The sequence below is a fragment of the Variovorax glacialis genome, assembly GCF_051216375.1.
Lineage (GTDB): Bacteria > Pseudomonadota > Gammaproteobacteria > Burkholderiales > Burkholderiaceae_C > Variovorax.
Window position 1 is genome coordinate 1 of record NZ_JBPJZT010000001.1, and the last position, 55,479, is coordinate 55,479.

The 55,479-nt window shown below is 66.3% G+C and carries 52 protein-coding genes and 1 pseudogene (1 of these 53 only partly in view); 37 read left to right on the forward strand and 16 right to left on the reverse strand.

What is annotated here, in order from left to right:
• Positions 1–195: 195 nt before the first annotated feature.
• The 4 genes and pseudogenes from ACSFBL_RS00005 to ACSFBL_RS00020 form a co-directional block, all read left to right on the forward strand.
• Positions 196–487 (forward strand): annotated as a pseudogene (locus tag ACSFBL_RS00005) (tripartite tricarboxylate transporter substrate-binding protein); the annotation flags it as partial.
• Positions 488–617: 130 nt separating this feature from the next.
• Positions 618–908, forward strand: a complete 291-nt coding sequence (locus tag ACSFBL_RS00010) for a hypothetical protein (RefSeq protein WP_435513680.1) — start codon at positions 618–620, stop codon at positions 906–908.
• Between the two features lie 274 nt (positions 909–1,182).
• Positions 1,183–3,243, forward strand: a complete 2,061-nt coding sequence (locus ACSFBL_RS00015) for a non-ribosomal peptide synthetase (protein ID WP_435513681.1) — start codon at positions 1,183–1,185, stop codon at positions 3,241–3,243.
• A 66-nt stretch (positions 3,244–3,309) separates the two neighbouring features.
• On the forward strand, positions 3,310–9,828 hold the full coding sequence (locus tag ACSFBL_RS00020) for an amino acid adenylation domain-containing protein (RefSeq protein WP_435513682.1): 6,519 nt from the start codon (positions 3,310–3,312) through the stop codon (positions 9,826–9,828).
• A 57-nt stretch (positions 9,829–9,885) separates the two neighbouring features.
• Here the strand turns inward: ACSFBL_RS00020 and ACSFBL_RS00025 are convergent, their stop codons facing one another.
• Entirely contained in the window at positions 9,886–10,161 is a 276-nt protein-coding gene (locus ACSFBL_RS00025; RefSeq protein WP_435513683.1) for a sensor histidine kinase, read from the reverse strand.
• A gap of 225 nt (positions 10,162–10,386) precedes the next feature.
• Entirely contained in the window at positions 10,387–11,136 is a 750-nt protein-coding gene (locus tag ACSFBL_RS00030; protein ID WP_435513684.1) for a GntR family transcriptional regulator, read from the reverse strand.
• A 101-nt stretch (positions 11,137–11,237) separates the two neighbouring features.
• Here ACSFBL_RS00030 and ACSFBL_RS00035 point away from each other — a divergent pair, with 101 nt between their 5' ends.
• From ACSFBL_RS00035 to ACSFBL_RS00050, 4 genes are read left to right on the forward strand one after another with little or no spacing between them, the layout of a single operon-like run.
• Positions 11,238–12,614: a class-II fumarase/aspartase family protein gene (locus ACSFBL_RS00035; RefSeq protein WP_435513685.1), complete on the forward strand. Its 1,377-nt coding sequence runs from the start codon at positions 11,238–11,240 to the stop codon at positions 12,612–12,614.
• Positions 12,615–12,634: 20 nt separating this feature from the next.
• A complete protein-coding gene (locus ACSFBL_RS00040) occupies positions 12,635–14,050 on the forward strand; it encodes a cation:dicarboxylate symporter family transporter (RefSeq protein ID WP_435513686.1) in 1,416 nt (471 codons plus the stop codon).
• Between the two features lie 27 nt (positions 14,051–14,077).
• The gene (locus ACSFBL_RS00045) at positions 14,078–15,052 is read left to right on the forward strand and encodes a tripartite tricarboxylate transporter substrate binding protein BugD (RefSeq protein WP_435513687.1); all 975 of its coding nucleotides are present in this window, start codon (positions 14,078–14,080) and stop codon (positions 15,050–15,052) included.
• Between the two features lie 2 nt (positions 15,053–15,054).
• Entirely contained in the window at positions 15,055–16,461 is a 1,407-nt protein-coding gene (locus ACSFBL_RS00050) for a class II fumarate hydratase (RefSeq protein ID WP_435513688.1), read from the forward strand.
• Between the two features lie 252 nt (positions 16,462–16,713).
• Here the strand turns inward: ACSFBL_RS00050 and ACSFBL_RS00055 are convergent, their stop codons facing one another.
• The 4 genes from ACSFBL_RS00055 to ACSFBL_RS00070 are packed head-to-tail and all read right to left on the reverse strand — an operon-like array spanning position 16,714 to position 18,487.
• The gene (locus ACSFBL_RS00055; protein ID WP_435513689.1) at positions 16,714–16,959 is read right to left on the reverse strand and encodes a hypothetical protein; all 246 of its coding nucleotides are present in this window, start codon (positions 16,957–16,959) and stop codon (positions 16,714–16,716) included.
• A gap of 41 nt (positions 16,960–17,000) precedes the next feature.
• Positions 17,001–18,068, reverse strand: coding sequence for a M16 family metallopeptidase (locus ACSFBL_RS00060; RefSeq protein WP_435513690.1), 1,068 nt, complete (start codon positions 18,066–18,068; stop codon positions 17,001–17,003).
• A 3-nt stretch (positions 18,069–18,071) separates the two neighbouring features.
• Positions 18,072–18,329, reverse strand: coding sequence for a helix-turn-helix domain-containing protein (locus ACSFBL_RS00065; RefSeq protein WP_435513691.1), 258 nt, complete (start codon positions 18,327–18,329; stop codon positions 18,072–18,074).
• On the reverse strand, positions 18,326–18,487 hold the full coding sequence (locus ACSFBL_RS00070) for a hypothetical protein (protein WP_435513692.1): 162 nt from the start codon (positions 18,485–18,487) through the stop codon (positions 18,326–18,328). The genes ACSFBL_RS00065 and ACSFBL_RS00070 overlap by 4 nt, the downstream gene beginning before the upstream one ends.
• Before the next feature lie 106 nt (positions 18,488–18,593).
• On the opposite strand from ACSFBL_RS00070, the gene ACSFBL_RS00075 reads away from it, so the two are divergent.
• The 3 genes from ACSFBL_RS00075 to ACSFBL_RS00085 all read left to right on the forward strand — a co-directional run bounded on the left by ACSFBL_RS00075 (position 18,594) and on the right by ACSFBL_RS00085 (position 22,109).
• Positions 18,594–19,079 carry a VOC family protein gene (locus ACSFBL_RS00075; protein ID WP_435513693.1) on the forward strand — a complete coding sequence of 162 codons (486 nt, stop codon included), beginning with the start codon at positions 18,594–18,596 and terminating at the stop codon, positions 19,077–19,079.
• Positions 19,080–19,152: 73 nt separating this feature from the next.
• Positions 19,153–19,944, forward strand: coding sequence for a hydroxyacylglutathione hydrolase (locus ACSFBL_RS00080; RefSeq protein WP_435513694.1), 792 nt, complete (start codon positions 19,153–19,155; stop codon positions 19,942–19,944).
• A gap of 608 nt (positions 19,945–20,552) precedes the next feature.
• Positions 20,553–22,109 carry a long-chain-fatty-acid--CoA ligase gene (locus tag ACSFBL_RS00085; RefSeq protein ID WP_435513695.1) on the forward strand — a complete coding sequence of 519 codons (1,557 nt, stop codon included), beginning with the start codon at positions 20,553–20,555 and terminating at the stop codon, positions 22,107–22,109.
• A gap of 122 nt (positions 22,110–22,231) precedes the next feature.
• Here the strand turns inward: ACSFBL_RS00085 and ACSFBL_RS00090 are convergent, their stop codons facing one another.
• Positions 22,232–22,972 carry a FadR/GntR family transcriptional regulator gene (locus ACSFBL_RS00090; RefSeq protein WP_435513696.1) on the reverse strand — a complete coding sequence of 247 codons (741 nt, stop codon included), beginning with the start codon at positions 22,970–22,972 and terminating at the stop codon, positions 22,232–22,234.
• A 132-nt stretch (positions 22,973–23,104) separates the two neighbouring features.
• Between ACSFBL_RS00090 and ACSFBL_RS00095 the strand changes: the two genes are divergently transcribed.
• The 9 genes from ACSFBL_RS00095 (at position 23,105) to ACSFBL_RS00135 (ending at position 30,587) form a co-directional block, all read left to right on the forward strand.
• Positions 23,105–24,301, forward strand: coding sequence for a mandelate racemase/muconate lactonizing enzyme family protein (locus ACSFBL_RS00095; RefSeq protein ID WP_435513697.1), 1,197 nt, complete (start codon positions 23,105–23,107; stop codon positions 24,299–24,301).
• A gap of 46 nt (positions 24,302–24,347) precedes the next feature.
• On the forward strand, positions 24,348–25,307 hold the full coding sequence (locus ACSFBL_RS00100; RefSeq protein ID WP_435513698.1) for a 2-hydroxyacid dehydrogenase: 960 nt from the start codon (positions 24,348–24,350) through the stop codon (positions 25,305–25,307).
• Positions 25,308–25,369: 62 nt separating this feature from the next.
• Positions 25,370–26,389 carry a Bug family tripartite tricarboxylate transporter substrate binding protein gene (locus ACSFBL_RS00105; protein ID WP_435513699.1) on the forward strand — a complete coding sequence of 340 codons (1,020 nt, stop codon included), beginning with the start codon at positions 25,370–25,372 and terminating at the stop codon, positions 26,387–26,389.
• 127 nt (positions 26,390–26,516) lie between these two features.
• Positions 26,517–26,726, forward strand: a complete 210-nt coding sequence (locus ACSFBL_RS00110; protein ID WP_435513700.1) for a type II toxin-antitoxin system VapB family antitoxin — start codon at positions 26,517–26,519, stop codon at positions 26,724–26,726.
• Positions 26,713–27,084, forward strand: coding sequence for a type II toxin-antitoxin system VapC family toxin (locus ACSFBL_RS00115; protein WP_435513701.1), 372 nt, complete (start codon positions 26,713–26,715; stop codon positions 27,082–27,084). Before ACSFBL_RS00110 ends, ACSFBL_RS00115 begins: the two co-directional genes overlap by 14 nt.
• Before the next feature lie 129 nt (positions 27,085–27,213).
• Entirely contained in the window at positions 27,214–27,558 is a 345-nt protein-coding gene (locus tag ACSFBL_RS00120; RefSeq protein WP_435513702.1) for a hypothetical protein, read from the forward strand.
• Positions 27,559–27,578: 20 nt separating this feature from the next.
• A complete protein-coding gene (locus tag ACSFBL_RS00125) occupies positions 27,579–27,773 on the forward strand; it encodes a hypothetical protein (protein ID WP_435513703.1) in 195 nt (64 codons plus the stop codon).
• Positions 27,774–27,828: 55 nt separating this feature from the next.
• Complete coding sequence (locus tag ACSFBL_RS00130; RefSeq protein ID WP_435513704.1) at positions 27,829–28,587, forward strand: response regulator; 759 nt, start codon at positions 27,829–27,831, stop codon at positions 28,585–28,587.
• 17 nt (positions 28,588–28,604) lie between these two features.
• Positions 28,605–30,587 (forward strand): PAS domain-containing hybrid sensor histidine kinase/response regulator, encoded by a 1,983-nt coding sequence (locus tag ACSFBL_RS00135; RefSeq protein ID WP_435513705.1) that lies wholly within the window; start codon positions 28,605–28,607, stop codon positions 30,585–30,587.
• A gap of 123 nt (positions 30,588–30,710) precedes the next feature.
• Here the strand turns inward: ACSFBL_RS00135 and ACSFBL_RS00140 are convergent, their stop codons facing one another.
• Positions 30,711–31,019 carry a globin domain-containing protein gene (locus ACSFBL_RS00140; protein ID WP_435513706.1) on the reverse strand — a complete coding sequence of 103 codons (309 nt, stop codon included), beginning with the start codon at positions 31,017–31,019 and terminating at the stop codon, positions 30,711–30,713.
• A 221-nt stretch (positions 31,020–31,240) separates the two neighbouring features.
• Here ACSFBL_RS00140 and ACSFBL_RS00145 point away from each other — a divergent pair, with 221 nt between their 5' ends.
• Positions 31,241–32,014: an SMP-30/gluconolactonase/LRE family protein gene (locus ACSFBL_RS00145; protein WP_435513707.1), complete on the forward strand. Its 774-nt coding sequence runs from the start codon at positions 31,241–31,243 to the stop codon at positions 32,012–32,014.
• Positions 32,015–32,025: 11 nt separating this feature from the next.
• Here the strand turns inward: ACSFBL_RS00145 and ACSFBL_RS00150 are convergent, their stop codons facing one another.
• The gene (locus tag ACSFBL_RS00150; RefSeq protein ID WP_435513708.1) at positions 32,026–32,913 is read right to left on the reverse strand and encodes a LysR substrate-binding domain-containing protein; all 888 of its coding nucleotides are present in this window, start codon (positions 32,911–32,913) and stop codon (positions 32,026–32,028) included.
• 278 nt (positions 32,914–33,191) lie between these two features.
• Between ACSFBL_RS00150 and ACSFBL_RS00155 the strand changes: the two genes are divergently transcribed.
• The 8 genes from ACSFBL_RS00155 to ACSFBL_RS00190 all read left to right on the forward strand — a co-directional run bounded on the left by ACSFBL_RS00155 (position 33,192) and on the right by ACSFBL_RS00190 (position 42,833).
• Positions 33,192–35,051, forward strand: coding sequence for a TRAP transporter large permease (locus ACSFBL_RS00155; protein WP_435513709.1), 1,860 nt, complete (start codon positions 33,192–33,194; stop codon positions 35,049–35,051).
• Positions 35,052–35,087: 36 nt separating this feature from the next.
• Positions 35,088–35,948 (forward strand): transketolase, encoded by an 861-nt coding sequence (locus ACSFBL_RS00160; RefSeq protein ID WP_435513710.1) that lies wholly within the window; start codon positions 35,088–35,090, stop codon positions 35,946–35,948.
• Positions 35,945–36,955, forward strand: a complete 1,011-nt coding sequence (locus ACSFBL_RS00165) for a transketolase family protein (protein WP_435513711.1) — start codon at positions 35,945–35,947, stop codon at positions 36,953–36,955. Before ACSFBL_RS00160 ends, ACSFBL_RS00165 begins: the two co-directional genes overlap by 4 nt.
• A gap of 58 nt (positions 36,956–37,013) precedes the next feature.
• Positions 37,014–37,763, forward strand: coding sequence for an SDR family NAD(P)-dependent oxidoreductase (locus tag ACSFBL_RS00170; RefSeq protein WP_435513712.1), 750 nt, complete (start codon positions 37,014–37,016; stop codon positions 37,761–37,763).
• Positions 37,764–37,796: 33 nt separating this feature from the next.
• The gene (locus ACSFBL_RS00175; protein WP_435513713.1) at positions 37,797–38,828 is read left to right on the forward strand and encodes a TRAP transporter substrate-binding protein; all 1,032 of its coding nucleotides are present in this window, start codon (positions 37,797–37,799) and stop codon (positions 38,826–38,828) included.
• Positions 38,825–40,849 (forward strand): transketolase, encoded by a 2,025-nt coding sequence (gene tkt, locus ACSFBL_RS00180; protein ID WP_435513714.1) that lies wholly within the window; start codon positions 38,825–38,827, stop codon positions 40,847–40,849. Before ACSFBL_RS00175 ends, tkt begins: the two co-directional genes overlap by 4 nt.
• Before the next feature lie 13 nt (positions 40,850–40,862).
• Positions 40,863–41,828, forward strand: coding sequence for a D-2-hydroxyacid dehydrogenase (locus tag ACSFBL_RS00185; RefSeq protein ID WP_435513715.1), 966 nt, complete (start codon positions 40,863–40,865; stop codon positions 41,826–41,828).
• 573 nt (positions 41,829–42,401) lie between these two features.
• Positions 42,402–42,833, forward strand: coding sequence for a low affinity iron permease family protein (locus ACSFBL_RS00190; protein ID WP_435514504.1), 432 nt, complete (start codon positions 42,402–42,404; stop codon positions 42,831–42,833).
• Positions 42,834–43,046: 213 nt separating this feature from the next.
• Here ACSFBL_RS00190 and ACSFBL_RS00195 read toward each other — a convergent pair whose 3' ends face one another.
• The 4 genes from ACSFBL_RS00195 to ACSFBL_RS00210 form a co-directional block, all read right to left on the reverse strand.
• Positions 43,047–43,535, reverse strand: coding sequence for a hypothetical protein (locus ACSFBL_RS00195; protein ID WP_435513716.1), 489 nt, complete (start codon positions 43,533–43,535; stop codon positions 43,047–43,049).
• 12 nt (positions 43,536–43,547) lie between these two features.
• Positions 43,548–43,979, reverse strand: coding sequence for a DUF3597 domain-containing protein (locus ACSFBL_RS00200; RefSeq protein ID WP_435513717.1), 432 nt, complete (start codon positions 43,977–43,979; stop codon positions 43,548–43,550).
• Positions 43,980–44,239: 260 nt separating this feature from the next.
• Positions 44,240–45,292: a phenylacetate--CoA ligase family protein gene (locus ACSFBL_RS00205; protein WP_435513718.1), complete on the reverse strand. Its 1,053-nt coding sequence runs from the start codon at positions 45,290–45,292 to the stop codon at positions 44,240–44,242.
• Positions 45,293–45,662: 370 nt separating this feature from the next.
• Positions 45,663–46,037 carry a response regulator gene (locus ACSFBL_RS00210; RefSeq protein WP_435513719.1) on the reverse strand — a complete coding sequence of 125 codons (375 nt, stop codon included), beginning with the start codon at positions 46,035–46,037 and terminating at the stop codon, positions 45,663–45,665.
• Between the two features lie 214 nt (positions 46,038–46,251).
• Between ACSFBL_RS00210 and ACSFBL_RS00215 the strand changes: the two genes are divergently transcribed.
• The 4 genes from ACSFBL_RS00215 (at position 46,252) to ACSFBL_RS00230 (ending at position 49,349) form a co-directional block, all read left to right on the forward strand.
• Positions 46,252–46,971, forward strand: coding sequence for a Crp/Fnr family transcriptional regulator (locus ACSFBL_RS00215; protein WP_435514505.1), 720 nt, complete (start codon positions 46,252–46,254; stop codon positions 46,969–46,971).
• 114 nt (positions 46,972–47,085) lie between these two features.
• Positions 47,086–47,778 (forward strand): Crp/Fnr family transcriptional regulator, encoded by a 693-nt coding sequence (locus ACSFBL_RS00220; protein ID WP_435513720.1) that lies wholly within the window; start codon positions 47,086–47,088, stop codon positions 47,776–47,778.
• Positions 47,779–48,262: 484 nt separating this feature from the next.
• On the forward strand, positions 48,263–48,514 hold the full coding sequence (locus ACSFBL_RS00225; RefSeq protein WP_435513721.1) for a hypothetical protein: 252 nt from the start codon (positions 48,263–48,265) through the stop codon (positions 48,512–48,514).
• Between the two features lie 85 nt (positions 48,515–48,599).
• Positions 48,600–49,349 carry an alpha/beta hydrolase family protein gene (locus ACSFBL_RS00230; protein WP_435513722.1) on the forward strand — a complete coding sequence of 250 codons (750 nt, stop codon included), beginning with the start codon at positions 48,600–48,602 and terminating at the stop codon, positions 49,347–49,349.
• Between the two features lie 12 nt (positions 49,350–49,361).
• Here the strand turns inward: ACSFBL_RS00230 and ACSFBL_RS00235 are convergent, their stop codons facing one another.
• Both ACSFBL_RS00235 and ACSFBL_RS00240 read right to left on the reverse strand, forming a co-directional pair.
• Complete coding sequence (locus tag ACSFBL_RS00235; protein ID WP_435513723.1) at positions 49,362–49,646, reverse strand: hypothetical protein; 285 nt, start codon at positions 49,644–49,646, stop codon at positions 49,362–49,364.
• A 233-nt stretch (positions 49,647–49,879) separates the two neighbouring features.
• Positions 49,880–50,824 (reverse strand): GlxA family transcriptional regulator, encoded by a 945-nt coding sequence (locus tag ACSFBL_RS00240; protein WP_435514506.1) that lies wholly within the window; start codon positions 50,822–50,824, stop codon positions 49,880–49,882.
• Positions 50,825–50,997: 173 nt separating this feature from the next.
• Between ACSFBL_RS00240 and ACSFBL_RS00245 the strand changes: the two genes are divergently transcribed.
• Positions 50,998–52,131: a thiolase family protein gene (locus tag ACSFBL_RS00245; protein WP_435513724.1), complete on the forward strand. Its 1,134-nt coding sequence runs from the start codon at positions 50,998–51,000 to the stop codon at positions 52,129–52,131.
• A gap of 147 nt (positions 52,132–52,278) precedes the next feature.
• Positions 52,279–52,551, forward strand: coding sequence for a hypothetical protein (locus tag ACSFBL_RS00250; RefSeq protein WP_435513725.1), 273 nt, complete (start codon positions 52,279–52,281; stop codon positions 52,549–52,551).
• A gap of 96 nt (positions 52,552–52,647) precedes the next feature.
• Here the strand turns inward: ACSFBL_RS00250 and ACSFBL_RS00255 are convergent, their stop codons facing one another.
• A complete protein-coding gene (locus tag ACSFBL_RS00255; RefSeq protein WP_435513726.1) occupies positions 52,648–53,448 on the reverse strand; it encodes a GntR family transcriptional regulator in 801 nt (266 codons plus the stop codon).
• A gap of 112 nt (positions 53,449–53,560) precedes the next feature.
• On the opposite strand from ACSFBL_RS00255, the gene ACSFBL_RS00260 reads away from it, so the two are divergent.
• Positions 53,561–54,496 carry an isocitrate lyase/PEP mutase family protein gene (locus tag ACSFBL_RS00260; protein WP_435513727.1) on the forward strand — a complete coding sequence of 312 codons (936 nt, stop codon included), beginning with the start codon at positions 53,561–53,563 and terminating at the stop codon, positions 54,494–54,496.
• Positions 54,497–54,503: 7 nt separating this feature from the next.
• Positions 54,504–55,479, forward strand: partial view of a 3-isopropylmalate dehydratase large subunit gene (gene leuC / locus ACSFBL_RS00265; RefSeq protein ID WP_435513728.1) — the 5' portion only. Its footprint extends 425 nt past the window's final position; only the first 976 of its 1,401 coding nucleotides appear in the window; the start codon lies at positions 54,504–54,506; its stop codon lies beyond the right edge, outside the window.

Here is a 55,479-nt window from a genome sequence, read left to right on the forward strand (position 1 = left end):
CCGCAGCGTCAGAGCCTCAAGCTCATCACGTTCGGTCTCACTCAGCACCAGTTGCGCCTTGGGTCGTCCGCTCATTGCAGCCTCGTCGAGTACACACGGTACACGACTGACCACGATCTTCGCCAATAGTTCAACGAACTTCTAACTCACAACACTAAGGAGGGCCCGGCGAGCAGGCTCAGTCCGGCAGTACTGGGCATCCAGTTGATGCACGTGCCCTACAAGGGCGCGTCCGCAGCCATGACGGATCTCGTGGCCGGTCAGATGCAGGTGTCGGTGCAGAGCCAGCCTGCCTTCGTCGATCTCATTCATCAAGTCCGGCGCCGTCAAGGTACTGGGCGTGATGAACGAGAAGCGCGTCTCGGCGCTGCCCGATGTGCCCACCATCGGCGAAACCATCAAGGGCTTTGGCTCGACGCCCTGGTATGGCGTGCTCGCGCCGGCGGGCACGCCGAAGGATGTGGTGGCGCGGTTGCAGACCGAGATCGGCACGTGAAGGAGTCGGGCGCAACAGTGGACTGAGAGCGCGTCTTGTCGGCGAAGGACCATCAGAGGCATTGCTCCCTCGCCGTACGCACGAGCTGTGGGAACGGCTCCGGCGTCGCCGCCTACCCACCATGTTGCCGTTGATGGCGTCGATTGGGCAGTTCGGGCCGCTGTCCAATGTCGCCGTTCTCGTGGTACTTGGCGGTGGTGTTGGCGTGCTCAATGCGCCGGCGGTAGGCCTGCGACCGGCGCACAAGCTGATCGTGGCCAACTCAATTCCATCGATTCTGCCAGGTGGCGAACCGGACCCGGGCTTGGTGTCGGGCGCAGCCGGTGAGACGGACGCCACCATCGACGGCTTTCACGCGGCGCTCGCAAAGCATCGGCATCCGATGCGTGACACGGATCCTCCAAGGGTCTGAATCAGCGGCCTTCCAATGCTGCACGCGTTGCCGACCTGTGCTCTGCGTTGCTGCGTCGCACGCGCTGCAATCCGGCTGGCCTTTCCTGCCGCCGACGAACTCACGCTGTGACGTCGAGTGCGGTCATTCAGGCGCCGCGAGCACCTCAGAACCGACTGAAGCGAGCCCGCGTCCGACGCCCGCGGCGCGTACGCTAGGCGGAGGGGCCGCGTTTGCTCCCCCGCTCAGCATTGCTGCCGTCAAGTTTTCGCGCCATCACCAACTCATCACGCTGATGGCAAAGAGATGCAGGGCCACGGAAAACAGCAACGCATCGGCGAGCCATTTTCGCAAGCGGCGTTTATCAGTAGGTATTAATCGCTACCGTTTGCGCGAATCTGGCAGCGTACGATCAAAAGCATCAGAAGCAAATCGAACGAGCCTTCTCATCACCACGGCAATCAGCGTCGCTCGGTGCAGAGAAAGGAATGTCTTGCCTGCCTTCGAAGCCTCGACCCTCGCGGAACAACTCGCGCACCACGCAGCGCAAAAGCCAGCGGCGATCGCCCTGCTGGACGCGTGCGCGCGGCCGGTCAGCTATGCGCAATTGTTCGCGATGGCGCAGGGCGCCCGGCCGTGGCTGGCATCCCGAAGCCTTGGACCCGCCGCACGCATTGCCGTGCTCATGCCGCCAGGCGTTGAACTGGCCATCTCCTGTGTGGTGATCGCATGCGGGGCCGTTTGCATTCCGCTGCACACTGGGCTGGCCGAGGTCGAACTGCTCGAACTGCTCAAGGGCTCCCGGGCCGATGCCGTGATGGGGCTGCGGGACGATCCCCTGCCGGTGCGGCTCGCGCAGGGACTCGGAATGGCCGCGCTGGCTTTCGACATGCAACAGTGGCTCCACGGCCCCTCCAGGGCAAGCGCGGAGATCGATGCGCCCTGGCCCGCCCCCACCGATACCGCGCTCGTCCTCTTCACGTCCGGCACCACCGGAACGCCCAAGCGCGTGCCGCTCAACCAGCGGCAGCTCGTGTGTTCCGCGCTCCATATCGCGCAACACCTCGACCTGAAACCCGACGATCGTGCGCTGTGCGTGATGCCCGTCTATCACAGCCATGGTTTGATCGGCGGACTGCTGAGCCCGCTCGCCGCCGGCTCATCTGTCGTGTGCCTGCCGACTTTCGATGCTGCGGAGTTCCCGCGCTGGGTGCAGGAATACCGCCCCACCTGGTACACCGCCTCTCCCACCATCCACCACGCTGCTGTCGAGCAGCTGGCACACGACCGAGCGGCGCCATTGGCACACGGTCTCCGGCTGATCCGATCGGCCTCCTCGATGCTGACCCCGGAGCTGCAGCGACGCATGGAGGAAATGTGGGGAGTGCCTGTCATCCAGTCCTATGGCATGACCGAGACGGCCACCCAGCTGGCGAGCAATCCGTTGCCACCAGGCGTGCAAAAGGCCGGGTCTGTCGGCCGCCCGGTCGGCGCCGAACTTCGTGTGATCGATGAGGAGGGTCATGCGCTGCCCACAGGGCGGACAGGCGCCGTGGTCGCGCGCGGGCCCGCAGGGTTCAACGGCTACGAGGACGCACCCGAGGCCAGCGCCGAAGCCTTTCAACACGGCTGGTTTCTCACCGGAGACCTGGGCTGGTTCGATGATGACGGCTACCTGTTCCTGGCCGGGCGCAGCAAAGAAATGATCAATCGAGGCGGCGAGAAGATCTCGCCCTTCGAAGTCGAGCAGGCACTCATGCGCCTGCCAGGCGTGGCGCAAGCGGTGGCCTATCCGGCAGCGCATCCGACGCTGGGCGAAGACGTGCACGCGGTCGTCGTGCGCGCTCCGGACAGCACAGCGGATGGTCAACGCCTCCGTTCGAGCCTCTTCGGCGTCATTGCGGAGTTCAAGATCCCGGCGTGCATCCACGTCGTCGACCGCATCCCCCAAGGCGCTGGCGGCAAGGTCCAGCGCCGGAACCTCGCGCACCAGATGGCTGCGCTTCTCGCCGCAGAGACCGTCTCTGTGCCATTGACGCCGCTGCAATCGCAGATCGCCGCGATGTTCTCGCGCATCCTGGGTCAGCCGGCGGTGACGTTCGATGCCAATTTTCTCGCGATCGGGGGTGACTCCCTGTCGGCGGCGCGTCTCGTGCTCGAAGTGAATGAAACGTGGGGCCTGGACCTGCCCGGATCGGCCCTCCTGGCCTATCCCACAGTCACGACTTTTGCCGCCGCATTACAAGTCGCCATCGACGAAGCCGACGCGCTCAGTGCATCGTTCGATTCCGAGCTGGATGCCCTCAGCGATGAAGAGGTCGCGCGCCTGCTCGGAACCGACCTGCTTGGAGGTTGAACAAGTACCTGAGCGCCCGTCTGCAAGCAAGAGACATACAAAGAGACATACCGGACAGAACAAACGATGGATGCATCCTCCGACGCCACCACCTCAGAACCTTCGATCCCCACCAGCCCCGAAGCAAGACGACGCATCCTGGCGCGCAAGCTTCAACAACGCGCGCAAGCAGGGCTGCCCACGGCCTTCGACGCCGCCGAGGGCGTGCCCCTGTCGTTTCCACAGGAGGGACTGTGGTTCCTGGACCAGATGGTCAAAGGGGGTGCCTCGTACAACATTCATTCGGCGACGCGCTATCGCGGCCCTCTGAACGTCGAACTGCTGGAGCGCAGCCTGCAACGTTTGCTCGCACGTCACGACAGCCTTCGGGCGGAGTTTCACGCGGCGGCGCATGCGCCCGTGCAGAAGTTCGTTCCGGTGTCCGTGGCACTGCAACGCTTCAGGTTGCAATGCGTGCAAGTCGAGGCGGCCACGGACGATGCACTTCGAGAGCGCATCGCAGACAGCATCGCCCGCCCCTTCGATCTTTCGAGCGCCCCGTTGCTGCGGGCCGAGTTGTATCGACTTGCGCCGGACGATCACGTCCTGGTGCTGGTGGTGCATCACATCGTGGCCGATGGCCGGTCGATGAGTGTCATTCGGCGCGAACTTGCCGAGTTCTACTCAGGCCGCGCAGAAGACGTCGACAGGGTTGCGCCGCCGTTGGTCTTCGCCGACTACGTCATCTGGCAACGTCAGCGCTTCGAGCGCGACGGTCTTCAGGCACAGGCCGCCTACTGGCGCGACCACCTGCGCGAACTGCAGACCCTGAACCTCCCGACAGACAAACCCCGGCCGTCGCAGACGGCCCATGCCGGAAGGACACTGGCGCTGCGTATCGAGCCCGCGCTCGTCGCTGCATGGAGGACCCTGGTGGCGAAGCACGACGCCACGCCCTTCATGGGCCTGCTCGCGGCCTTCAACGTGCTCCTGATGCGCTACACAGGCCAGACCGATATCGCTGTCGGCGTCCCCCTGGCGGCACGCCACGATGCCCGCCTGCGCGACATGGTGGGCTATATCGCCAACACCGTCGTCATGCGCAATCATCTGGAAAGCGAGTCGGGTTTCATCGAGTCGTTGAAGGGCGTGCGCCAGACCACGCTGGAGGCACTGGCTCACCAGGACATGCCTTTCGACCGCCTGGTGGCCGAGTTGAACCCGGATCGCGATGCCAGCCGCAATCCGCTCTACCAGGTGTCGTTCGCGCTGGAGAACTTCCCTCATCGCAATCTCGAACTGGATGGCCTGGCCAGCGAGCCGTTGGCAATCCGTGCCGAGACTTCCAAGTTCGACCTCTCCCTGGTCATCGTGGAGTCAGAGGGCGGATTCGAGGCGCTCTTCGAATACCGCACCGACCTGTTCGAGGATCGCACCATCGCGCAGATGGGCGCGCACTTCATCGCGCTCCTGACGGCGATCGTCGACGCGCCGGACAGGGCGCTGGATCGCCTGCCGCTGATGGATGCGAAGGAGCGGCACCGGATGCTGGTCGAATGGAACCAGCAGGTGGTCGCCACCGTTCCACCCGAGTTGCCTGTGCACGCCCTCTTTCGCGCACAGGCGCGGGCGACGCCCGAAGCGCTGGCGTTGCAGTTCGAGTCCCGCAGCACGAGCTATCGCGAACTCGATCTCCTGTCGGATCGTCTCGCGCACGAGCTGCGCACGCTGGGCGTCGAGCCGGAGGTGGTCGTCGGCCTCTGCATGAAGCGCTGCACGGGCCTGGCGGTCGCGCTGCTGGGCATCTTCAAGGCGGGAGGCGTCTTGCTGCCACTGGACCCCGGCCACCCGGTCGATCGGCTGCACGCGATGCTGGAGGACTCGAAGCCGGCGGTGGTGATCGCGCAGTCGACGCTCGTGGCGCGCTTGAGGGAAACCGCTGCATCACCGACGACGAAGCACCTCGTGCTCGCGGACGACGGCGGCCCGATGCCGATCGACTCGGTGGCCGATCTGCCGGACCCGGTACGCGGGAACCATCTGGCCTACCTGATCTACACCTCGGGATCGACCGGCACGCCCAAGGCCGCGCAACTGATGCACCGCGGCCTGAGCAACCACGTGCTGTGGATGAACGACGCATTGAGCCTGAGCGCCGGCGACCGCGTGCTGCAGAAGACATCGATCAGCTTCGATGCGTCGCTCTGGGAGTTTCTTTCGCCGCTGTGTCGCGGCGCGACGCTCGTCATGGCGCAGCCCGATGTGCACGAGGACATGCAACTGCTGCCCGCGGCGATTCGCGACAACGCCATCAGCGTCGTCCAGTTCGTCCCCTCCGAGTTGCGCGTGATGCTCGACGCGTTGGCTTCGCCCGGCTGTCCGAGCCTTCGCTATGTTTTGAGTGGCGGCGAAGCCATGGACCGGGCGCTCGCGCTGGCGTTCCGGCAAAAATTGCCGGGTGTCAGGCTCGGCAACTTCTACGGGCCCACTGAAGCGACCGTGGACAGTGCGTGGTATGAAATCGGTGCACAGTTGCCGGACCGCCCGATCGTGCCCATCGGCCGGCCGATTGCCAACGTGCAGCTCTACGTGCTCGATGCGCAAGGGGAGCCGCAGCCCGTCAACGTCGCCGGCGAGTTGCACGTCGGGGGGCTCGGCGTGGCCCGCGGCTACCAGAACCGACCGGCGCTCAGCGCCGAACGCTTCCTGCCCAATCCCTTCCGGCCTGGCGAGACGCTGTATCGAACGGGCGACACGGCGCGCTGGCTGCACGACGGCGTGGTGGAATTCATCGGGCGCAACGACGACCAGGTCAAGCTGCGAGGCTTTCGGATCGAGCTCGGGGAGATCGAATCCGCACTTGCCGCCTGCGACCCGGTGCGGATGGGTGCGGTGCTGTTGCGGGACCTCGGTCCGGGCCTGAAGGAACTGGTTGCCTACGTGGTCCTGAACGGGCCGGGGGATGCAGCGTCCCTGCGCTCGGCCCTGAAGGCGCGACTGCCCGACTACATGATCCCGGGCGCGTTCGTGTTCCTGCCGGACCTGCCGCGGCTTGCCAACGGAAAACTCGATCGCGGACGGCTCCCGGACCCGGCCAGCGACGTTTCGGCGCTCCATCCGCTCGCGCCACGATCCCCGATCGAATCCACGCTGCTGGACATCTGGAGTGCCGTGCTCGGCAAGTCGGGCTTCGGCGTGCGCGCCAACTTCTTCGACCTCGGCGGCCATTCATTGCTGGCCATGCAGATCGTCTCGCGCATCCGTTCGACCGTCCGGGTCGAACTGCCCTTGCGCGAGATCTTCGAGCACCCGACGATCGAGGAACTTGCCCGGAAGGTCGGCACCCTGGCGTCGGATCGTGACGCGGGCGGAGCGGCGCAGATGGCACGCATCGAGGCGGTGCCGCGAACAGGGCCAATGCCGGTGTCGTTCTCGCAACGGCGCATGTGGGTGCTGAATCAGATGGACCCCCAGGGCGCCGCCTACAACATGCGGGACACGATGCGTCTGCGCGGGCCGCTGGACACGTCCGCACTGCGCGCTGCGCTGGACGACCTGGTGGCAAGGCACGAGGCGTTCCGCTCGACCTTCGAGTTCGGAGACACCGAGCCCAGGGTCCTCATCGGCGAGGTGCACGCGGCGCGCCTGATCGAAATCGACCTCTCGCCGATGCCTGCGCCCGAGCGGGAGGGTGAATTCCACCGACAGGCGGCGCACGTCGCGGCCGAGCCCTTCGACCTGGCCGCCGGTCCCCTGCATCGCTTCATCCTCGTGCGCCTCGACGCGCAGGACCATGTCCTCGTGCTCGTGATGCACCACATCATCGGCGACGACTGGTCGTGGGGCGTGCTTCTGCGCGAGCTCGAGAATCTGTACGCGGCCCGGCGGCGGGGGCATGCCGCGCCGATGCCACCTCGTGCGCTCGATTTCGCCGACTATGCAAGCTGGCAGCGCCAGCACATCGACGACCAGATGCTCGCGCAGCAGACGCACTACTGGCTGGGGCAACTCGCCGGCATGAGCCCGTTGAACCTGAGCCCGGACACCGCGGTGGCGCAGCGGCTCAGCAGCCGGGGCGACCGCGTCCGACGGCAGTTTCCCGAGGGATGGCTCGCCGGGATCCAGCGCTTCAGCGGCGCGCTCGGCCTGACGCCCTTCATGACCTTGCTGGCCACGTTCCAGGCCCTGCTGGCACGCTATTGCGGCCAGGAGGACATCGTGGTCGGGACCCCCATCGCAGGGCGCATGCGCATCGAGTCCGAGGAAGTGGTCGGTTCGCTCGTGAACACGCTGGCCTTGCGCAGCCAGGTCCGGCCGGCGCAGAGCTTCGCCGAGCTCGCGCAGCAGGTGCGCGAAACCTGCCTGTCGGCCTTCACCCATCAGGACATCCCGTTCGACTATCTGATGGACCGGCTGCGGCAGCAGGAATCCGGTGCGAGGGCGCCCGAAGTGCGCGTGATGTTCAACGTGGTGAACACGCCCCGGACGATCCCGCAGTTCGACGGCCTCGCGGTGGACTCCGTGCCCTTGAACCTGCACGCCACGCAGTTCGATCTCTCGTTGACGATCGACACCGAGGTCGAGCATTCGCTGTCGCTCGCGTACTCGACCGAGCTCTTCGCGCCCGCGACCGCGCAGGCAATGCTGGACAACTACATGCATCTGCTGGAGCGCTTCATCCAGCAGCCGGAACGCCCCCTGCATGAACACGCGGCAGCCAGCCCGGAAGAGCTCGCACGGCTGGCCGCGTGGAACCAGACCGACACCCCTTTTCCACGCGATCTCACGGTCCATGGCCTTCTGGAGCCGCAGCGCGGGGCGTCGGGCACGGCCGTCGTGCAGATGCCGGGCAAGGTGCTGGACTACCGCGAACTCTGGTTGCGCGTGGACCGCCTGGCCCTTTTGCTGCGCGCCCGCGGCGTCCGGCGAGGATGCCTGGTCGGCCTCTGCGTGCAGCGCACGCCGGCGATGGTGGTGGCGCAACTGGCCATCCTGCGTGCAGGCGGCGCCTACGTGCCCCTGGACCCGGCCTACCCGCTGCAACGCCTGCACGACATGGCGCTCGACGCGGCATTGACGCTTATGGTGACCGAGCAGGGTCTTGCCAGCCTGTGGCACGACCTCGCCCTGCCGACCCTGCTGCTGGATCGGGCCCAGGCGGAACTGATGGACCAGCCCGCCACCGCCCTGCCGCCGGATGCTGAATGCGATGCGCGGCCCGGCGACGCGGCCTACGTGATCTACACCTCGGGCTCCACCGGCAAGCCGAAGGGCGTCGTGGTGCCGCATCGGGCGGTGGTGAATTTCCTGCTCTCGATGCTGCGAGAACCCGGGCTCGGCCAGAAAGATGTGCTCGTCGCGGTGACCACGCTGAGCTTCGACATCGCGGTGCTCGAACTGTTGCTGCCGTTGCTGGCCGGCGCGACCGTGGTGCTCGCGAGTCGCGAGCAGACCGTCGATGGCGAGGCGCTGCGGTCGCTGGTCGACCGGGCCGGCGCGACGGTCATGCAGGCAACGCCCGCAACCTGGCGCATGCTGATCGACGCCGGCTGGACGGGTTCGCCGTCCTTCAAGGCCCTGGTCGGCGGCGAGAGCCTCGGCCCGGACATGGCCCGGCAGCTTTCGACGCGGGCCGGTGAGGTCTGGAACCTCTACGGCCCCACGGAAACGACCGTCTGGTCGACCTGCTGGAAGGTGCCGCCGGAACCGCAGACCATCTCGATCGGCCGCCCGATCGCGAACACCCGCGTGCACGTGCTTGACGCCCAGGGAAGACGTAGCCCCGCCGGCGTCTCCGGCGAGATCTTCATCGGCGGCGACGGCGTCACCTCGGGGTACCTGAACCGCCCCGAACTGACCGCCGAGCGCTTCATTCCCGACCCCTTCAGCAACGATCCGCAGGCGCGTCTCTACCGGACGGGAGACCGGGGGCGCTGGCGCCACGATGGCCTGCTCGAGCATCAGGGACGACTCGACTTCCAGGTGAAAGTACGGGGCCATCGCATCGAGCTGGGTGAAATCGAATCGTGCCTGCAGGCGCATCCCGATGTGTCCCAGAGCCTGGTCGTCGCGCGCGAGGATCGTCCCGGCGATGCCCGCCTGGTGGCCTATCTCGTCCTGCGCGATGGCGCGGAAGGTGGAGCGGAGTTCAAGGACCACCTGCGCGTCAGCCTGCCCGACTACATGCTGCCCCAGCACTACGTGGTGCTGGATGCCATGCCGCTGTTGCCCAACGGAAAGATCAACCGGCACGCATTGCCCGCACCGCGCATCGAAGCGCGCGGAAGCCTGGGCGCCGGCAACGCCCCGTCCACGCCCGCGGAGATGGCCCTTGCCCGCATCTGGGGCGAGATTCTCGGGATGGAGACCGACACGATCGCACGCCGCGACAACTTCTTCGACCTCGGCGGCGACTCGCTGCAGGCCAGCCGCGTCGCCATCGCGTTCCATCGCGCCGGCGGCGTCCGGCTGGAAGCCCGAAGGATGATCTTCGAAACGCTGGGCCAACTGGCGGGCGGCGTCGAGTTGAGCGAGCAAAAGCCAAATCCGGAGGCGGAGCCGACGAAGCAGTCCATGGGATGGTTCAGACGCCTGTTCAAGTCGTGATCGTGCAATGCACCGTCACGCACATGCTCCTGACATCACCCCGCGGGGCGGCGACCGTCAAGGCGGGCAGCGAAACTCACCCGGACGTCGAGTCCCGATCCATCCTCGCCCGGGCGCAGTCCACCGTGGCGCCGTGTCGTTCGGCGATGGCGCGAAGATGGCGCCGATCTCCGCGGGATCGATGCCCGGGCCGTTGTCGATCACGCGCAGGGTCGGAACGCCTCCGTGCATCTCGGCCATCACATCGACGCGAGCGCCGGCTGGGCAGTAGCGCAACGCATTGCGTACGAGGTTGTTGACGAGTGTCCGCAACTGAAGCGGATCGCCTTGCACCTCGATCGCCGTGGACGCCGACGCGGTCGCGCATGCGGCCGATCGCAGAGCTCGGTCGATGTCCGCCTCCCCGGGCCTACCCTGCGGCCGAACCGAGCGGCAGCTTCCTGGACCACCCTGGAGTGGCGGTGTCGGCCACTAACGGATCTCTCTTCGCTTGACCTGAATGTTGCCTTGTGGCGAAAACGGACTTCCGGTCCGACAGATGCCGAGGAAAATCTGCCCTTATCTGCGCAGGCGCATGGAAACTGAAAATCTGTCCGCGGGATGCACCGAGACCGACGCCTCAAACAGCGCGTCGTCGACATCGATGTAGCGCCGCACGATCTTCAACGCCGAGGCCCCAGGCTCGACGTGGAGCTTCTCGGCCAGGTTGATGTCGGTGATCGTGAATGCCCTCACATCTTGTTGGATCTCTGCGATCTGGCGGCCGTAGCGTTCCTCGATCAGTGTGCTGATCAATGCATCCGGCGACGCCTGCACGAGGTCGCCGATCTCGGCGAAGCCGGGGTCGATGTACACGTCGGTCCAGCCGATGGGCAGGGCACTTTCGTCGCCGACCATGCGCAGGGTGGAGATGCGCAGCCAGGACGTTCCGTCCCCGCACCCCAGTTCCTTTGCCAGGTCGCCCGTCACCGTCTCGGGCGCGATCGACTGCACCATGCGCAGATGCTCCTCGCCGAACTGGACCAGGTCGTCCACGGATGCCAGCGAGGGACGAAAGCCCGCCCTCGGCTTCGCCGAAACGACGCGCGTGCCCACATTCTTGCGCCGCGACACCAGTCCGAGCTGCTGCAGTTCAGCCAGGGCCGCCCGCACGGTGTGCCTGCTGGTGCCGTAGTGCTTGCACAGCTCGAGTTCGGTCGGTAGCAGCGCGCCGACGCCGAAGTGGCCCGATGTGATGGCTTCGGTCAGGTGGCGGGCGATGTTCGCGAAGTTGGCCTTCTGCGGAGCCGGTTCGAGGATGGCGTTCATGTCTTAAGGGTAAACCCGGGATTGTGATTATGTCCGAACATATTAGAGTCGATATGTTCGGACATATTAGCGTTCATCTCTTCCCACTTCAAGAGGCATTCATGTCGACTCCTTCGTTTCCCATGGCCAGTACCGTCGTTGATTCCATCCTCTTCCGCGACGCCTTCGGCACGCAGAAGATGCGGCAGATCTTCTCCGATGGCGCGCTGATCCAGCGCTACATCGATGTCGAGGTCGCGCTGGCCAAGGCCGAAGCCCGGGTCGGCGTGATTCCCGCGGATGCGGCCGAGGTGATTGCACGCGATTCGAAGATCGAGCGTATCGACTTCGATCACATGCGTGAAGAGACCGACATCGTCGGCTACCCGATCCTGCCGCTGGTTCACCAGCTCGTCGCGATGTGCGGCGATGCCGGCCGCTACGTCCATTGGGGTGCGACGACGCAAGACATCATGGACACGGCCGTCGCGCTCCAGGTGCGCGACGCGCTCGACAGCATCGACGGCGACATTCGCGAACTGCGCGGCATCCTCGCCTCGCTGGCCCGCAGGCACCGCGACACGCCGATGGCCGGCCGCACCCATCTGCAGCAGGCGTTGCCGGTGACTTTCGGCTACAAGGTGGCGATCTGGCTCGCGATGTTCGACCGGCACCAGCAGCGCCTCGCCGAACTGCGTCCGCGTGTGGCGGTGGTCGAGTTCGCCGGCGCCGCGGGCACGCTGGCATCGCTCGGCGACAAGGGCTTCGCCGTCCAGAAGGCGATGGCCGCCGAGCTTAAGCTGGGTGTGCCCGCCACGACCTGGCACGTGGCGCGCGACGGCTTTGCCGAAGCCGTGAACCTGCTGGCGCTCGTCACCGGCTCGCTCGGCAAGATCGCACTGGACATCATGATCATGGCGTCGACCGAGTTCGCCGAGGTCTACGAGCCTTTCGTCAAGGGCCGCGGCGCATCGAGCACGATGCCGCAGAAGCGCAATCCGATCTCCAGCGAGCTGATGCTGGCGGCTTCCAAGGCAGTGCGCCAGCACGCCGGGCTGATGGTCGATGCGATGGTGCAGGACTTCGAGCGCGCCACCGGTCCGTGGCATGCCGAATGGATCGCGATCCCGGAGAGCTTCATCCTCACCTCGGGCGCGCTCCATCAGGCCAAGTTCGCGCTCGGCGGACTGATCGTCGACGAGGCCCGCATGGCGCACAACCTCGGCATCACCAAGGGCTTGATCGTGGCCGAGGCCGTGATGATGGGCATGGCCCCGCACATCGGCCGCCAGCAGGCGCACGACGTGGTCTACGACGCCTGTCGCACCGTGAACGAGAAGGGCGGCACCTTGGCCGAAGCCCTGGCGGCCCTGCCGGAAGTCACGAAGCACTTCGACCGCGCCACCATCGACCGCCTCACCGACCCCGCCAACTACCTCGGCCTGGCGCCGCAGATGGTGGACCGTGCGCTGGCGCTGTCTGCTGAAGTCAGCGCCTGAGGCGCCGGGAGAGAAACGACATGACAACCATATCCACCATCGAGCCGAGCGCGCTGGCCCCGACGAAGAAGCTGCCCTGGTATCGCAAGCTGGGCATGCAGGTGCTGGTCTCGCTTATCCTGGGCATCCTGGTCGGCTTCGCCTTCCCGAAGTTCGCATCGCAGCTCAAGCTGCTCGGCGACATGTTCCTGTCGCTCATCAAGGCGGGTGTCGCGCCGCTGGTGTTTCTCACCATCGTGCATGGCATCGCCTCGGCAGGTGACGTCAAGAGCGCCGGGCGCGTCGGCTGGCGCTCCATCGTCTACTTCGAAGTGATCTCGACGATCGCGCTCTGCGTGGGCCTGTTGGCGGGCAACCTGCTGGGCATCGGCAAGGGAATGACGACGGTCGCCGGCGGCGGTGCGGTCGCCCCCGTAGCGAAGGCGGCGGCGCCGCAGGGCTTCCTCGAGTTCATGGCGCACATCGTCCCGGACAACTTCGTCGGCGCGTTCGCCAAGGGCGAGCTCCTGCAGGTCGTGGTGCTGGCCGTCATGGTGGGCATCGGCATCCTCGCCATCCCGGAAGGCCGGCGCGAGAAGATCAACGGCGGCCTCGACTACATCTCCGAAGTGCTCTTCTCGTTCATCAACCTCGTGATGAAGCTGGCGCCCATCGGCACCTTCGGCGCGGTGGCCTATTCGGTCGGCAGCAACGGTTCCGCAGTGCTGGTGGCGCTCGCGCAACTCGTGCTGAGCTTCTACGCCGTCATCGCGGTCTTCATCGCGGTGGTCCTTGGCCTGATCGCGAAATTCGCGGGCTTCAGCCTCTGGCGCTTCCTGCGCTACATCAAGGACGAGATCCTGATCGTGCTGGGCACGGCTTCATCGGAAAGCGCCCTGCCGCGCCTCCTGATCAAGCTGGAGCGCCTGGGCTGCGCGAAGCAGACGGTCGGCCTGGTGCTGCCGACCGGCTATGCGTTCAACCTCGACGGCACGTCGATCTTCATGGCGATGGGCGTGATGTTCATCTCGCATGCGTACGGCGTTCCGCTTTCGATCGACCACCAGATCGGCATCTTGCTGCTGATGCTGCTGACCTCCAAGGGCGCCGCCACGGTGTCGGGTGGATCGTTCGTGGTGTTCGCGGCCACCGTGACCTCGACGGGCATCCTTCCGGTCGAAGGGCTGGCGGTCATCTTCGGCGTCTACCGCTTCCTGTCGATGGCGATCGCGACCTGCAACACCATCGGCAACAGCGTCGCAGTCGTGGTCGTCGCGAAGTGGTCGGGCACCTTCGATCCCAAAGTCGCCGCGCGCCACCTGTATCCCGAGCGCTACCCGGACATCGCTGCGGCCGACGCGCAACTGGCCGACGGCAACCTGCTGCCGGAAGACATGAAGGACACCAATCCCCATCCCGCCGGCATCGACATGCATGTACCGGCCCCTGCGCGCTGACCCCATCCAACACCGAGGAATCGCATCATGAAGTCGAACTGGAAACTGAGCGCTCTCGCGTTGGCATTCGTGGCGGGCGGCGCGTTCGCCCAGGCCTACCCGGCGAAGCCGGTCACCTGGATCGTTCCCTTCGCCGCCGGTGGCCCGACCGATGCACTCGCACGCAGCATCGCAGAGCGGGTGGCGCGCGAACTGGGGCAGCCGATCGTCATCGACAACACGCCCGGTGCGGGCGGCACGGTCGGTGCCGCCAAGGCCGCGCGCGCCGCGCCTGACGGCTACACCATGCTGGTCGGCCACATGGGCTATATGGGCGCAGCGCCCGCCTTGTACAAGAAGCTCGGCTACGACCCGGTCAAGGACTTCGCGCCGGTGTTCCGTTTCCCGGATACGCCGCTGGTGCTGATGGTCCGCAACGAGCATCCGGCGAAGGACATCAAGGCGCTGGTCGATTTCGGCAAGGCCCATCCGGACAAGCTGTTCATCAGCAACGCGGGCGTCGGCTCCAGCTCGCACCTGATCGCCGCGCTGTTCGCTTCGTCCGCAGGCATCAAGGTCTCCCAGGTCCCGTACAAAGGGGCCGGGCCGGCACTGATCGACGTGATCGGCGGGCAGGTGGACGGGATCTTCGACCAGACGAACACGGCGCTGCCGCAGATCAGGGAAGGCAAGGTGCGCCCGCTGGCCGTGACTTCGAAGGTCCGGCTCCCGCAGCTCAAGGATGTACCGACCTTGTCGGAAACCGTGCTGCCAAACTTCGAGGCTTCCACCTGGTACGGCATCTATGCGCCCAAGGGCACGCCGCAGCCAGTGCTGGACAAGGTACAGGCGGCGTACCTGAAGGTCATGACCGACAAGGCTTTCACCGACAAGATGGCCGTGCAGGCGATCCAGATGCTGCCCGCCGAGCAGTACACAGGCGCGGCGCTCGGCAAGCACACTGAAGCCGAAGTCGCACGCTGGAAGACAGTCGCCGCGAAGACCAACATCTCGCTGGATTGAACATGGACGCCTTACGCACCGATGCATCACGCATCGAGCATGACGCCTTCGGACCGGTCGAGATTCCCGCTGACCGCTATTGGGGCGCGCAGACGCAGCGCGCGCTCGGCGTCTTCGAGGTGGGCGAGGAGCAATTTCCGGTCTGCCTGATCCGGGCTTTCGGGCTGCAGAAGATGGCAGCGGCACGCGCGAACCAGCGTTCCGGTGCGCTCTCGGCCGAGCTGGCGGAACCGATCGTGGCGGCCGCCGGCGAGGTGCGCGACGGCCGCTTCGACGCGCACTTTCCGCTCACCATCTGGCAGACCGGCTCGGGCACGCAGACGAACATGAACGCGAACGAGGTGATCTCGAACCGCGCCAACGAGATGATGGGGCAGCCCCTGGGTACGAAGTCGCCCGTGCATCCCAACGATCACGTCAACGCCTCGCAATCGTCCAACGACAGCTTCCCGACCGTGATGCACCTCGTCACGGTGCTGGAGTTGGACAACCGGTTGAAGCCTTCGCTCGCGCTGCTGCGCGACGGTCTGCGGGAACGCGCGGATGCCTTTGCCGATGTCATGAAGATTGCGCGGACGCACCTGATGGACGCCGTGCCGATGACGATGGGGCAGACCTTCGACACCTTCGCCCGCCAGGTCGCGCACGGGATCGACCGGATCGACGCCACCATGCCGCGACTTCTGTCGCTGCCGCAAGGCGGGACCGCGGCCGGCACGGGCCTGAACGCGCCACCGGAATTTGATGTGTACTTTTGTGAGGAGATCAGCGCACTGACGGGTCACGGCTTCTCGCCCAACGCATCGAAGTTCGAGGGCATGGCCGCGCACGACGCGCTGGTCGAAGTGTCGGGCGCGCTGAACGTGCTGGCGACGTCGTTGCTCAAGATCGCCAACGATGTGCGCTGGCTCGGGTCGGGCCCGCGCTGCGGACTGGGCGAATTGAAGATCCCGGATGACGGCCTCACGAGTTCGATGATGCCGGGTAAGCGCAACCCGACCATCGCGGAAGTGCTGGCGCAGGCCTGCATGCAGGTCGTCGGCAACCACGCAACGATCTCCATGGCGAACGCGTCGGGCAATTTCGAGCTGAACGTCGCCAAGCCCGTGCTGATTGCCAATCTGCTGCAATCGATCCGCGTGATCGCCGATGCGTCGAGCGTGTTCGCCCGGCGGCTGGTGCGCGGCATCGAGGTGGACCCCGTGCGCCTCGCCGGCAACGTCGAGAACGCGTTGCTCCTGGTGACGGCGCTCAATCCGCACCTTGGGTATGACCAGGTGGCGCGTATCACCGCCGTGGCGCTTGAGCAGGGAATCACACCGCGCGCCGCGGCTTTGCAACTTGGGCTTGTCGACGAGGCGATGTACGACAGGATTGTGGATGCCGCAAGGTTGGCCCATAGACGCTAGCCGCACCTGGCGCGTCGTGCTCAAGCCCGCAATGTGCGCTCTTGAGAGCATCGCGGTCGCTCAGCGTGCTGCGCAGAAGATGAGGACTCGGCCCTCCCTGCCCCCACGGCAGGCACAGTCGTACGACCGCTGCGCAGCAGCGACAGCGGACGCCCGAGCAGGCCGAAGCGGCGGACAGCAATCCGGCGGTCTGCGGTCATTCACAGCGCCCTGCTCCGTTGCCCAAGCCCCAGATCTCGGGCTTGGCCGCAATCAGTCCCGAGAGGTGTGTTTGACCACGGCCGATCCGCAGCTACCGGCAGCGAGGCGCGCTGCCAACTGTCTCGCCGTTCGTGCGTTAGCGCCCTTGCCGGCAATCGCCACCGACGGAATGTTGCCCAGCATTCGCTCGAAGACAGCCTGCACCTCTGCTGCACAGATGTCCTCGATCACCGCAATCGCACCGGCTATCGGCGTCACGGTTGCGCTGGCAAAGAGCTCCTCGACGGCCTGCTCCATCGCCGCGTAGGTCCGTTCTCCGGCATGCACACGCGACACGATCAGTTGGTTCTTCGCCCGCTCCAGGTCACCGGATCGATAGTCGTGGCCTGCTGACGCAGCAAGCCGGCCGTCGACGACACCAGCGCGTCGAGCTTGTCCGGGGTCGTGACCGCATGAATTACGAAGTTGGCCCAGACGTCCCCGGTGTCCATCGTGGAATGCGCCGTGTAGGTCAAGCCGAGCTGCTCCCGGATTCTGTCGACCAGGGGCGCCGACATCCCGCCTCCAAACAGGTTGGCGGCCACCGACGCCGCAAGGCGCCAGCGCTGCTGCGAGATTTCATCGTCCCGCACAGGCGATAGTGGGTAGGCGATGTTCAGGAAGACCTGAGACACCTGTGGAAATCGCCGGGCCACGGCGAGCCCCATGTACTTCGCGGGCTTTGGCGGCAGCGGCCCGGGCAGCGGGGCCGAGGGCATCGCGTAGAAGAGTTCGCCGGCGAGCGCCAGCCAGGCTTCGACATCGAAGTTCCCGGCCGCCGCGACGACGGTGTTTTCCGCGACGTGGTGGGACTGGACATGCCGCACCAGTTCCTGCCGGGTAAAGCCTTCAATGTTCCCGACAGTGCCGATCACCGGCATGCCCATAGGGTCGTCGCCCCAGACGGCGCGGTCAAGCAGCTCGCTGGAAGCTTCCTCCGGGTCCTCCTCGTATTCGATGGCTTCCTGGCGGATCACCTCCAGCTCCCGCTGAAGTTCGTCTTCGGGAAACGTGCTGTTCAGGACGATGTCGGCCGTCATGCGCAACAGATGCTCCGCGTGCCGGCCCAAGCCGGTCATGAAGTAGCCGGTGGTGTCCTTGCCGGTGAACGCATTGACGTCCGCGCCCAGCCGCTCCGCGTCCAGGTTGATGGCCCGCACGGAACGGGTGGCGGTCCCCTTGAACGCCATGTGCTCAAGGACATGGCCGATGCCGTTCGTGACCGGGGTTTCATCACGGGAGCCAACGCGCAGGAACACGCCCACACTGACGCTCTGCACGTGGGGCATGGGAACGGCGAGCAGCCGCACCCCGTTCGCAAGCGTGCGAAGGGCGATGGTGGTGGGCTCTGTCGACAGCAAGTCCATGGCTCAACGGTCCTCCGGCTGCTGCAGTCTCACACCGATGCCGTAGAGCGCGAGCAAACCCAGCACGTGCCCGACAGCAACGCCGGGCTCCCCCGCTTCGATGCGCCCGATGGTTTGGATATGCACGCCCGGGCGCGCGGCTGCTGCGGCCTGCCCCTCCCCGGCCGTCGTCCGGGCGAGTCTGGCCGCCGCTCCCAATTCCCGAATCGAGTGCAGGGCGTCACCACCGATGTCTGCCGAGATGCGCTTGCCTTTGGTCATGAGGGCATTGTCGCTGCCCGCACCTTGCCCCGAACTGTGACCCAGCGGCGGGGTGCCTTGTCGATGCCTTTCTCTTCGGGCGCTGCCATGTACTCGCCGAGCTTTCGGAACACCTCGACGCCGCTCGTCGCGGCATCGAGTTCGCCAATCAGGTTCAATGAGCCGGGTTGACCCTCTTGTAGGTGGCGGGCCCAAAGCTCATCGTGTCTGCCCTCTTCCGCAGGTTTCCGCCGACGAGAAGCCCAGACCCTAGGAGCGCTTGCCATGATCCGCAAACTGCACCACAACGCCTACCGCTGCCGCGATTCCGAAGAGACTCGCGCCTTCTATGAGAACTTCCTGGGCCTGCCCCTGGTCGGCTCCCTGGAGATCCGCGAGACCAAGACCGGCCGCGCAACCCACGTGCTGCATACCTTCTATCGGCTCGATGACGGCTCGCACCTGGCCTTCTTCGAGGCGCCCGACATGCCCTTCGACTTTAAGCCCCAGCATGACTTCGATCTGCACATCGCCCTGGAGGTCGATGCGCCGGTGCTGGCCGACATGTTGCCAAAGGGCAAGTCGAAGGGCATCGAGACGCGCGGTGTGTCGAACCACGGCTTCATCGACTCCATCTACTTCCGCGATCCCAACGGCTACGTGATCGAGTTGTGCGCCAAGCGTGCCGGCCACGATGCCTTGATGGACCCGGCGACCAATGGCGCGCGCGACGCGCTGCAGCGTTGGACGGCCGCCAAGGCGAACAGGTGAGTCGCTCAGCCGATGCGTGCCTGAGGCGCGGGCGTTATGCTTCCCGCTCGACCCCTGGCACCTGGAGCCACTCATGATCGTCGAGCGCATCTGGACCGGCAATGCATACCGCAACTTCAACTACCTGATCGTTTGCCCCGAGAGTGGCGAGGCGCTCGCCATCGATCCGCTGGACCACCAGAAGTGCCTGGCCGCCGCCAAGGCCAAGCGCTGGGAGATCACGCAGATCCTCAACACGCACGAGCACCACGATCACACCGGCGGCAATGCGGCCGTCGTCGCAGCGACCGGCGCCAAGGTGATCGCGCACTACAAGTCGGGCTCTCGCATCTCCGGCGTGGATCGAGGCGTCGAGGCCGGCGACGTGATCAAGGTCGGCAAGACCGTCGAGCTCGAATGCATGGACACGCCCGGCCACACGATGTGCCACATCTGCCTGCGCTCCCACACGGACAACCCGGCCCTGTTCTCCGGCGACACGCTGTTTAATGCGGGGGCGGGCAACTGCCACAACGGCGGCAATCCGGAAGACCTGTACGCCACCTTCGTCGACCAACTCGCGAGACTGCCCGCCGACACGCGCGTCTACCCGGGTCACGACTACATCGAGAACAACCTGCGCTTCACCCTCGCGCGCGAGCCCGATAACGTGGCCGCCAGGGCCTTGTTGCCCGACGTGGCGGGGCAAGACCCGGCGCGTGGCCGCGTCACGACGCTGCAAGAAGAGAGGGAGATCAACACCTTCTTGCGCCTGTCCAGCCCGAGCGTCATTGCGGCGCTTCGCGAAGTCTTTTCCGACCTGCCCGAGAACCCGGATCCGAAGACCGTGTTCCTCAAGCTTCGCGAGCTGCGCAACAAGTGGTGAGTCTGGCTGTCCCCGTCGACGATTCGTTCCGCCGCTGCCCGCGTGCTCGTCCGCGCCAGTTGGCAGTAGTTTCAGCACCAATTGGGACCTTGCCCCCTCAGCACGGTGTTTGAGGCGTCGCTTTTCATCCAATCGCGCATCCGCTCCACTCCCCTTCGGATCCTCGAAGAATCCGCGCAGGAAGATGAGCTCCCGCCCGGGTCGTGCGCGAGCCGAGGCGGTTCTTCGGGCCGATGGGTCGATCCAGACCACCCCTATGAGCATGTTGGGGAAATCTTTCGCTGCAAACTGAGGTGATCAATTAAGCTCGACCAAAAACATCCTTATAAATCAGAGACTTAGCACACAATGCGTGTTATGCAAAATACGCCAACGAGGCTTTCGGCGCCCTGACGGAAGGACCCGCGGCTCCCCGCTGAACTGCGCGTACCTTCCGATTGCCATGCGAATTGGAGGCTCGCACAATGGCGCGGCCGCAGCCACTCGATCGTGCGAATTCCCATGTGGATCCGCTCCCCCTCACGGGAAGTTCGAGATGCGCCATTTGCTGGCGTCCATGCATGGATGCGAGACGACCAGCAGACTTACAAGAAGCACGAGGAGATGCCATGTCTACGCTGACCGACTTCACCGCAGTCCTTGCCGGCTGGGAGGCGCAACGACCCGATGAGGTGGCGATCACCTTCGGTGGGTCGAAGTGGACCTGGGCTGAACTGGCCACGCGCGTTCGACGGAATGCCGCGGCCCAGCGTGCGGAAGGGCTGAGCCCCGGTGACCGCATCGCTGTGCTCGACTTCAACCATCCATCGTGCCTGGAACTGACGTTGGCCTGTGCCCAGGTCGGGACGGCCAATGCCGTGGTCAACTTCCGGCTCGCGACACCCGAGATGGTCTACGTGATCAACGACGCCAAAGCCCGTCTTCTGTTCGTCGGACCCGAGTTCGCGGGCGCCATCGAACAGATCCGCAGTCAGTTGCCGACCGTCGAACGAGTGATCCGCATCGGCGGCCCCGCCGACGAATACGAGCCATGGCTCGCGGCCCAAGAGCCCGATGCCGAGGCCCGCCCTGCCCAACCGGAAGACTGCTTCGTACAGTTGTACACCTCAGGGACGACAGGCTTTCCCAAGGGCGCGATGCTCACGCATCGTGGGATGCTCGCGCACGCGCGCAATGTCTCAGTGGACCAGGACATGGGTCCCGACGCCAGGGTTCAGGTGGCGATGCCGCTGTACCACGTCGGCGGAACCAGCTACTCGCTGGTGGCAATCAGCCAGGGGGCGCGGATCGCCATGCTGCGACTTCCGGATCCTGCTGCGGTGCTGGAGATGCTCGAAGCGGAGAAGATCACCCATACCTTCCTGGTGCCTGCGCTGATGGCCATGGTGTGCAAGGTGCCCGGCGCAGCCGATCGCGACTATTCGGCCTTGAAGACGCTTTCGTACGGGGCTTCGCCGATGCCGCTGCCGGTGATGCGTGCCTCCCTGGCGCTTTTCCCCGGCGTGATGCAGCAGGTCTATGGCATGACGGAGGAATGTGGCGTGGTCAGTGTGCTCGGGGTGGCGGACCACACCGACCCGTCAGTGGCCCATCGGCTGGTGTCGGCGGGCAAGCCGATCCATGGCGTCGAGATCAAGATCTGCGAGCCCGGCACGGACGAGCCAGTTCCGACCGGCGACCCTGGGGAGATCTGGGTACGAAGCGAGCAACGCATGGGCGGTTATTGGGGAAAGCCGGAAGCCACCGCTGCGGCGTTCACGGCGGATGGCTGGCTGCGATCCGGCGACGGCGGCCACATGGATGCCGACGGCTATCTCTACGTCACCGACCGTATCAAGGACATGATCATCAGCGGTGGCGAGAACATCTATCCGGCCGAGATCGAACGCGTGCTGGCCGAGCATCCATCCATCGACGACGTCGCCGTGATCGGCGTGCCGGATGACAAGTGGGGCGAGGTGCCCAAGGCGGTGGTCGTCGCAAAACCCGGTAGCGCCATCGACATCGAGCAGGTTCTGGCCTACTGTCGCGAGCGGCTGGCGTCATTCAAATGCCCGAAGACGGTCGACGTCGTCGACGCGCTGCCCCGAAACCCGACCGGCAAGGTCCTGAAGAAGGATTTGCGCAAGTCCTATTGGACGGGGCGAGAGCGACAGATTGTGTGAGTCAGGTCAACGGCTCGTCCGGAATGGCCGATCCGGGCCTTGACCGCCATTTCGACGATCGACGGAGACTGAGCAGGCCCGGCCGGCCCGAAGGCGGTTTTCGACGCGGCCCGTCGAACGGCTCAATGGCCGAACAGCCGCGCGATGCCCCCACGCAGATGCGACTCCATGGCCAGCCGGGCGGCGTCTGCATCCCGCTGCCCGATGGCGTTCTCGACGGCCGCGTGCTCCCGATACACACCCATCCGGCGCTCGCCTTGCGGCCGGCCCGCCAGGCTGCGCGAGAGTCCGATGCTGAAACGGGTCTGCGGCGCGAGCGCAGTCATCGTCATGCTGAAGAAGCGGTTGCCGCAGGCCTCGGCCACGGCATCGTGGAAGGCCACGTCTTCTTCCACGGCATCGCTTCCCTCCGCCAATGCCTGCTCGAAACGCTCGCGGCACAGCCGGATGTGATGCATCTGATCGGTGGTGTGCATCAACGCCGCGCGGGCGGCGGCCTCTCCTTCCATGAAGCAACGAAACTCCAGGAAGGCGCGGATGTCCGCGATGTTCTCCAGCGTGCTGATCGAAATGGGCCGGGCCTGGGGCAGCGCGTCCGTGACGAACGTGCCGGAGCCCTTCCGCACGGAGATTCGCCCCTCATCGCGAAGCCGCGCCAGCGCCTGGCGCAGCACCGGACGGGACACGCCCAGCCGCTGGGACAGCGCGGTTTCTCCCGGTAGCCGCGCGCGCGGCTCGAAGCCCGGCGTGCCGAGCAGTTGCAGCAGGTCCTCGTAAACCTTGTCGCCAAGCAACGGGGTCGCTGGGTGTGCATGCGCCTTGGATTCGGGGTACGCGGATCGGTCCTTGGCGGCGGAGGGCATTTGATCCATATGACAGCTATTTACAGGGTAAGCATGAAACTGGCTTGCCATGCAGCTTGAGAGAATCTCTCATGCAACATTTCAACATGGAATCTCGGAATATCCCGCCAAAGATATAAAAAGCTGTAAATCATGTCAACCATCCGCTGCCTCCGCACCTATCGGCTGCCAGACCGGCCGAGCCTGATCTGGCTCGAACTCGAGACGAGCGATGGCCTCGTCGGACTGGGTGAGACCTTTCGCGGGGCGGCTTCGGTCGAGACCTGCCTTCACGAGGAACTCGCACCCTGGCTGCTGGGGCGTGATGCCAGGCACATCGAAGGAATTTCCCGCCACCTGCTCACGCCGTATGTGGGCTACAACGGCTCGGGCGTCGAAGTGCGCTCGGCCAGCGCCGTCGACATCGCGCTGTGGGACCTCGCGGGCCAGCGCCAGGGCGTGCCCATCCACGAGGCGCTGGGCGGCGCTGCGCGCCTGAGCGTGCCGGTCTACAACACCTGCGCGGGCTACGCCTACAACTCCACCGGCAAGCGCCGCGACATCGGGTCGCAGGATGAGCCGCAGGGTCCCTACGACGACCAGGTGGCTTTCATGCGCGATGCCGGTGCCCTCGCCGAAAGCCTGCTCGACGAAGGGTACAAGGCCATGAAGATCTGGCCCTTTGACGTTCATGCCCCCGCGAGCGGCGGGCACCTGATCAGTCTTCCCGACCTGGAAAAGGGCCTGGAGCCCTTCCGCCGCATCCGCGAGGCTGTCGGCAACCGCATCGAGGTGATGTGCGAGTTGCACAGCCTGTTCGGTGGCCACTCGGCCTTGCGCATCTGCCAGGCGCTGGAGGAATACAACGTGTTCTGGGTCGAAGACCCGCTGTGCAAGATGGACGACGTCGCCGGCCTCGCCGACCTGCGGCGCCGCACCCGGGTGCCGGTGTGCGGCAGCGAGACGCTCGGCGGTCTGCGCCCTTTCCGCGACTTGCTCGCCAACGACGCGCTCGACGTGGTGATGCTGGACCTGGCCTGGTGCGGCGGCTTCACCGAAGGACGCAAGATCGCCGCGCTGGCGCAGGCCTACAACCGGCCGCTGGCGCCGCACGATTGCACCGGCCCGGTCACGCTCATGGCCGGCCTGCAGATGGCGCTGCATGCGCCGACCGCCATCTACCAGGAGGTCGTGCGCGCCACGCTGGCCACTTGGTACCGCGACATCGTCACCGAACTGCCGGTGATCGGCGAGGGCATGGCGCAGCCCACCGTGGCGGCGGGGCTGGGCACCCGTCTCAAGGACGACTTCAAGCAGCGCCCGGACCTCATCGTCCGCGAGAGCCGCTAGAGCGCATTGCATCTAGACCGCGCCCTGTTCTTCTCGAGACTTCGACATGCACATCCAGATCGTCGGGCTTCATGCACCCAATGCGCCGAGATTGCGCGCGTTGCTCGGCCCCGGGCACGAGGTCGAGGCCCTTCAGGCTTTCCCCGCGTCGGGCGCCATCCAGGCGGACGTCGTCATCGGCAACAACATCAGCGCCGACGAAGCAACCCGCCTGCGCTGCCGCCTGGTGCATGTGCCGGGCGCGGGATCGGAACAGATCGCCTGCCCGTCGCTGCCCTCGGGAACGACGGTGTGCAACGTGCACGGCCACGAGGTCCCGATCGCCGAGTTCACGCTGCACGCAATCCTGGAGCACTGCCTGCAGCTCTGGCAATACCCGGCACGCCTGGACGCCCCGGCCTGGGCACAGGCCTACGCCAACCGCGCGCAGCACGACGAGGCCCATGGCAAGACGCTCGTGATCGTCGGCTTCGGCCACATCGGGCAGGAGATCGCTCGTCGCGCGAGAACCTTCGGCATTCACGTGATTGCGGTAACGCGAAGTGGCAAGCAGGGGCCGGAGGACGTGGCCCACGAGTACGTCGCGGTGTCGGCGTTGGACGATGCACTTCCCCGAGCCCAATTCCTGGTGATTTGCTGCCCGCTGGACAACAGCACCCGCGGCCTGATCGGTGCACGCCAGCTCGCACTGCTGCCTGCGCAGTCGCAGCTGGTCAACGTGGCGCGCGCGGAGGTCGTCGACGAGCAGGCACTGTTTGAGGCCCTGCGCGACAACCCGCTGACGCGGGCCGTCCTCGATGTCTGGTACCAATATCCGAAGAAGGATCAGGCGCCGGTCGATCCATCACGCTGGCCGTTGCACGAGCTCCCCAACGTGCGCGCCACGCCGCACATCTCGGCCATCACACCTGCCCTGCTCGACCGACGCTACCGCTTCATGGCGCAGAACATCGAGCGCCTGCAGCAAGCGCAGCCGCTCTTGAACGTGATCTACCAGGCGCCCTGACCGCCTCCCCCGCCCACTCGCAGCCACGCGAGCCCCTCGTCGCACATCCAAGGAGATACCCTATGAAAGCCGAGACACCCACCACCCGGTCCGCCCCCACCATGGGCAGGCGCGCCCTGATCGGCATGGCTGCGGCAGCCATGCTGGCGGGCGGCGCGTCGCTGCCGGTCCATGCACAGGATGCGGCGAGCTACCCGAGCAGGATGATCCGCATCATCGTGCCCAACCCGGCGGGCGGCACCTCCGACGTGCTGGGGCGCCTTCTCGGCAAAGAGCTGAGCGAGATGTTCAAGCAGCCTGTGATCGTCGAGAACAAGGCCGGCGGCAACGGCCAGATCGGCGCGGCGTTCGTCGCCAAGTCCGCACCGGATGGCTACACCCTGCTGCTGCTGGACATGAGCGTGCTGACCATCGGCCCCAGCGTGGTTCCGCAACTGCCCTACAACCCGCAGAAGGACCTGGCGCCCATCACGATCCCGGCGTATTCGCCGCACCTGCTGGTGGTCCGGAACGATCTCCCTGTGAAGAACATCGACGAACTCGCCGCCTACGCGAAGAAGAGCGGCAAGCCGCCGAGCTTCGGCACGCCGCTGGCCTCCATCAGCCAGCTGGCGGGCATCCTGCTCGCGCAGGACCGCGGCTTCGAGTTCAACGTCATCGGCTACAAGGGCGGCGCCCAGGCCCTGGCGGACCTCGCGGGTGGCCAGATCGACAGCGCGATGGCGAGCGTCGTCGCGACCAACCAGTTGGTGCAAGGTGGCAAGGTCAAGGCCATTGCGGTCACCAGCGCCAAGCCGTTTGCGGCGACGCTCGGCGTGCCGACCGTCGCCTCGCAGATCCCGAACTTCGTCACGGGCTCCTGGCAGGGACTGCTCGCGCCCGCCAACACGCCGCCTGCCGTGCTCGACAAGCTGCAGGAGGCCGTGCAGCGGATCGTCACGCGCCCTGAATTCGCGAAGCATCTGCAGGAGCTCGGCTCCGAGCCCTCGACCATGACCCGCCAGCAGATCGCGGACTGGATGCGCACCGAGACCCAGCGCTGGGGCAAGGTGGTCAAGGACAACAACATCAAGGCGGAGTAGGACAGACAGCGGCGCCTGCGCTTCATCGCACCCTTTCGGCTGACCGAATTCAAATCGGTGACCGAGCCAATAACATCATTCATGGCATCATTTGATGCCATGTTTGATGTATTCAAAAGGAAGTGCCATGCGTACCACGGTGACCCTGGACGACGAATTGCTCTCTCAGGCCCGCGCGTTCACGGGCATCCAGGAAAACTCCGCCCTGATCCAACAAGCGCTGAAGACGCTCGTCCAAAGGGAAGCAGCGCGCCGACTGGCACGCTTGGGCGGCAGTGCGCCAAAGCTCCAGGCCGCGCCGCGACGTCGGGGAAAGGTCGCCGATGATCCTCGTTGACACCTCGGTATGGATCGACCACTTTGCCCGGGGCGACTCGGCGTTGCAGTCCTTGCTGGAAGAAGGTGAAGTCCTGATGCACCCCTTCGTCGTCGCGGAGATCGCGCTGGGCAGCCTACCGCAACGCGACGAGACGGTGGGTGCATTGCAGGCACTGCCAGAGATCCCCTTGGCGCGGCACACCGACGTCATGGCGTTTCTAAGGAACGAGCGGCTGTTCGGCATCGGGATCGGCTACGTCGACCTGCATCTGCTTGCCGCCACCTGCCTTGCCGACGGTGCGAGGCTCTGGACGCGCGATCGACGCCTTCTCCAGGCTGCGCACAAACTGAATCTGGCGGCGTTCGCCCCGCATTGAGCGCGGCAACAAACGAAACACGTCCGCGGCGCGCGCGCAACGCGCCTGAAACCGCGCCCTCCGATCATTGCGGTGTGACGCTGCAACAGCAGCCCTGTCCGACCCACCCAACCGATACGGAGCACCTTCATGACGCACGCACGCCTTCCACTCGCCGCAGCGATCGCCGCCGCACTTCTTGCCACCGCCACGATCGCCACCGCGCAAGACGCCGCCACGCAACCGGCCGTGCATACCCTGGGCGAGCATCCGGCCATTCTGGTGAAGCGCCAGGCCCCGAAGATCGATCCGAACACCTTCATCCTCATGCACCCGGCCGGCCTGTTCGTGATCGCGGCACCCACGGAAGCGGACGACCAGTCCCCGGTCGCCGCGGCCAAGCCGACATCGACGAACGCCGACGCGATGCCCGTCGAGGCGCATCCGCGCGGCGAGCTGTCAGCCGCCGTGGCAGTCAGCCCGATCGGGCATTGAGTCAGGACCGGGGACTCATCATGATCAGGATCCTTGCCGCCGCCCTTTTCGCCATCCTCGCCGGCGTGCTGGTCGTGCACGCCACGCCGCGCGACGTGATCGCCCGAGCCACACCCGTGATGCCTTCGTTCGACATCGCCATGCCCGCAGCGCTGGAGCCCGTCGACGCCGCCCTCATCGCCGCCGCCGACACCAGTATCGCACTGGCCAAGTGATTTCCGGCCGGTGCCGATAGACTCTGCCCCACCCACTGTGGAGGGGAACCCTACGATGAGTCAGGCAGCAGAGAACCCCGGCCCGGTCGTGCTGGTCGTCGACGACGAGCCCGAGTTGCGTTCGTTGCTGGCCGAGTACTTCGGGCGCCACGGCTTCACGGTACGCACAGCCGCCGACGCGGCCGAAGCGCGCCAGGCGGTGGCGTCCGGGGCGCCCGCGCTGGCCATCCTCGACATCAACATGCCCGGTGAGAACGGCCTGTCTCTGGCACGCTGGATGCGTGAAACGCGGCCGGGCATCGGCCTGGTGATGCTGACCACGGCCGGCGAGTCGATCGATCGCATCATCGGGCTGGAACTCGGCGCCGACGACTACCTGCCGAAGCCTTTCGAGATGCGCGAATTGCTGGCCAGGGTGCGTGCCGTGCTGCGACGCGCGGCAGTGGTGGCTGGCGCCACGCCAACGACCCAGGCGAGCGTTGCGGCCACCGATTCGCGCCGCATCGCCTTTGGCGCGTACTGGCTGGACCTCGACGAACGGCGCTTGCGCGCCACCGACGGGGCAGACGTCGAGATCAGCGCCGCAGAGTTCGACCTGCTCGCCCTCTTCGCCCGCCATCCCAACCGGCCGCTGAACCGCAACCAGATCATGGAGCAGGCCCACAACCGCGGCTGGGACGTGTTCGACCGGTCGATCGACCTGCGCGTGATGCGGCTGCGCCGCAAGATCGAGCGCAATCCCGACCGGCCGGAGCTGATCAAGACGGTGCGCAATGTCGGCTACGTCTTCGTGCCTTCCGCCACCCAAGACTGACCCGAGAGGCCACCCGGATGATCCCATCGCGTGAACTCAGTTCGCTCGGCATGATGCGATGGGCCGAGATGCCCGCCGCGGTGCTGGACCAACGCCTTTCGAGCGTGCTGCTCGAGCACATCACGGCACGGCTCTCGGTCATCGACCGCGCGCACCGCTACGTCTACGCGAACCGGGAGGTGCTCGAGTTTCTCGGGCGGCCGGCCAGCGAGGTGATCGGGCGCCATTTGTCGGAGGTGGTCGGTGCGGCCGCCTACAGCGGCTACCAGCCTCTTGCGGCGCGCGTGTTCTCCGGCGAGGCGCTGCGGCTCGAAGGCTGGGTCGAGTATCCGGGCCATGGCTTGCGCTACCTGCGCGAGACCTTCATTCCCTACGGCCCGGTCGATGGTGAGGTCGAGGTGGTCGCGGTGTTCGGCCGTGACCACACGGAGCTCAAGCTGCGAGAGCAGGAACTGGCCTCGCGCCTTGACGACCTGAACACGAGCGAGGCGCTCAAGACGGCCATCGTCGACCACGCACTGGCGGCGCTGGTGACGACCGACGAGCTGGGGCGGATCGTCGAATTCAATCCGGCGGCCGAGGCGATGTTCGGCCGCGCGCGCAGCGCCGTCATGGGCCAGCCCGTCAGCGAAGTGATGATGCCGGAGCGCTTTCGCGGTCCGCATGAGGCCGGCATGCGGCGCTTGCAGGCCGGCGGTGCACCGCGCGTCATGGGCAAGCGCCTGGAGATGTACGCGCTGCGCGCCGACGGCGCCGAATTTCCAATGGAAATGGTGCTGTGGCGCACCGACGCGCACGGCCATGTGTTCTACACGGCGTCGATCGCCGACCTGTCGGAGCGACACGCCGCCGCCGCGCAGATCGCCCGCCAACGCGAGGCCTTGCGACAGAGCGAGAAGCTGACCGCCATGGGCAGCCTTCTCGCCGGTGTGGCACACGAGTTGAACAATCCGCTGGCGATCGTGATGGGCCGCGCGAGCCTGCTCGAAGAGAAGTGCGAAGCGCAGCCCGAGTTGCGTGCCGACGCGCAACGCGTCCGCGAGGCGGCCGAGCGCTGCGGTCGCATCGTGCGCACCTTCCTGAACATGGCGCGCAGCCGACCGACCACGCGCAGCCTGGTCGCCCTGAACGAGATGGTGCGCGCCGCGGTGGACATGCTGCAGTACGGCTACCGCACGCACGGCATCGACCTGGAGCTTTCGCTGGCCGAGGCGCTGCCCCAGGTCAACGTGGACGGCGACCAGATCGGCCAGGTCGTCATGAACCTGCTGGTCAATGCACAGCAGGCACTTGCCGGCACGCAGGGCGCGCGCCGCGTGCTTGTGGAGACCGGGATGGAGCCCGCGCGCGCCAACTGCGAACCGCGCGTGTGGTTGCGTGTGTCCGACAACGGGCCGGGCGTCGAAAGCGATGCGCGAGACCGGGTGTTCGAACCCTTCTTCACCACCAAGCCGGACGGCGTCGGCACCGGGCTGGGCCTGGCCGTCTCGCGCACGGTCGCGCGTGACCACGGTGGCGAGCTGACCCTGGAGTCCGCATCGCCGCAAGGCGCGAGCTTCCGGCTCAGCCTGCCGATCAGCGGTATCGCCTCCGCCGAGACGGCGCCGGGCGCTCCGCCGGAGTCCGGTGCATCGCTGCAGGCCCGCATCCTGGTCGTCGACGACGAGGCCGAGTTGGCCGACGTCATGCGCCAGATGCTGGAGAACGCCGGCTACGAGGTGGCAACGGCGGAGTCGGGTGCGGTCGCGCTGGAACTGCTGGCGACCGCGCGCTTCGATGCGGTCATCTCCGATCTGCGCATGCCGGACATGGACGGCGCCGGCCTGTGGCGCGAGGTGTCGGCGCGGCATCCGCTGCTGGCGCACAGGATCCTGTTCGTCACCGGCGACACGCTCTCGCCCGATGCGCGCGAGTTCCTGCGCGCAGCGCGCTGCGACTCGCTGGACAAGCCCTTCTCCAAGGCCGACCTTCTCGCGCGCGTCTCGGACCTGTTGCGCTGAGCGACTCGATCAGGCCGCCAGGGCCGGCTCTCGGCCCGCCTCGATCATGGTGCGGCTGACGATGCCGTACATCGCCGTCCAGGCCTCGCGAACCTCGGGCGTGAAAGCGTCTCCGAGGCCCTGTTAAAGCGTCAGCAGCAGTGCGCCGCCGACGGTCGCGTAGTGGGCGTCGATCACGCCATAGTGGCCGTGACGCGCGCCCAGGCTGCGCAGCACGGGCAAGAGCACGTCGGGCTTCTCGAGCAACCCGATCGCGCTGCCGATCATCGTCATCAGCCGCTCTCCCTGGTGGGCCATGTCACCACGAAACAGCGCACGCAGCGACGGGTCCGCGTCGAACAGATGGCTGTAAAACAGCGCGGCGGCCTGCGGGGCGATGGGCTGCACGCGCGCGAAACTTTCGCGGACGAGTTGGACTTGGTGGGCTTGCATCTGGATTCCTGAAGGTTGGAGCAACTGGGCACTGGCAGGTCGACTGCGGGTGCCGATGCTCTGCAACCCAGGTATCCGTCGCGTTTCAGCGGCCCGGTCTTGCGTGTTTCATTTGTTGCGGCGAGCGATGGCCGTGGAACTGGCGGGCCAAAGCGCTCAGAATCGCCAACATGACGCCACCTTCTTCCGAACCTGTACTTCTCGCTGGGAGGCGGGGTCTGGTGGAATCGCCCCGGTGGCGCAACGGGCGATGGTGGTTCGCCGACTGGACTGCTGGCGAGATCGTGGCTCTCGACGAAGACGGTAGCGCGCTCACGACTGTCGTGCAGGCACCCGCACCGCCGCTCTCCTTCGACTTCCTGCCTGACGGCAGTCTGCTGTTCGTCTCGTCGCGTGCCGGCAAACTCGTCCGCCAGACCACCGACGGCGCGCTGGCGACCTACGCGGACCTGTCATCCCTCTCGAACGGTCTGTGGAACGAGATCGTGGTGGACGGCCGTGGAAATGCCTACGTGAACGGCGAATACTTGGTGCGCGTGACGCCCGATGGCGGCGTGCAGTCCTTCGCGAAGGGCTTCGCTTTCCCGAACGGCATGGCGGTCACCCCGGACAACAGGACCTTGATCCTCGCGGAGTCGCATGGCCGATGCCTGACCGCGTTCGATATCGCGACCGACGGAGCGTTGTCGGGACGCCGGGTCTGGGCGGACCTTGGCGAAGGGACGCCGGACGGCATTTGCGTCGATGCGCACGGCTGCGTCTGGTATGCCGACGTGCCTCACCGGTGCTGTGTGCGTGTCCGTGAAGGCGGCGCGGTCCAGCAGCGCATCGATCTGGATCGCGGCGCATTCGCCTGCATGCTGGGCGGGCCGGATCGGAAGACCCTCCTGATCGCCGCCGCACGCTGGTTCGGCATGGATCGCATGGCCGAGATGGCCGGTACCGGCCAGTTGCTCGCGGTGGGGGTGGGCGTCGCCGGTGTCGGTTGGCCCTAGCAGGACGGCCTTCAGCCCTTCTTTGCCGCCTCGCCGTGGAGCCATGACAGGAACGCCTCGACCGGCGCGCGCTTCGCATGGTGAGCCGGGTACACGACGAAGTGCGCCTTGGTGCGCACGTCCTTGTCCAGGCTCAGGATCGGCTTCAGCTTTCCCTCTGCCATGTGCCGGCCGGCAATCGTGTAGCTCTCCAGGGCAACGCCCAGGCCCTGCGCGGCCGCGTCGAGCGACATCATCGCGCGGTCGAAGCGCAGGGCGAAGCGTTCCGGCGCACGCTTGTTGGTGTTGGCCTCGAACCAGTCGGACCACTGCACCACGCTGACGTTGCTCTGGATCAGCTGAACATCAAGCAGCTGCTCCGGACGCTTGAGTCGGTGCTCGCGAATGAAGGCGGGGCTCGCCAGCGGCACGATCTTCTCCTCGAACAGCGGCTCGATGACGAGGTCGGGCCACTGCGGCTTGCCATAGCGGATATCGATGTCCGCCTGCCCGAGCTTGAAGTCGCTGTGGGTGTGCGCGGCCGACAAATTGAGCGCGATGTCGGGGTAGGCCCGCGCGAAGGCAGGCAGGCGCGGGAGAAGCCACAAGCTCGCGAAGCTCGGCGTGGAGTGGACGTAGAGGCTGTTGCGCACGCCCTGGCGCAAGTCGTCGCTCGCCGCGCCGATCGCCTGTAGCGCCCCCCCGATCCGCGAGAGGTAGTGCTCGCCGGCAGCGCTCAGGCGCACGGCATGCGCACTGCGTTCGAACAGGCGCACACCCAGTTGCGATTCGAGCCGCGCCACCTGGTGGCTGATCGCGGAGGCGGTGAGATGCAGCTCCGCGGCCGCGAGCGCAAAGCTGCGGCGGCGCGCCACGGCCTCGAAGGCCTGGAGGTTCACGAAGGGCGGAATGGAGGCCATGGGGGGAACCCTCACGTCAGATGAACGCCTGTCATCTTAGGCTGAAGAGACTTCGCTTGTCGTCAAGTGATCCGGCGCGGAACATCCACCCCCAGGAACTCAGGAGACAAGGCGGCACGCAGCGCGCCAGCCACAGAGGCCACGCCGAGGGCATCGGCATCTCCGACGTTCGACCCATTGATCCACCCGCTCAAGGAGACAACCGAGATGCCGAACTCTGTGACCCATGCAGCCCACCAAGGCCGCGCGAAACTGCAAGCCAGCATCGGGAGCCTGAAGTGAGCACCGCGCTGCTGGAAGCACACCCCGTGCAACCGGACGATTCGCTCCTGGCGCGCGCCGAATCGTGGCTCGGCCATGCCATCGAGATTCCCGCCGCCGCACTGGTCGTCGGCGAAGTGGTGGTGCTGCTGGCGGGCGTGATCATGCGTTTCATCTTCAACAGCCCGATTCCCTGGGCCGACGAACTGGCGTCGATCCTGTTCCTCTGGCTGGCCAACCTGGGTGCCGCCGTGGCGCTGCGCCGGGGCTCGCACATGCGCACCACGGCACTGGTGTCGCGCTGGGGCGCACGGGCCAGGGCCTGGGCGGAAACCCTGGCGATCGCGGTGCCCTGCCTCATGCTCGTGATCCTGATCGGGCCCATGACCGAATACGCCGCCGACGAGTGGATCGTGCAGACGCCGGCCCTGTCGTGGCCGAACACGATCCGCGCCGCGGCGGTGCCTGCCGGCGCCGCGCTGATGATCGCGATCGGCCTGCTGCGCCTGGCGCGCGTCGGCATCGCCGATCTCGTGGGCGTGACTGTCACGATCGCGGCACTCGCCATCGCGCTCTATGCCGGCTCGGGCTGGCTGCAGTCCGTCGGCAACTGGAACCTGGTCATCTTCTTTGCGTTGCTGTTGGGCACCGGCGTGCTGCTCGGCGTGCCGATCGCGTTCTGCTTCGGCATGGCGACGGTCGCCTTCCTGCTCTGCGTCACTTCCACGCCGCTCGCAGTGGTCAGCGGCCGGATCGACGAGGGCATGAGTTCGCTGATCCTGCTGGCGGTGCCGCTGTTCGTCCTGCTCGGGCACCTGGTCGAGATGACCGGCATGGCCAAGGCGATGGTCGACTTCCTGGCTTCGCTGCTGGGGCATGTGCGGGGCGGCCTGAACTACGTGCTGCTCGGCGCGATGCTGCTGGTTTCCGGAATCTCCGGGGCCAAGACGGCCGACATGGCCGCCGTGGCCCCCGTGCTGCTGCCGGAGATGAAGAAGCGCGGCAACGACGAAGGCGAGCTGATTTCGCTGCTGGCCGCATCCGGCGCCATGGCCGAGACCGTTCCGCCCTCGCTGGTGTTGATCACCATCGGCTCGGTCGCAGGCATCTCGATCGGGGCGCTGTTCACCGGTGGTTTGCTGCCGGGCGTGGTGCTGGCGGTGATGCTGGCATTGCTGGCCCGCTATCGCAGCGCCGAGATCGCGGATGGGCTGAAGCGCGCACCGCTCAGCGTCATCGGCCGCACGCTGCTCGTCTCGCTGCCGGCGCTGCTGCTGCCGGTGCTGATCCGCACGGCCGTGGTCGAAGGCGTGGCCACCGCCACCGAGGTGTCGACCATCGGCATCGCCTATGCGGTGATCGCAGGCCTGTTCATCTACCGCCGCTTCGACTGGCGCCGGCTCTACCCGATGCTGGTCGACACGGCGGCCCTGTCCGGCGCGATCCTCTTCATCATCGGCACGGCCACCGGCATGTCGTGGGCGCTCACGCAATCGGGCTTCTCGCACAGCCTGGCCGACCTGATGACCAGCGTGCCCGGCGGCAAGTACGGCTTCCTTCTGGTGTCGATCGCGGCCTTCATCGTGCTCGGCAGCGTGCTCGAAGGCATCCCGGCGATGGTCCTCTTCGCGCCGCTGCTGTTTCCGGTCGCCAAGGCCATCGGCGTGCATGAAGTGCATTACGCGATGGTGATCATCCTCGCGATGGGCATCGGCCTTTTCGCCCCGCCCTTCGGCCTGGGCTACTACGCCGCCTGCACGATCGGCCGCGCAGACCCGGACGTCGCGCTCCGCCGCATCTGGCCGTATCTCGGTGCGCTGCTCATCGGCCTGCTGATCGTGGCCTTCGTGCCCTGGTTCTCCATCGGGCTGCTCTGAGCCCCCTCCCCTCACCGACTTTCAACAAGGACCCCCATGTCTGATCAGACGAACAATCTTCGCGAGCGTGCCTACCGCATCCGCCGCTTTGCCCTGCGCATGGGCGAGGTGCAGGGCCAGGGCTACATCGGCCAGGCCCTCGGCTGGGCGGATGTGCTCGCGGTGGCCTATGGCCATGCCCTCAACTACCGCGCCGCCGAACCCGAGTGGGAAGGCCGCGACCGCTTCCTGCTCTCGCACGGCCACTACGCGATTGCCTTCTACGCGGCGCTGATCGAGGGCGGGATCATCCAGGAGAGCGAACTCGAAACCTACGGCAGCGACGACAGCCGCCTGCCGATGTCGGGCATGGCCACCTACACGCCGGGCATGGAGATGTCGGGCGGTTCGCTCGGCCAGGGCCTGCCGATCGCCGTGGGCATGGCCCTCGGCCTGCGCCAGAAGAAGAACCCGGCTTTCGTCTATGTGTCGATGTCCGACGGCGAACTCGACGAAGGCTCGGTGTGGGAGGCCGCGATGGGCGCTGCGCACCATCGGTTGTCGAACCTGATCTGCCTGGTCGACATCAACAACCAGCAGGCCGACGGCCCATCGAGCAAGGTGCTCGGCTTCGAGCCGTTGGCCGACAAGTGGGCGGCCTTCGGATGGGACGTGCAGCGTGTGGACGGCAACGACATGCCGGCCGTGCTGAAGGCTTTCTGCAACGCACGCGACCTGGCCGAGGCCAAGCCGCGCGTGATCCTGTTCGACACGCTGATGGGCAAGGGCGTGCCCTTTCTGGAGCAGCGCGAGAAGAACCACTTCATCCGGGTCGACCCGCCCGAATGGCAGCAAGCGCTGCAGATCCTGGACGACGGCTGGGCCGCCACCAGTCAAACCGAAGGAGCACTCGCATGAACACCGTCGTCGCAGAAACGAAGAAGCCGCGCCTGACCACCTCGGCGATGATCGCCTCGATCGCCTCCGAGGGACAGCGCGTCAAGGCCGCACCCTTCGGCAAGGCACTGGTGGAGTTGGGTGCGCAGCGTCCGGAGGTCGTCGGCATGACGGCCGACCTGGCCAAGTACACCGACCTGCATCTGTTCGCGCAGGCCTACCCGGAGCGCTTCCACCAGATGGGCATGGCCGAGCAACTGTTGCTCGCCGCAGCGGGCGGCATGGCCAAGGAAGGGCTGGTGCCCTTTGCAACCACCTACGCCGTGTTCGGAACGCGTCGCGCGTACGACTTCATCCACCAGGTGATTGCCGAGGAGAACCTCAACGTCAAGATGTGCTTCGCGCTGCCCGGCCTGACGACCGGCTATGGCCCCAGCCACCAGGCGACGGAGGACATCGCGATGATGCGCGGCATTCCCGGGCTGACGATCGTCGATCCGTGCGACGCGCTCGACATCGAGCAGGCCGTGCCGCAGATCGCGGCGCACAAGGGGCCGGTCTACATGCGCCTCCTGCGCGGCAACGTGCCGCTGGTGCTCGACGAGTACGACTACAAGTTCGAGCTCGGCAAGGCCAGGATGCTGCGCGACGGCAATGACGTGCTGGTCATCTCCAGCGGCTTCATGACGATGCGCGCGCTCGAAGTCGCGCAGGACCTGGCCGCGGACAACGTCGGCGTAGCCGTGCTGCACTGCCCCACCATCAAGCCGCTCGACGAAGCGGCCATCGTGGAGGCCGTTCGCTACAAGCATCGCCTCGTGGTGGTCGCCGAGAACCACTCCGTCATCGGCGGCCTGGGCGAGTCCGTCGCCAGCGCGCTGCTGCGGCATCGGGTGCAGCCGGCCGGCTTCGAGCTCGCCGGCTTGCCCGACGCCTTCCTCGACGCAGGCGCCTTGCCCACGCTGCACGAACGCTACGGCATCAGCCGCGAGGCCCTGGCCGCCCGCATCCGCAAGTGGCTCGGCTGAAGCCCCGCAATCCCCTTTCGTTCAACCCACTCAACGCAACACCTCCTTGGAGACCCACATGCTTCTCGCAGACAAAGTAGCCCTCATCACCGGCGGCGCCGGCCTCAATGGACTCGGCTTCGCCACCGCCCGCATGCTGGCGGCGCAAGGCGCCCGCGTCGTGATCCTCGACCTCGAACGCGCCGACCCGGCCGGCGCGGCCGCCAAGCTCGGTCCGCAGCACCTGGGCCTGGTGGCCGACGTCACGGACAAGGCCTCCTGCGAACGCGCGGCCAAGGCGGCCGTCGAGCAATGCGGCCGCATCGACATCCTGGTCAACAACGCCGGCATCACGCAGCCGCGCAAGACGGGAGACATCACCGGCGCGGACTACGACGCGGTGCTCGACGTCAGCCTGCGCGGCACGCTCTACATGTCGCAGGCGGTGCTGCCGGCGATGCGCGCGGCCAAGACCGGTTCCATCGTCTGCATCTCGTCGGTGTCGGCGCAGCGCGGCGGCGGCATCCTGGGCGGCCCGCACTACTCGGCAGCGAAGGCCGGCGTGTTGGGCCTCGCACGCGCCATGGCGCGCGAATTCGGCATCGACGGCATCCGCGTCAATTGCGTCACGCCCGGCCTGATCGCGACCGACATCAACAAGGGACTGATCCCCGATGACCGCATGCAGGGCATCCTGGACCAGATCCCGCTGAACCGCATCGGCGAGCCGGCCGACGTCGCCGGCTGCGTCGTCTTCCTCGCCAGTCCGCTGGCCAAGTACTGCACCGGCGTCACGCTCGACGTCAACGGCGGCATGTTGATCCACTGACCGGCTGATTCACACACCCCCAAGGAGACAACGATGACAAAGCCCGAAGCCTCGCGCCCCAGCCTCACCCGCCGCCAATGCCTGGCTGGCGCGGCCGCCCTCCCCCTGGTCGGCCTGCTGCCGCGGCGCGCGCATGCCGCCGAATTCACCTACAAGCTCGCCACCGGGCAGGACCCGAGCCACCCGGTCAACAAGCGGGCGCAGGAAGCCATCGACCGCATCAAGGAAGCGACCAAGGGCCGTCTGGAGATCCGCCTCTTCCCGGCCAACCAGTTGGGCTCGGACACGGACCTGCTGGCCCAGGTGCGCAACGGCGGCGTGGAGTTCTTCAACCAGGCCAGCTCGGTGCTCTCGACCCTGGTGCCGGCGGCAGGCATCGTCAATACCGGCTTTGCCTTCACCGACTATGACCAGGTCTGGAAGGCGGTGGACGGCCCGCTCGGCAAGTACGTGCGCGGCCAGATCGACAAGGTCGGCCTGCTCACCATGTCCAAGGCCTGGGACAACGGCTTCAGGCAGATCACCACCTCCACCAAGCCGATCAACACGCCCGACGACCTGCGCGGCCTGAAGCTGCGCGTGCCTTCGGCGCCGATGCTGTCGACGCTCTTCACAGCCCTGGGCGCGAGCCCGACGCCCATCAACTTCAACGAGGTGTATTCGGCGCTGCAGACCAAGCTGGTCGAAGGCCAGGAGAACCCGCTGGCGATCATCGCCACGGCGCGCCTGTACGAGGTGCAGAAGTACTGCAGCCTGAGCAACCACGTGTGGGATGCCTACTGGATCCTCGGCAACCGCAAGGCCGTGGACCGCCTGCCCAAGGACATCCAGGAGATCGTCTTCCGCGAGTTCGACAAGTCCGCCGATGACGAGCGCGCCGACATCGCCGCACTCAGCAAGTCGCTGCGCGGCGATCTGCAGGCCAAGGGCCTCCAGTTCATCGAGCCCGACAAGAAGGCGTTCAAGGCCACCCTCGCCAAGACCACCTTCTACAAGGACTGGCGCGGCAAGTTCGGCGAAGATGCATGGAAGCTGCTCGAGGAAAGCGCAGGGTCGCTCGCATGAGTGCAGTGCTTGCCCCGAGCACCGACGCTGCGCCCGGGTCCGCGTTGTCGGAGCTTGCCAACGCGATCCGCTTCCTGGCGATCGATGCGATCGTGCGTGCGGGTGAAGGGCACCAGGGCGTGCCGCTCGGCATGGCGGAGATCGCCACCGCGCTCTACACCCGCCACTTGAAGTTCCTGCCTGCCGACCCGACGTGGCCGGATCGCGATCGCGTCGTTCTGTCGAACGGCCATGGGTCGATGCTGCTCTACGCGCTGCTGTACCTGACGGGCTACGAGGCGATCTCGATCGATCAGGTCCAGCGCTTCCGCGAGATGGGGTCGCGCTGCGAAGGCCATCCCGAGATCGCGCCCGAGCACGGCATCGAGGTGACCACCGGCCCCCTCGGCCAGGGCATCGCCAACGCCTTCGGCATGGCCGTGGCGGAGGCCTACCTCAACGCGCGCTTCGGCAGCGGCCTGGTCGACCACCACACCTACGCCTTCGTCGGCGACGGCTGCCTGCAGGAAGGCATCGGCCAGGAAATGATCTCGCTGGCCGGCCATCTTCGCCTGGGCAAGCTGGTGCTGCTGTGGGATGACAACCGCATCACCGATGACGGCAGCACCGCGCTGTCGATCAGCGAGAACGTCGCGGAGCGCTTTCGTGTGGCGGACTGGCACGTGATCGAGGTCGACGGGCACGACCTCGAAGCGGTGTCGGCGGCATTGGCTGCCACGAAGCTCGACCCCCGTCCGTCGATGATCGCCTGCCGCACAGTCATCGCACGCGGCCTCGCGCGCCTCCAGGGCCAACGCGGCGGCCACAGCGGGCGCCTGCATCCCGAAGATGCGGACATCGCCCGCAAGGAGCTCGATTGGCCGCATGCGCCGTTCGAAGTGCCCCCGTCGGTGCTGAAGCCCTGGCGCGATGCCGGCCGGCGCAGCGAAGAGAAGCACGCAGCATGGCAAGCGCGGCACGCTGCGCTTGCCCAAGCGGAGCGCGCCGAGTTCGATCGCATCATGGCCGGCGAGCTGCCCGACGGCTGGCGCGAGACGCTGCTCGGCTACAAGCGACAGGCCACGGCGCGCAGCGAATCGCCCGGCGGCATCATGATCTCGGCCGAGATCAACGACCTGCTCACGGACGTGCTGCCCGAGCGCATGGTGGGCTGCGCCGACCTCGAGGCGCCGACCAGCCACAAGCGTCGGCTCGCGGCCTTCACCGCGGCCGATCGCGGCGGCGCGTATGTGCATTGCGGCGTACGCGAACACCTGATGGGTTCCATGGCCAACGGCATGGCCGCGCATGGCGGCGTCATCCCGCTGGCGGTCACCTACCTCGCCTTCTCGGATTACGAGCGGCCCGCCATGCGCATGGCGGCGCTGATGGGCCTGCCCGTCAAGTTCGTGTTCAGCCATGATTCGATCGGCGTCGGCAAGAACGGCCCCACGCACCAGCCGGTGGAGATCCTGGCCTCGCTGCGCGCCATGCCCAACATGCTGGTGCTGCGACCGGCCGATGCGGTCGAGGCCGCGGAATGCTGGGAGGTCGCGCTCGAACACCGCAGCGGGCCCGTCACGATGGTCTTCGCGCGACAGGCGCTGCCACTCGTGCGACGCACCTACCAGGCCGACAACCTCTCGCGCCGCGGTGGCTACGTGCTGGCCGAGGCCGAAGGTGGTCCGCGCCAGGTCACGCTCATGTCGACGGGCTCCGAAGTGACGATCGCCTTGCAGGCGCGCGCACTGCTGCAGGCCCAGGGCGTGCCCACCGGCGTGGTGTCGATGCCTTGCTGGGAACTCTTCGACGCACAGGACGCGGCCTACCGGGCCTCCGTCCTGCCGCCGGGCGGCGTCCGCGTGGCCGTGGAAGCCGCCGTGCGTTTCGGATGGGACCGCTACCTGGGCGAGCGCGGCGGATTCATCGGCATGACGGGCTTCGGCGCGTCCGGTCCCGCCGACGAACTGTATGAGCACTTCGGCATCGTGCCTTCGGCGGTGGTCGCCGAGGCGAAGCGATGCCTGCAATATGAAAACTGAAACGGACATCGCCATGCAGAAGATCGTTTTCCTGGACCGCGCGACCATCGCGCCGCAGATCCAGCTGCGCCGCCCGGCCTTCGAACACCAGTACGCGGAACACGCGTTCACCGCGCCAGACGAAGTCGCCGGACGACTGGAGGGGGCGACCATCGCCATCACCAACAAGGCGCCGATCACCGCCGCCACGCTGGAGCGCCTGCCCGCGCTGCGCCTCGTGGCGGTGGCGGCCACCGGCACCGACTGCGTCGACAAGGCCGCCTGCCAGGCGCGCGGCGTCGTGGTCGTCAATATCCGCGCCTATGCCGTCAACACGGTGCCCGAGCACACCTTCGCGCTGATCCTCGCACTGCGGCGCAACCTCGTCGCCTACCGCGAGTCCGTGCTCCGTGGCCGCTGGCAGGAGTCAGGACAATTCTGCTTCTTCGACCACCCCATCCGCGACCTCGCCGGTGCGAGGCTGGGCATCATCGGCGAAGGCGTCCTTGGACAGCGCGTCGCCGAGCTTGCCCGCGCCTTCGGCATGGTGCCGCTGTTCGCCGCCCACAAAGGCAAGAGCGGGCTGGGCCCGCTGTACACGCCGTGGCAGGAGGTCCTCGAGACCAGCGACATCATCACCCTGCATTCGCCGCTGACGAAGGACACGCGCGGAATGATCGCGATGCCGGAGTTCGAGGCCATGCGGCGGCGCCCGCTGATCGTCAACACCGCGCGCGGCGGGCTTGTGGACGAGGCCGATCTGGTGCGGGCGCTGGACGCCGGTCTCATCAGCGGTGCGGGATTCGACGTCGTCGATGGCGAGCCGCCCTCCCCCGGCAACCCGCTGATGCGCGCAGCTTCGCGTCACGACGTGATCCTTACGCCGCATGTGGCGTGGGCCTCCGACGAGGCCCAGCAGGCACTGGCAGACCAGCTGATGGACAACGTCGAGAACTTCGTCGCCGGCAAGCCGACGAACGTCGTTCTCGGTGCCTACTGATCGGTCGCCTTGCTGCCGAGATGGCACGCTGTTCCAAGACGATCGCGGACTCGGGCGCTACCGTTGACTTTGCCGGCCTGAAGGCTCATGAGCGCAATACTAGGGTTTACCCTATAATCGGGGCAACACACGCATTCGGGAGTTCCCCATGTTCACCGCCTTTCTCTGCCTTCTCGCCGTCGCTGGCATCGTCGCTTCGGGTTATGTGACCACGAAGAAGCTCGACGAACTGCACTGACCGACCGGTCCCAGTTGTCTCCTCCATCGTCCCTCGATGGATTAGCCCCCTCGCAGCAATGCGATGGGGCTTTTTTACGGCCGCGAGGTACCCCTGTCTCGGTGAGCCGGCTTGAGCCGCGGCGCATGCGCCGCCAGCGGGTGCCTGTCGGCAAGGCACCCCCGCCTACATCGTTGGCAACAAGCTGCCGACACCGGTCCTTTCGCCGTGCCAGGAAGCTCCGCAGTTCGACTCTCAAAAGGGAAACTGCCGTGCCTCCTACTCTGACAGAGCGGCCAGACGATTCGCTCGGCTCCATGCCGTCGACCAATACGTCGGCCTACGCCGGTCGTTCGATGATCTTGACGGCCTTCGACCGGTTTGCCTCGCGGGTCACCCGCTGGGCCGGCTCGCCGATCGCGTTCGCGCTTGCGCTTGCGTCCGTTGTTCTCTGGGCTGCGCTCGGTCATCTCTTCGCCTATTCGGAGAATTGGCAACTCGTCATCAACACCGGCACCACCATCGTCACGTTCCTGATGGTATTCATGATCCAGCAGAGCCAGAACAAGGACAGCATCGCATTGCACCTGAAACTCAACGAGCTGCTCGCGGCAAGCAAGCAGGCGAGCAACCGCATGATCGGGATCGAGGATCTGGACGAGCAGGACCTGCGCGAGGTCGCGGAGTTCTACGTGCGCTTGGCCGCACGTGCCAAGGACGGTGGCAAAGGGAAGGAAACACACTCCATCGACGAAGAAGGAATGCCGACCGATCTTCGACCTTCCTGATGCGCGGCGAAGCATGTTGCGCTTGAACATGCGCCTCGAAGCAGCAAGAATCGAAGCGATGAAATTGCGGCTCGTCCTTGCCGTTCTCGTGACAGCTGCCGCGTTGGCAGGGTGCGGCATCTTCGGCTGCGCGGGCGTCGGGGGGACTGGCGGCTACGCAGCCGGATGCAGCGCCGGCGTTCGCTTCTGACCTCTTCCTGCCACCCGCGCGATTCATCCACGCGTCGCGTTTTCCTTCATCTTGGCAAGCGTCACTGCCAACGCTGCGCCTCCGAGCATCTTGATCAGTCCAGCGTGTTGCGCATAGAACCGTCCGACCTCATCGACGATGCCAGGCTGGGTCTTCTCCGCGTGCGAGGCGATGTCTTTCACCTGATCGGGAGACAACTGGGAGGCCTGGTCCGGCGTCAGTTGCGTCTGCCCGGGTGCCATCATCTTGCCCAGGATGCCTCCCGCGATGCCTGACAGCGCGCCCGGCCCGAGCGAGGCGAGGATCTGATTCAGCACGCCGGCCTGCTGGTTCGCGTTGGAGTGCCCGAACAGCTGCCCCACCATATCGCCGAAGGGAGGTGTCTCGTCGGAGCGCATGGCGCCAGCGACGCCGGCGCCGAGTTCCTCCTGCGATGCCGTCTTTGCCACCTCATCGAAGTGCTGCTCGGGAGCGCCCGACAGCGCGCTTTGAAGAATGTCCATCAGTCCCATGGTGCGCCCCTTTCAGTCCTTGAGATCCGCCGGAACCTTGCCCCCGTTGGCGGCGACCTTGTTCATCACCTGACGGTGCAGCCACACGTTCATCGATGCCGAATCATTGGCATCCCCGGTGTAGTGAAGTTCCTGGGCGAGTTCCTTGCGCGCCTGCAATGAACTGTCGAGGCCAAGGAGCTTCATCAGGTCGACGATCGATGTCTTCCAGTTGAGTCGTTCCGCGGACTTGGCCGCCATGCCGTCGAGCATCTGCTCGACGTCGACCTCGGCCATCGGCGCGATTGGCGCTGATGCGGATGCAGCCGGCCCTGGACTCGCGCCCGGACCTGCGGCGCCGGGCGCTGCAGGTGCCGGCTGAAGCGTCGCGGTCGTTGTGTTTGTTGTGTTGGCCGCGTGCGAAGCCGGGAAGATCTTGCTGAAGATGTTGCTGAGAATGCCCATGATGTTCCTTTGGTGCGTTGATGACGAATGACAACCTGCTCAAGCTCAATGCATGACCAGCGAGAGGAGGATGGTGAGAATGGGCGCCGGGCTGGCCGCAACAATGGCCGCTTCTGATGGGAGCATGAGGTTTCTCCGTGAGGCGTTGGTGACACATGGGGACACCGGAGCCGCGCTGCGTTGGTAGGAAACAAGCCCGTCCGTGCGGAGGCGCTATTCCATTCCTGTGGCTATCAAACAGGCAACCCGTTTCGCCTGTTTCACAGGGCAATAACCCGCTTCACCTTGCCACTGCGACCGCGCAGCCCCGTCTCGCCGCTACGGCACTTGATGTGGACGCCGTCCGCGCCCTGCCCCACCAGAAAATGCGCCAGCACCTCCCGCGCCCGCTCCAGGCTCGAATCGGCTGTCTTGCCACGCAAACCCGTGCGCAGCAGCAGACGGCAGGCCCCTTGTTGCTCCAACTGAAAGTCGAACAGATCGGCTTCATCCTCCAGCACCGTGCTCAGGGCAAGCGGCGAGATATGGATCGTGCGCGCCCCGGGTCGAGCAAATTCCAAGGTGTCGTCGTTGCGTCCCTCGACCTCGATGGTCGGATGATGAGAGCCGCACGCACAGGGCGCGGCGTGCAACGTCACGCGGTCGCCCAGGTCGAAGCGGATCAGGGGTTGCACATGGTTGGCGAGGTTGGTCAGCAGGACCGTTGCACCGGCCTCCCCGACCGGCACCGCGCGGCCACGCGCGTCGACCGATTCGAGGATCGCCCAATCGCTGTTCAAGTGCAGGCTGCCGCAACGGCACTCGAAGGCCAAAGGGAGGAATTCCGAAGTACCGTAACTGTTGGTCACGCGGCAGTGCAGTGCCTGCTGCACATGCTCGCGGGTCGCCGCCGAGAGGTTTTCCCCACCCGTCCATACCTCGCCGGGGGCCGCGTCAAGCCGTCCGGCGAGCCGCTCTTCCGCCAACAGCACGGCGACGCTCGGATAGGTGGCGACCACTGTCGGCGCCAGCGCATTGAGTTCCGCGACCAGATCGCCGGCCGACTGCAGGAAGGAGATGCCGTGCAGGCCGCCAGCCATGGTCGGATTCAGGCGACGCAGGCGCTCCATCGACACCCAACTCGCGAAGTGTCCGCCCGTCGCGCCAACGAAGGCGACGCGCTCCCCGGCGGACCAGGGGTTGGCCGTCCTCTGAAGCGCGGGCCCGCGCCAGAAGCCGAGCGCGTCATACACCGCCATCGCCTTGGGATCCTGCACGAAAACCGCCGGTTCGCCGCTGCTGCCCGAACTCTCCCAGACCACGTAGCGGTCCATGAAAGGATCGGCAATGCGGGCGCGGTTGGATGCGAAGCGCCGAAGCGCATCGAGGCGTAGCGTCGGATCGGTGACCCAGTCTTCGAATCGGTCCATCAGTTCGGCCTTGTGCGCGATCGGAAGATCAGCGAGACACGAACGCGCCGGATCGCGGCCCGCGAAGACCTTGCGATAGTGCGCCGACCCGCGGGCCGCTGAACTCAGGAGGCTGGCCAGACGCTGCGCCCGGAGGCCGGCAAGCAGCGCCGCGCGCGCATGCGAAGCCCATGCGACGTCTACGGAGACGCAACTCGTCAGCCAGGGATCGAAGGGAGGCAGCATGAGGTGATGACGAACGCCCGCTGGTGATGAAGAAAGATCCGTCTGAGCGCTACCTGGCTTGCCGACTTTGGCAGTACTCGAAAAATGCTTCCAGCTCCGTTGATTTGTCGAACACCCGATCCGCGCCGGCCTCCTTGAAGGCGAGGCGCGTCGCCTGCGTCGGATAGTTGGTGAGGACGACCACACGCTGCTCGGACTCGCGACCGTCGCACCACCGCACAACGCCGATGCCCGTACCTTCCTTCAGGAAAAAATCCACGACAGCGAGATCCCACTTCTTCTTGTGATGCGCCAGCCAGTCGATCGCTTCACCCTCGGATTCGGCGATGCCAATCACGCGCGCGCAGCCGAGTTCTTCAAGAGCAGGGATGAGGTTCTCTCTGATCTGAGGGTTATCTTCGACGAGAAAAACGGAAATTGCCATATCGTGTCCCTGTAGAGCTCAAACTAAGGACGACGCCAGAAGGCGGCCGTGAGCCCTGAAGCCCTGTCGACGTAGGCGCTTTCGGCACGGGCGGATTCGCGAACTCGCGCGCAACGCAAAAAACACGCGGCCCTTAAGTTCGGTAGCGCACAGAGCGAACCTATACTTTGCGATGCTGGCGCCTTCCCGGTGCCACATGGCCAAGGTACATCGGATGGTCGACTTTGCGGACGTCTTGAAAAACGGTCTGTTGGCGGCCTTGCCGGAGGCGGAACTCCAGCGCTGGCTTCCGCAGTTCGAAGAGGTCGAGCTGCCTCTCGGACACGTGCTGTACGAGCCCGGCGCGACCATCACGCACGTCTACTTCCCGACGACCGCGATCGTCTCGCTGCTCTACCTGCTGGAGAACGGCGGGTCGGCGGAAATCGCAGTGGTCGGCCACGAGGGGATCGTGGGCATTGCCCTTTTCATGGGCGGCGGCTCTACGCCCAACCGCGCGATCGTCCAGAGCGGCGGCAAGGGTCTGCGGCTTGGCGCCAAGGCGGTGACCGAAGAGTTCAACCGTGCAGGTCCGGTGTTGCATCTCCTGCTGCGGTACACGCAGGCCCTCATTGCCCAGATGTCCCAGACAGCAGTGTGCAACCGCCACCACGAGCTGGACCAGCAGTTGTGCCGCTGGCTCTTGCTGAGCCTGGACCGTCTGCCCAGCAACGATCTGGTGATGACGCAGGAGCTGATCGCCAACATGCTGGGTGTGCGGCGCGAAGGCGTCACCGAGGCAGCGATGAAGCTGCAGGCAGACGGATTGATACGCTACTCGCGCGGACGCATCAAGGTCCTCGACCGGCCAGGGATCGAGGCTCGATCGTGCGAGTGCTATGCCGTGGTGAAGCAAGAGTACGACCGCCTCCTGCCGGACAAGCAGGCGACCTGACGCAGCACGCGCTCAGAAGGCGCATACTGGTTGCACCCCTCGACACGGCAGTCTCCACATAACAGTTCTCCGGTTTCCCCGTCACTCGGCGGCGCCACGCGCTCGGAGCACTTCTTGGCCAAAGTCGACAACCAGCTGATCAAGCTGCTGCCTCGCGGCGACCGACAGAAGCTGTTCTCCGCGAGCGATACCTTCGAACTCATCCTGAATGAGGTCCTCTCCGAACCGGGCGACAAGACGCGCTTCGCCTACTTCCCGAACGCTGGATTTGTCTCGCTCGTGATGCCGATGGAGGACCGGGCAGGCCTCGAGGTCGGAATGGTGGGTCGCGAAGGAATGGTCGGGGTGCACGCCGCCCTGGGAGTAGCGGTCGCGCCCCTGCGCGCGATCGTTCAAGGCCAGGGCTTCGCATTGCGCATCCCGGCCGAGGCCCTTCGCGCGCAACTCGGGGACAGTCCGGAACTGCGCCGGGTGCTGCATCGCTACGTCCATGTGCTCATGACGCAACTTGCCACCTCGGCCGCATGCCTGCGCCACCATCAGATCGGGCCGCGCCTGGCGCGCTGGCTTCTCATGACGCAGGACCGGGCATGCTCCGATCACTTTCGCGTGACACAGGAACTGCTGGCATACCTGCTGGGCGTGCGCCGCGTCGGCATCACCGCTGCCGCTGGCGCGCTGCAGCATGACGGTCTCATTCGATATGCGCGGGGCCACCTCACCGTGCTGGACCGCTCCGGACTGGAAAAAATTTCCTGCTACTGCTACGCGTCGGACCGTCGGGGATACAGCGAAATTCTTGGATGAGGATGCGTCATATTGTGCCAATGTACGGTGACGCACATAGGGCGCAGGCCCGAAGTCCTATCGTTGGGGTCGAGAACACCAGACGGGACCGAAGTGATCTCTCCACGCCCCTCCACCTCCCCCAACGAGAGTGCCAATACGCCGCGCATGGACGACCCACACGCCAGGCTCCGCGCGAGACTGCGGTGGGCAGTTGCCTGCGAGCGGCTCGACTTCGCCTTGACCCCGCGACCCGATGACGATCGCTCCATGGACCTGGAGCTTGCCATCAGTTTGGTGCAGGCTGCACTAGAAGAGGTCCGCGAGGCGTTCCGGTATTCGCGCTAAGGAGCAGCCGCGTCATGGCACGGCGCAGCACGTCTCGACCGGCGCCTGCAGGAACTCGCGACCTTCTGTAGGCCAATGTCGACGACCGACTTTCCCCCCCTCCGTGGGCGGTACCGCGCACCTATAGTCCATCGATCACAACCCACGGAGAAGATCCATGAACAAATACCTCGTTGCGCTGGCTGCCTCGCTCACTGTCTTCGCAGCAAGCGCGCAAGTTGGCACGGCCGCCAAAGAGGCCGGCAAGGCCACGGCCGAAACGGCAAAGCAAGGCGCGGAGAACACCAAGGCCGCGGTGACCAGCGAACCCTCGAGCTCCGTGCATTCCGCGAAAGCCAAGAGTCACAAGGCCAAGGCCAGTCATGCGGGCAAGAAGGCCAAGACAGCTGCAAAGAACACGGTGAGCTGACGTCCGGGGCCGGAGGCCGGCCCTGACCGTCCTCCGCCGCCCATGCTCGCGGCCTTGCGGAGCATCTCCACGAAAGGGTTCTCCCATGACTCCGAGTCGCCAACACCTTTCGATCACGGTGGATGACAGCACCGTCGACGGAGAGCTGGTGACCGCGCCCTCGCTGCTGCCGGGCATCCTCCTCGTGCATGGCTGGGACAGCGATCAGGCGCACTATCAGTCGCGGGCCGAGGACATGGCTGCCCTCGGCTGCATTTGCCTGACCTTCGACCTGCGCGGACACGGTCGACAAGAGGCGCTCCGCAAGTCCGTCACGCGCGAACAGAACCTGCGGGATGTGCTGGCCGCGTTCGACACGCTGACGCATCACGCATCGATCGATCCGCAGCGCGTCGGCATCGTGGGCACGAGCTACGGCGGCTACCTGGCAGCCATCGTCAGCGGGATGCGCGACGTGCGGTGGCTGGCCCTGCGCGTTCCGGCGCCCTACCCGGACGAAGGATGGGACTTGCCCAAGTTCTCCCTCGACCGTGCAGCGCTCGATGCCTACCGTTCACGGGTCCAGCCACCCGGCGCGGACCGCGCGCTCTCGGCATGCCTGGCCTTTCGCGGCGATGCCCTGGTCGTCGGATCGGCAAACGACGACACCGTGCCCGCGACAGGCATCGCGAGCTATGTGCTGTCGTTCAGGAACGCGCGGTCGCTGACGCATCGCAGCCTGGAAGGTGCGGACCATGCGTTGTCCGACGATCGAAGCCGGCGGGCCTACGATCTGTTGCTCTGGGGATGGTTGACCGAAATGATCCTCGGTGCGCGCAGGCCACTGCTCGGCTGAATGGGCGGGTGGCTACCAGGTGCTCTGCGGAAAGTGCCCCACCGGATACGCCTGATTGTCGTGCTCGATGCGAAACGGCGACTGCACCTGAGTAAGGCTATGCCGGTGCACCAGATGATCCGCCAGGATCTCCTGCACGGGGTGGTCGACGACGACCTCCCTCGGGTAGTCCGAGCGATGCGAAAGGTGAACGTGCAGGCCAGCCATGGCGGCATTCAAATCGTCCGCCAGCACCCTCTTCTTGTGCCAGTTGTTACGGTTGATCCGCCTCCACACAAACACGAACGTGCTGCCCATCGTAGTTTCCCCATGCATCGGCGCCCGGCGACCGGGCGAGGACTTTACTGCGCGCGCCGCCGCTTCGCAACGGTAGTTCATCCAGAAATGGGCGCAGTTTCGGTGCGGTCGAACGAGCAAACTCCGTGCCGAGCGAAGCCTGCGCCGTCGAGGCCTCACGCCTCGTCAGAATCGCTCGATCGGACACGCGTTGACAACCGCCTCGGGCTTTGCGCTTGTCCGCGGCCTGGCTGTCACTGCGCTTGCCTGGCATCGCGCCGCACCGCTTGCGGCGGCACGCCAATGCCGCGCATGAAGGCCTCGCGCATATGACGCCGATCACGAAAACCTGTTTCCCTGGCCACCACTTCCAGCGGGTGCCGGCTGCTCTCGATCATCAGCCTTGCAGCTTCGAGTCGGAGCCCCTCGACCGCCTTGGCGGGTGATTGCCCCGTTTCGGCCGTGAACACGCGGCTGAACTGGCGTGGGCTGAGGCGCGCGGCCTCGGCCAGCTGCTCCACGCTCAGTGGCTGCGCGAGGTTGCGCCGCGCATGTTCCAGCGCCTGCTGGATGCGGTCTGATTTGGGTGCGAGCTTGAGCAACTCGGAGTGCTGCGATTGCCCGCCCAGGCGGCGCTGGTGCATGACCAGCTGGTGCGCCACCGAGCGCGCCACCTCGGCCCCCAGATCGTTCTCCACCAACGCCAGTGCCAGATCCAGCTCTGCCGTCATGCCCGCAGACGTCCACACCGATTCGTCGGCGATATAGATGCGGTCGGCCTCGACCTGGGCGCGGGGGTGGCGCTGCTGCAGGACTGGCGCCCATGCCCAGTGCGTCGTGACGCGTCGCCCGTCGAGCAGGCCCGCATCGCCCAGAACGAAGGCCCCGGTGCACAAGCCGGCAATGCGCCGCGCGCGCGCGGCGATCTTGCCCACCAGCCGCGGCAACTCAGGCGGCAGGGGCATCGATGGCGGCGCGGAGACCCCGGCCACCAGCCAGGTGTCGGCACTGCTGCGCCCCGTGAGCGGCCGCGCGTTGACGCTGACGCCGGCCGATGCACGCACCGCACCGCCCAGCGCGTAGTTCTCCACGCTGTAGTAGGGCTGGCGCAACACCACGTTGGCGAACTCGAACACGGCATGCGTGGCTAAGGCCATGACCTGAAAACCTTCGGGGAGCACATAGCCGATGCGGCGCATGAGAATTTTCCGTTTTGTGAACATGTCCTGTTTCATGACTATATACGTCATTTACGCCATAGAGCGCAGCGTGCACGATGCCCCTCATCGAGACCAGGCCTCACTCACTACGCTTTCCCGGCGGGGAACCGCCACCCTCGCCTCGCAGACCAATCACTTCAAGGAATGACCCCATGAAAGCCCTCATCTCCGCCTATGCGCGCTCGCCCTTTCACTTCGCCCGCAAGGGCCGCCTTGCCGAGGTGCGGCCGGACACGCTGGCCGCGCAGGTCGTGCAAGGCCTGCTGAAGCGCACCGACCTGGACCCGGCGCTGCTGGAGGACGTGATCCTCGGCTGCGCCTACCCCGAGGCCGCGCAGGGCAACAACCTGGCGCGCATCGTCGGCCTGCTGGCCGGCCTGCCGGAGGCCGTGGGCGGCATGACGGTGAACCGCTTCTGCGGCTCGTCGATGCAGGCGGTGCACATCGCCGCGGCGCAGATCGAGGCGGGCATGGGCGACGCCTTCCTGTGCGTGGGCGTCGAATCGATGACGATGGTGCCGCAGGGCGGCTTCAACTTTTCGCCCAATCCCGAACTGAAAGCCAACAGCGCTGCCTATCTGTCCATGGGCGAAACGGCAGAGAACGTGGCGCAGCGCTGGAATGTGAACCGCGAGGACCAGGACCGGCTGGCGCTCCAGTCGCACCAGAAAGCTGCCGCCGCCCGGGAGCAAGGCCGTCTGGCCGATGAGATCGTGCCGATTCGCCTGCCCAATGGCGAACTGGTCGATGCCGACGGCTGCATCCGCCCCGGCACCACGCTGGAGGCGCTGGCCGCCCTGAAGCCGGCTTTCCGGCCCGATGGTGTGGTGACGGCCGGTACCTCGTCGCCACTGACCGATGGCGCTGCCGCGGTGCTGGTCGTGAGCGACGATTTTGCGCAGCGCCACGGGCTGCAAGCGCTGGCGCGCGTGCGCAGCTTCGCGACGGTCGGCGTCGATCCGGCCATCATGGGCATCGGCCCGATCCCCGCCACGCGCAAGGCACTGGCGCGCGCCGGCCTGACGGTGGCCGATCTGGACGTGGTCGAGATCAACGAGGCGTTCTCTTCGCAGGCGCTGGCCTGCATCCGCGACCTGGGGCTGGACATGGAAACGGTGAATGTCGACGGCGGCGGCATGGCCATCGGCCATCCGCTGGGCGCCACCGGCGCGCGCATCACCGGCAAGGCCGCCGCGCTGTTGGCGCGTCATCAGGGCCGCTATGCCCTTTCCACGCAGTGCATCGGCGGCGGACAAGGCATCGCCACGGTGCTCGAACGGCCTTGAGACACTGCCTCCCTGAACACGCCGAGCACTCCGTCCTAAAAGGTGGCAAATACGACATTGCGGCCATCCGCCCCTCTGCGTATTCTTCTCTTCAAGTCGATGCATTTGGCGTCGACCCTTGAACAAACGCCGATGAAGGACATCCCCATGATCAGCCGCAAACTCTTCGCCGCCGCCAGCCTCGCCCTGGCAGCGCTCACCACCCAAGCCGAGCCGGTCAAGGTTCGCGACTTCGACGTCTTCGTGGACCCGCCCACGGCCTTCGTCTTCGTCAAGCTTTCACAAGGGTGGAAGTTCGTCGGCAAGATCGACCCCAAGGCGCTCGCCGACCTGCCAGCGACAGTGCACACCTCGCTGCTGTCGCCGGACCAGGACGAGCAAACCGCAGATTCCGGGCGCTCGACCGGCCTCGTCAAGTGACGTCGGCGGCGGCCCTTGGGTCGCGCACCCGCGGGCACTGACCGGCGGCTTCCTCCACGAGCGCCACGCGGAGTCCCCGCACACCGCGCAGTGCGTTCAGGCCGGTCCGTCGAGGACGATCTGCCCGGCAGTCAGCGTGTTGACGGAAGCGCCGGCAATCTCCATCAGCACGCTGGCACGGTCGGCGGCCATGTAAGCCGTGAGGTGCTGTACCGGGCGCTCATCCATATCGTGCATCAGGCGCACCAGTTTCAGGATCGGCGCGCCAACTTCGGTGCGTAGCAGGCCTGCGCGCAGCGGGTCGCCGACAGTCGCACTGATTTCCTGCACCACGCGTCCGAACTCGACACCCTGTGCCATCAGGATTTCGTAGAGCGCCTTCTTCCTGAGGGCCGCTTCGGTGACGCGTTTGCCCAGGTGCGCCGGCACCCAGGCATCGGTCAGCATGGCCGGCTCGCCCTTGCGGTTGATGCGCAACCGCAGTGCATGCATCGCTTTTTCGCCGGCCGCCAATTGCAGCAGGAGACCGACGTCGCGGGGCGGCACGGCCTGCTCGACCTGCAGCACCTGCACCACCGTCTCCGTTGCAGTCTGGCGCAGGCTGTCGATCACGCTCAGGCTGGGCGCCGGGCGCGCCAGCGCAGGCGCACCCAGCACGAATGTGCCGCGGCCATGTCGACGCTCGACCACCCCCAATGCCGCCAGATCGGCCAGCGCGCGCCGCACCGTGATGCGCGACACGCCGAAGCGCTCGCACAGCGCTTCTTCGTTCGGCAATGCGCCGTCGGGAAACAGCCCGCGCGAGATCTCGTCGCGCAGCACCAGGAAGATCTGGCGATGCAGCGCGGTGCCTCTTGCGGCGTTCAAGGGTGTGGGGGTGGCGGTCGACGTGTTCATGGGGCGAAGGATAACGGGTTGACATGTCGTTATGTTGTGATATTCTTAATACAACTTGACGTGGCACCACCCGATGCCGCCCGCCGACGACTCCGCGAAAGGCCCTCCCCCCATGACGACTCCCTCCCTCCGCGAACAACTCGCCGCGCCCGGCATGGTGATCGCCCCCGGCGCCTACGACGGCATCGGCGCACGCCTGATCGAACAGGCCGGCTTCAGCGCGGTCTACATGACCGGCGCCGGCACCTCGGCGGCGCGCGGCTATCCCGACTTCGGTCTGCTCGACATGGGCGAGATGGTGGCGAACGCAGGCGCCATGGCGCGCGCCATCAACGTCCCGCTGATCGCCGACGCCGACACCGGCTACGGCAACGAGCTGAACGTGACGCGCACCGTGCGCGAGTACGAGCTGCGTGGCGTGGCCGCCATCCACATCGAGGACCAGGTCGCGCCCAAGCGCTGCGGCCATCTCGATGGCAAGGAAGTGGTGTCGCGCGAGGAGTTCGTCTCCAAGATCCGCGCCGCGGTCGAGGCGCGACGCTCGAAGGAATTCCTCATCATCGCCCGCACCGATTCGCGCGCCATGATGAGCATGGACGAAGCCATCTGGCGCGGCAATGCGGCCCTGGAGGCCGGCGCCGACATGGTCTTCGTCGAGGCCACGCAAACACTGGAGGAAGTGGCCGCCGTACCCAGGAACGTCCGTGGGCCGTGCCTTCTGAACGTGGTGCCCGGCGGCCGCACGCCGATCTTCGATCTGCGCGAAGCCGAGGCCATGGGCTACAAGCTCGCGATCCTGCCCGGCCTGATGCTGGTCGCCGCCATCCAGGCCGGCGACGCCGCGCTGGCCCAACTGAAGGCCACGCGCAAGCCGCCGGAGGTGACGCAGAACGTGGCGCAGACCTTCCGCCGTTTCGGCGCCGACGAATGGGATGCACTGCGCACGCGTTTCAACGCGGGCGCCACCATGGACGGCACGCGTTTCAACGCGGGCGCCAGCATGGACGGCACGCGTTCAAGCGCCGGCTCGACGACGGAAAAGAAGTGAGCCGGCGATGACTGCGCGCACACTCTTCGACAAACTTTGGGACGCCCACGTCATTCGCGACCTCGGCGATGGATGGGCACTGCTGCACATCGATCGCCATCTGCTGCACGACCTGTCGGGCCCTCCCGCGCTGGCCGAAGTCACCGGCCGCGGCATGAAGCTGCACGACCCTGAACTGGTGTTCGCGACGCCCGACCATTCGATGTCGAGCCTGCCTGGTCGCAACGGCCTCACCTACGTGCCCGGCGGAAAGCTCTGGACCGCGCTGCGCGACCGCACGCGCTCGGCGGGCGTGCGCCTGTTCGATCTGGGGCAGCCGGGCCAGGGCATCGTGCATGTGATGGGCCCGGAGCTCGGCATCGTGCTGCCCGGACTCACCGTGATCTGCGGCGACAGCCACACCTGCACCAACGGCGGACTGGGCGCGATGGCCTTCGGCGTCGGTTCCTCGGAGAGCACGCACGCGCTTGCGACGCAGACCCTGCGCCAGCAGAAGCCAAGGCAGATGCGCATCCGTTGCGAAGGCACCCTACGCGCCGGCGTCACCGCCAAGGACCTGGCGCTGCACATCATCGGCAAGCTCGGCGCCGCGGCAGGCGTTGCGCATGCCATCGAGTTCGCCGGCCCGACGATCGAGGCGATGGAGGTCGAAGGCCGGCTGACCCTTTGCAACCTGTCGGTCGAACTCGGCGCGCGCTTCGGCATGGTGGCACCCGACCAGCGCACATTCGACTACCTGCGCGGCCGTCCGTTTGCGCCGCAGGGCGAGGCCTTCGACGCGGCCGTCGCACAGTGGCGCGAGCTGCCGACCGACGCCGTCGCACGCTTCGATCGCGAGGAAATCATCGACGCGTCGGCCGTGCGCCCGACCATCACCTGGGGCACCAGCCCCGAGCACGCGATCGCGATCGACGGCCGCGTGCCCGATCCGCGCGATGCGGCGGACGAAGCGCAGCGCGGCACGCTCGCCGCTGCGCTCGACT

What these genes read in the sequence shown, in the direction of transcription:
- ACSFBL_RS00170 (WP_435513712.1), top strand. Translation starts at nt 37,014, where the DNA reads ATGCTTCTCGCAGACAAAGTAGCCCTCATCACCGGCGGCGCCGGCCTC.
- ACSFBL_RS00105 (WP_435513699.1), top strand. Translation starts at nt 25,370, where the DNA reads ATGAAAGCCGAGACACCCACCACCCGGTCCGCCCCCACCATGGGCAGG.
- ACSFBL_RS00030 (WP_435513684.1), bottom strand. Translation starts at nt 11,136, where the DNA reads ATGAACGCCATCCTCGAACCGGCTCCGCAGAAGGCCAACTTCGCGAAC.
- ACSFBL_RS00240 (WP_435514506.1), bottom strand. Translation starts at nt 50,824, where the DNA reads ATGCGCCGCATCGGCTATGTGCTCCCCGAAGGTTTTCAGGTCATGGCC.
- ACSFBL_RS00250 (WP_435513725.1), top strand. Translation starts at nt 52,279, where the DNA reads ATGATCAGCCGCAAACTCTTCGCCGCCGCCAGCCTCGCCCTGGCAGCG.
- ACSFBL_RS00045 (WP_435513687.1), top strand. Translation starts at nt 14,078, where the DNA reads ATGAAGTCGAACTGGAAACTGAGCGCTCTCGCGTTGGCATTCGTGGCG.
- ACSFBL_RS00210 (WP_435513719.1), bottom strand. Translation starts at nt 46,037, where the DNA reads ATGGCAATTTCCGTTTTTCTCGTCGAAGATAACCCTCAGATCAGAGAG.
- ACSFBL_RS00190 (WP_435514504.1), top strand. Translation starts at nt 42,402, where the DNA reads ATGATCTTGACGGCCTTCGACCGGTTTGCCTCGCGGGTCACCCGCTGG.
- ACSFBL_RS00245 (WP_435513724.1), top strand. Translation starts at nt 50,998, where the DNA reads ATGAAAGCCCTCATCTCCGCCTATGCGCGCTCGCCCTTTCACTTCGCC.
- ACSFBL_RS00225 (WP_435513721.1), top strand. Translation starts at nt 48,263, where the DNA reads ATGAACAAATACCTCGTTGCGCTGGCTGCCTCGCTCACTGTCTTCGCA.
- ACSFBL_RS00205 (WP_435513718.1), bottom strand. Translation starts at nt 45,292, where the DNA reads ATGGACCGCTACGTGGTCTGGGAGAGTTCGGGCAGCAGCGGCGAACCG.
- ACSFBL_RS00110 (WP_435513700.1), top strand. Translation starts at nt 26,517, where the DNA reads ATGCGTACCACGGTGACCCTGGACGACGAATTGCTCTCTCAGGCCCGC.
- ACSFBL_RS00080 (WP_435513694.1), top strand. Translation starts at nt 19,153, where the DNA reads ATGATCGTCGAGCGCATCTGGACCGGCAATGCATACCGCAACTTCAAC.
- tkt (WP_435513714.1), top strand. Translation starts at nt 38,825, where the DNA reads ATGAGTGCAGTGCTTGCCCCGAGCACCGACGCTGCGCCCGGGTCCGCG.
- ACSFBL_RS00090 (WP_435513696.1), bottom strand. Translation starts at nt 22,972, where the DNA reads ATGCCCTCCGCCGCCAAGGACCGATCCGCGTACCCCGAATCCAAGGCG.
- ACSFBL_RS00215 (WP_435514505.1), top strand. Translation starts at nt 46,252, where the DNA reads ATGGTCGACTTTGCGGACGTCTTGAAAAACGGTCTGTTGGCGGCCTTG.
- ACSFBL_RS00060 (WP_435513690.1), bottom strand. Translation starts at nt 18,068, where the DNA reads ATGGACTTGCTGTCGACAGAGCCCACCACCATCGCCCTTCGCACGCTT.
- ACSFBL_RS00065 (WP_435513691.1), bottom strand. Translation starts at nt 18,329, where the DNA reads ATGACCAAAGGCAAGCGCATCTCGGCAGACATCGGTGGTGACGCCCTG.
- ACSFBL_RS00035 (WP_435513685.1), top strand. Translation starts at nt 11,238, where the DNA reads ATGTCGACTCCTTCGTTTCCCATGGCCAGTACCGTCGTTGATTCCATC.
- ACSFBL_RS00150 (WP_435513708.1), bottom strand. Translation starts at nt 32,913, where the DNA reads ATGGCCTCCATTCCGCCCTTCGTGAACCTCCAGGCCTTCGAGGCCGTG.
- ACSFBL_RS00020 (WP_435513682.1), top strand. Translation starts at nt 3,310, where the DNA reads ATGGATGCATCCTCCGACGCCACCACCTCAGAACCTTCGATCCCCACC.
- ACSFBL_RS00235 (WP_435513723.1), bottom strand. Translation starts at nt 49,646, where the DNA reads ATGGGCAGCACGTTCGTGTTTGTGTGGAGGCGGATCAACCGTAACAAC.
- ACSFBL_RS00230 (WP_435513722.1), top strand. Translation starts at nt 48,600, where the DNA reads ATGACTCCGAGTCGCCAACACCTTTCGATCACGGTGGATGACAGCACC.
- ACSFBL_RS00115 (WP_435513701.1), top strand. Translation starts at nt 26,713, where the DNA reads ATGATCCTCGTTGACACCTCGGTATGGATCGACCACTTTGCCCGGGGC.
- ACSFBL_RS00125 (WP_435513703.1), top strand. Translation starts at nt 27,579, where the DNA reads ATGATCAGGATCCTTGCCGCCGCCCTTTTCGCCATCCTCGCCGGCGTG.
- ACSFBL_RS00085 (WP_435513695.1), top strand. Translation starts at nt 20,553, where the DNA reads ATGTCTACGCTGACCGACTTCACCGCAGTCCTTGCCGGCTGGGAGGCG.
- ACSFBL_RS00040 (WP_435513686.1), top strand. Translation starts at nt 12,635, where the DNA reads ATGACAACCATATCCACCATCGAGCCGAGCGCGCTGGCCCCGACGAAG.
- ACSFBL_RS00200 (WP_435513717.1), bottom strand. Translation starts at nt 43,979, where the DNA reads ATGGGCATTCTCAGCAACATCTTCAGCAAGATCTTCCCGGCTTCGCAC.
- ACSFBL_RS00100 (WP_435513698.1), top strand. Translation starts at nt 24,348, where the DNA reads ATGCACATCCAGATCGTCGGGCTTCATGCACCCAATGCGCCGAGATTG.
- ACSFBL_RS00165 (WP_435513711.1), top strand. Translation starts at nt 35,945, where the DNA reads ATGAACACCGTCGTCGCAGAAACGAAGAAGCCGCGCCTGACCACCTCG.
- ACSFBL_RS00010 (WP_435513680.1), top strand. Translation starts at nt 618, where the DNA reads ATGTTGCCGTTGATGGCGTCGATTGGGCAGTTCGGGCCGCTGTCCAAT.
- ACSFBL_RS00140 (WP_435513706.1), bottom strand. Translation starts at nt 31,019, where the DNA reads ATGCAAGCCCACCAAGTCCAACTCGTCCGCGAAAGTTTCGCGCGCGTG.
- ACSFBL_RS00185 (WP_435513715.1), top strand. Translation starts at nt 40,863, where the DNA reads ATGCAGAAGATCGTTTTCCTGGACCGCGCGACCATCGCGCCGCAGATC.
- ACSFBL_RS00175 (WP_435513713.1), top strand. Translation starts at nt 37,797, where the DNA reads ATGACAAAGCCCGAAGCCTCGCGCCCCAGCCTCACCCGCCGCCAATGC.
- ACSFBL_RS00260 (WP_435513727.1), top strand. Translation starts at nt 53,561, where the DNA reads ATGACGACTCCCTCCCTCCGCGAACAACTCGCCGCGCCCGGCATGGTG.
- ACSFBL_RS00015 (WP_435513681.1), top strand. Translation starts at nt 1,183, where the DNA reads ATGGCAAAGAGATGCAGGGCCACGGAAAACAGCAACGCATCGGCGAGC.
- ACSFBL_RS00095 (WP_435513697.1), top strand. Translation starts at nt 23,105, where the DNA reads ATGTCAACCATCCGCTGCCTCCGCACCTATCGGCTGCCAGACCGGCCG.
- ACSFBL_RS00055 (WP_435513689.1), bottom strand. Translation starts at nt 16,959, where the DNA reads ATGGAGCAGGCCGTCGAGGAGCTCTTTGCCAGCGCAACCGTGACGCCG.
- ACSFBL_RS00160 (WP_435513710.1), top strand. Translation starts at nt 35,088, where the DNA reads ATGTCTGATCAGACGAACAATCTTCGCGAGCGTGCCTACCGCATCCGC.
- ACSFBL_RS00050 (WP_435513688.1), top strand. Translation starts at nt 15,055, where the DNA reads ATGGACGCCTTACGCACCGATGCATCACGCATCGAGCATGACGCCTTC.
- ACSFBL_RS00130 (WP_435513704.1), top strand. Translation starts at nt 27,829, where the DNA reads ATGAGTCAGGCAGCAGAGAACCCCGGCCCGGTCGTGCTGGTCGTCGAC.
- ACSFBL_RS00120 (WP_435513702.1), top strand. Translation starts at nt 27,214, where the DNA reads ATGACGCACGCACGCCTTCCACTCGCCGCAGCGATCGCCGCCGCACTT.
- ACSFBL_RS00255 (WP_435513726.1), bottom strand. Translation starts at nt 53,448, where the DNA reads ATGAACACGTCGACCGCCACCCCCACACCCTTGAACGCCGCAAGAGGC.
- ACSFBL_RS00075 (WP_435513693.1), top strand. Translation starts at nt 18,594, where the DNA reads ATGATCCGCAAACTGCACCACAACGCCTACCGCTGCCGCGATTCCGAA.
- ACSFBL_RS00195 (WP_435513716.1), bottom strand. Translation starts at nt 43,535, where the DNA reads ATGGGACTGATGGACATTCTTCAAAGCGCGCTGTCGGGCGCTCCCGAG.
- ACSFBL_RS00135 (WP_435513705.1), top strand. Translation starts at nt 28,605, where the DNA reads ATGATCCCATCGCGTGAACTCAGTTCGCTCGGCATGATGCGATGGGCC.